Source organism: Lachnoanaerobaculum sp. OBRC5-5 (assembly GCF_000296385.1).
Lineage (GTDB): Bacteria > Bacillota > Clostridia > Lachnospirales > Lachnospiraceae > Lachnoanaerobaculum.
Genome location: NZ_JH815185.1, coordinates 1,413,136 through 1,470,806, shown reverse-complemented (window position 1 = coordinate 1,470,806; position 57,671 = coordinate 1,413,136). Strand labels below are relative to the sequence as shown.

General features: G+C 37.0%; 60 protein-coding genes, 1 pseudogene and 1 riboswitch (2 of these 62 only partly in view). Of the genes and pseudogenes, 51 read left to right on the top strand and 10 right to left on the bottom strand.

Features of this window, described 5'->3' with window-relative positions:
* Nucleotides 1-567, top strand: the 3' portion of a protein-coding gene (locus HMPREF1135_RS06980; RefSeq protein WP_007593518.1) for a hypothetical protein. It extends 48 nt beyond the left edge of the window; only the last 567 of its 615 coding nucleotides appear in the window; the start codon falls outside the window, past its left edge; it ends in the stop codon at nt 565-567.
* Nucleotides 568-587: 20 nt separating this feature from the next.
* Here the strand turns inward: HMPREF1135_RS06980 and HMPREF1135_RS06975 are convergent, their stop codons facing one another.
* Nucleotides 588-1,157: a nitroreductase family protein gene (locus HMPREF1135_RS06975; protein WP_007593517.1), complete on the bottom strand. Its 570-nt coding sequence runs from the start codon at nt 1,155-1,157 to the stop codon at nt 588-590.
* Between the two features lie 188 nt (nt 1,158-1,345).
* On the opposite strand from HMPREF1135_RS06975, the gene HMPREF1135_RS06970 reads away from it, so the two are divergent.
* The 3 genes and pseudogenes from HMPREF1135_RS06970 to HMPREF1135_RS06965 all read left to right on the top strand — a co-directional run bounded on the left by HMPREF1135_RS06970 (nt 1,346) and on the right by HMPREF1135_RS06965 (nt 2,264).
* Nucleotides 1,346-1,561, top strand: coding sequence for a hypothetical protein (locus HMPREF1135_RS06970; RefSeq protein WP_007593516.1), 216 nt, complete (start codon nt 1,346-1,348; stop codon nt 1,559-1,561).
* A 22-nt stretch (nt 1,562-1,583) separates the two neighbouring features.
* Nucleotides 1,584-1,799, top strand: a pseudogene (locus HMPREF1135_RS13715) (ORF6N domain-containing protein); the annotation flags it as partial.
* Nucleotides 1,800-1,910: 111 nt separating this feature from the next.
* Nucleotides 1,911-2,264, top strand: coding sequence for a DUF3796 domain-containing protein (locus tag HMPREF1135_RS06965; RefSeq protein WP_007593515.1), 354 nt, complete (start codon nt 1,911-1,913; stop codon nt 2,262-2,264).
* 82 nt (nt 2,265-2,346) lie between these two features.
* Here the strand turns inward: HMPREF1135_RS06965 and HMPREF1135_RS06960 are convergent, their stop codons facing one another.
* Both HMPREF1135_RS06960 and HMPREF1135_RS06955 read right to left on the bottom strand, forming a co-directional pair.
* Nucleotides 2,347-3,135: a ZIP family metal transporter gene (locus tag HMPREF1135_RS06960; RefSeq protein WP_007593513.1), complete on the bottom strand. Its 789-nt coding sequence runs from the start codon at nt 3,133-3,135 to the stop codon at nt 2,347-2,349.
* Nucleotides 3,136-3,244: 109 nt separating this feature from the next.
* Entirely contained in the window at nt 3,245-3,988 is a 744-nt protein-coding gene (locus HMPREF1135_RS06955) for a GNAT family N-acetyltransferase (RefSeq protein ID WP_007593512.1), read from the bottom strand.
* A 95-nt stretch (nt 3,989-4,083) separates the two neighbouring features.
* On the opposite strand from HMPREF1135_RS06955, the gene pyrF reads away from it, so the two are divergent.
* From pyrF to HMPREF1135_RS06830, 26 genes are all read left to right on the top strand, one after another.
* Nucleotides 4,084-4,992, top strand: coding sequence for an orotidine-5'-phosphate decarboxylase (gene pyrF / locus HMPREF1135_RS06950; protein WP_007593511.1), 909 nt, complete (start codon nt 4,084-4,086; stop codon nt 4,990-4,992).
* 11 nt (nt 4,993-5,003) lie between these two features.
* Complete coding sequence (locus HMPREF1135_RS06945) at nt 5,004-5,768, top strand: dihydroorotate dehydrogenase electron transfer subunit (RefSeq protein ID WP_007593510.1); 765 nt, start codon at nt 5,004-5,006, stop codon at nt 5,766-5,768.
* Nucleotides 5,765-6,670, top strand: a complete 906-nt coding sequence (locus tag HMPREF1135_RS06940; protein WP_007593509.1) for a dihydroorotate dehydrogenase — start codon at nt 5,765-5,767, stop codon at nt 6,668-6,670. The genes HMPREF1135_RS06945 and HMPREF1135_RS06940 overlap by 4 nt, the downstream gene beginning before the upstream one ends.
* 19 nt (nt 6,671-6,689) lie before the next feature.
* A complete protein-coding gene (gene pyrE, locus HMPREF1135_RS06935) occupies nt 6,690-7,361 on the top strand; it encodes an orotate phosphoribosyltransferase (protein ID WP_007593507.1) in 672 nt (223 codons plus the stop codon).
* Between the two features lie 17 nt (nt 7,362-7,378).
* Nucleotides 7,379-7,528: a hypothetical protein gene (locus HMPREF1135_RS14025; protein ID WP_007593505.1), complete on the top strand. Its 150-nt coding sequence runs from the start codon at nt 7,379-7,381 to the stop codon at nt 7,526-7,528.
* A gap of 1 nt (nt 7,529) precedes the next feature.
* Nucleotides 7,530-7,982 carry a VanZ family protein gene (locus tag HMPREF1135_RS06925; RefSeq protein ID WP_007593503.1) on the top strand — a complete coding sequence of 151 codons (453 nt, stop codon included), beginning with the start codon at nt 7,530-7,532 and terminating at the stop codon, nt 7,980-7,982.
* Nucleotides 7,979-8,404 carry a hypothetical protein gene (locus HMPREF1135_RS06920; protein WP_007593501.1) on the top strand — a complete coding sequence of 142 codons (426 nt, stop codon included), beginning with the start codon at nt 7,979-7,981 and terminating at the stop codon, nt 8,402-8,404. The genes HMPREF1135_RS06925 and HMPREF1135_RS06920 overlap by 4 nt, the downstream gene beginning before the upstream one ends.
* A complete protein-coding gene (locus tag HMPREF1135_RS06915; RefSeq protein WP_007593499.1) occupies nt 8,368-10,425 on the top strand; it encodes an aminopeptidase in 2,058 nt (685 codons plus the stop codon). Before HMPREF1135_RS06920 ends, HMPREF1135_RS06915 begins: the two co-directional genes overlap by 37 nt.
* 93 nt (nt 10,426-10,518) lie before the next feature.
* Entirely contained in the window at nt 10,519-11,028 is a 510-nt protein-coding gene (gene purE, locus HMPREF1135_RS06910; protein ID WP_007593497.1) for a 5-(carboxyamino)imidazole ribonucleotide mutase, read from the top strand.
* 63 nt (nt 11,029-11,091) lie between these two features.
* The gene (gene purM, locus HMPREF1135_RS06905) at nt 11,092-12,117 is read left to right on the top strand and encodes a phosphoribosylformylglycinamidine cyclo-ligase (RefSeq protein ID WP_007593495.1); all 1,026 of its coding nucleotides are present in this window, start codon (nt 11,092-11,094) and stop codon (nt 12,115-12,117) included.
* A gap of 10 nt (nt 12,118-12,127) precedes the next feature.
* Nucleotides 12,128-12,724 carry a phosphoribosylglycinamide formyltransferase gene (purN, locus tag HMPREF1135_RS06900; RefSeq protein WP_007593494.1) on the top strand — a complete coding sequence of 199 codons (597 nt, stop codon included), beginning with the start codon at nt 12,128-12,130 and terminating at the stop codon, nt 12,722-12,724.
* A complete protein-coding gene (gene purD, locus HMPREF1135_RS06895; RefSeq protein WP_007593488.1) occupies nt 12,721-13,995 on the top strand; it encodes a phosphoribosylamine--glycine ligase in 1,275 nt (424 codons plus the stop codon). The genes purN and purD overlap by 4 nt, the downstream gene beginning before the upstream one ends.
* A 102-nt stretch (nt 13,996-14,097) precedes the next feature.
* Nucleotides 14,098-15,555 carry an IMP dehydrogenase gene (guaB, locus tag HMPREF1135_RS06890; RefSeq protein WP_007593486.1) on the top strand — a complete coding sequence of 486 codons (1,458 nt, stop codon included), beginning with the start codon at nt 14,098-14,100 and terminating at the stop codon, nt 15,553-15,555.
* 25 nt (nt 15,556-15,580) lie between these two features.
* The gene (locus HMPREF1135_RS06885; protein WP_007593485.1) at nt 15,581-16,498 is read left to right on the top strand and encodes a nucleotidyltransferase family protein; all 918 of its coding nucleotides are present in this window, start codon (nt 15,581-15,583) and stop codon (nt 16,496-16,498) included.
* A 9-nt stretch (nt 16,499-16,507) separates the two neighbouring features.
* A complete protein-coding gene (locus HMPREF1135_RS06880; protein ID WP_007593484.1) occupies nt 16,508-18,169 on the top strand; it encodes a putative manganese-dependent inorganic diphosphatase in 1,662 nt (553 codons plus the stop codon).
* A 7-nt stretch (nt 18,170-18,176) separates the two neighbouring features.
* Entirely contained in the window at nt 18,177-18,911 is a 735-nt protein-coding gene (locus tag HMPREF1135_RS06875) for a shikimate kinase (protein WP_007593483.1), read from the top strand.
* Nucleotides 18,901-19,473: a flavin reductase family protein gene (locus HMPREF1135_RS06870; RefSeq protein WP_007593482.1), complete on the top strand. Its 573-nt coding sequence runs from the start codon at nt 18,901-18,903 to the stop codon at nt 19,471-19,473. Before HMPREF1135_RS06875 ends, HMPREF1135_RS06870 begins: the two co-directional genes overlap by 11 nt.
* Before the next feature lie 21 nt (nt 19,474-19,494).
* The gene (murC, locus tag HMPREF1135_RS06865) at nt 19,495-20,871 is read left to right on the top strand and encodes a UDP-N-acetylmuramate--L-alanine ligase (protein WP_007593481.1); all 1,377 of its coding nucleotides are present in this window, start codon (nt 19,495-19,497) and stop codon (nt 20,869-20,871) included.
* Nucleotides 20,872-20,907: 36 nt separating this feature from the next.
* Entirely contained in the window at nt 20,908-22,155 is a 1,248-nt protein-coding gene (locus tag HMPREF1135_RS06860) for a DnaD domain protein (protein ID WP_007593480.1), read from the top strand.
* A 19-nt stretch (nt 22,156-22,174) separates the two neighbouring features.
* On the top strand, nt 22,175-23,197 hold the full coding sequence (locus HMPREF1135_RS06855; protein ID WP_007593479.1) for an ATP-binding protein: 1,023 nt from the start codon (nt 22,175-22,177) through the stop codon (nt 23,195-23,197).
* A gap of 10 nt (nt 23,198-23,207) precedes the next feature.
* Nucleotides 23,208-24,383: a ribose-phosphate pyrophosphokinase gene (locus HMPREF1135_RS06850; protein ID WP_007593477.1), complete on the top strand. Its 1,176-nt coding sequence runs from the start codon at nt 23,208-23,210 to the stop codon at nt 24,381-24,383.
* Nucleotides 24,384-24,400: 17 nt separating this feature from the next.
* Complete coding sequence (locus tag HMPREF1135_RS06845) at nt 24,401-25,114, top strand: LytR/AlgR family response regulator transcription factor (protein WP_007593474.1); 714 nt, start codon at nt 24,401-24,403, stop codon at nt 25,112-25,114.
* Between the two features lie 4 nt (nt 25,115-25,118).
* Nucleotides 25,119-26,147, top strand: a complete 1,029-nt coding sequence (locus HMPREF1135_RS06840; protein WP_007593471.1) for a hypothetical protein — start codon at nt 25,119-25,121, stop codon at nt 26,145-26,147.
* Nucleotides 26,125-26,280, top strand: coding sequence for a hypothetical protein (locus HMPREF1135_RS14020; RefSeq protein ID WP_007593469.1), 156 nt, complete (start codon nt 26,125-26,127; stop codon nt 26,278-26,280). The genes HMPREF1135_RS06840 and HMPREF1135_RS14020 overlap by 23 nt, the downstream gene beginning before the upstream one ends.
* 6 nt (nt 26,281-26,286) lie before the next feature.
* Nucleotides 26,287-27,726 carry a proline--tRNA ligase gene (gene proS / locus HMPREF1135_RS06835; protein WP_007593467.1) on the top strand — a complete coding sequence of 480 codons (1,440 nt, stop codon included), beginning with the start codon at nt 26,287-26,289 and terminating at the stop codon, nt 27,724-27,726.
* Nucleotides 27,665-29,035, top strand: a complete 1,371-nt coding sequence (locus HMPREF1135_RS06830) for a CCA tRNA nucleotidyltransferase (RefSeq protein ID WP_007593465.1) — start codon at nt 27,665-27,667, stop codon at nt 29,033-29,035. Before proS ends, HMPREF1135_RS06830 begins: the two co-directional genes overlap by 62 nt.
* 49 nt (nt 29,036-29,084) lie before the next feature.
* On the opposite strand, the gene HMPREF1135_RS06825 is transcribed toward HMPREF1135_RS06830, so the two are convergent.
* A complete protein-coding gene (locus HMPREF1135_RS06825) occupies nt 29,085-30,032 on the bottom strand; it encodes a putative ABC transporter permease (RefSeq protein WP_007593463.1) in 948 nt (315 codons plus the stop codon).
* A gap of 180 nt (nt 30,033-30,212) precedes the next feature.
* Between HMPREF1135_RS06825 and HMPREF1135_RS06820 the strand changes: the two genes are divergently transcribed.
* Genes HMPREF1135_RS06820 through HMPREF1135_RS06810 form a run of 3 tightly spaced genes read left to right on the top strand, consistent with a single transcriptional unit; the run spans nt 30,213 to nt 32,796 of the window.
* On the top strand, nt 30,213-31,175 hold the full coding sequence (locus HMPREF1135_RS06820) for a glycosyltransferase (protein ID WP_007593461.1): 963 nt from the start codon (nt 30,213-30,215) through the stop codon (nt 31,173-31,175).
* 9 nt (nt 31,176-31,184) lie between these two features.
* Nucleotides 31,185-32,183 (top strand): aromatic acid exporter family protein, encoded by a 999-nt coding sequence (locus HMPREF1135_RS06815; protein ID WP_007593460.1) that lies wholly within the window; start codon nt 31,185-31,187, stop codon nt 32,181-32,183.
* Between the two features lie 4 nt (nt 32,184-32,187).
* Nucleotides 32,188-32,796, top strand: coding sequence for a ribonuclease H1 domain-containing protein (locus HMPREF1135_RS06810; RefSeq protein WP_007593459.1), 609 nt, complete (start codon nt 32,188-32,190; stop codon nt 32,794-32,796).
* Between the two features lie 28 nt (nt 32,797-32,824).
* On the opposite strand, the gene HMPREF1135_RS06805 is transcribed toward HMPREF1135_RS06810, so the two are convergent.
* On the bottom strand, nt 32,825-33,133 hold the full coding sequence (locus HMPREF1135_RS06805) for a YerC/YecD family TrpR-related protein (protein WP_007593458.1): 309 nt from the start codon (nt 33,131-33,133) through the stop codon (nt 32,825-32,827).
* 152 nt (nt 33,134-33,285) lie between these two features.
* On the opposite strand from HMPREF1135_RS06805, the gene HMPREF1135_RS06800 reads away from it, so the two are divergent.
* The 4 genes from HMPREF1135_RS06800 to HMPREF1135_RS06785 are packed head-to-tail and all read left to right on the top strand — an operon-like array spanning nt 33,286 to nt 36,979.
* On the top strand, nt 33,286-34,254 hold the full coding sequence (locus tag HMPREF1135_RS06800; protein ID WP_007593457.1) for an ABC transporter ATP-binding protein: 969 nt from the start codon (nt 33,286-33,288) through the stop codon (nt 34,252-34,254).
* Nucleotides 34,244-35,098 (top strand): ABC transporter permease, encoded by an 855-nt coding sequence (locus HMPREF1135_RS06795; protein ID WP_007593449.1) that lies wholly within the window; start codon nt 34,244-34,246, stop codon nt 35,096-35,098. The genes HMPREF1135_RS06800 and HMPREF1135_RS06795 overlap by 11 nt, the downstream gene beginning before the upstream one ends.
* The gene (locus HMPREF1135_RS06790; protein WP_007593447.1) at nt 35,095-35,862 is read left to right on the top strand and encodes an ABC transporter permease; all 768 of its coding nucleotides are present in this window, start codon (nt 35,095-35,097) and stop codon (nt 35,860-35,862) included. The genes HMPREF1135_RS06795 and HMPREF1135_RS06790 overlap by 4 nt, the downstream gene beginning before the upstream one ends.
* A gap of 16 nt (nt 35,863-35,878) precedes the next feature.
* Nucleotides 35,879-36,979, top strand: a complete 1,101-nt coding sequence (locus HMPREF1135_RS06785; protein ID WP_007593445.1) for an ABC transporter substrate-binding protein — start codon at nt 35,879-35,881, stop codon at nt 36,977-36,979.
* Between the two features lie 20 nt (nt 36,980-36,999).
* On the opposite strand, the gene HMPREF1135_RS06780 is transcribed toward HMPREF1135_RS06785, so the two are convergent.
* From HMPREF1135_RS06780 to HMPREF1135_RS06760, 5 genes are all read right to left on the bottom strand, one after another.
* Nucleotides 37,000-37,293, bottom strand: coding sequence for a helix-turn-helix domain-containing protein (locus tag HMPREF1135_RS06780; RefSeq protein ID WP_007593443.1), 294 nt, complete (start codon nt 37,291-37,293; stop codon nt 37,000-37,002).
* A 3-nt stretch (nt 37,294-37,296) separates the two neighbouring features.
* Nucleotides 37,297-37,485 carry a type II toxin-antitoxin system RelE/ParE family toxin gene (locus HMPREF1135_RS06775; RefSeq protein WP_034242992.1) on the bottom strand — a complete coding sequence of 63 codons (189 nt, stop codon included), beginning with the start codon at nt 37,483-37,485 and terminating at the stop codon, nt 37,297-37,299.
* Nucleotides 37,486-37,685: 200 nt separating this feature from the next.
* Nucleotides 37,686-38,681, bottom strand: a complete 996-nt coding sequence (locus HMPREF1135_RS06770) for a hypothetical protein (RefSeq protein ID WP_007593441.1) — start codon at nt 38,679-38,681, stop codon at nt 37,686-37,688.
* Nucleotides 38,682-38,756: 75 nt separating this feature from the next.
* Complete coding sequence (locus tag HMPREF1135_RS06765; protein WP_007593440.1) at nt 38,757-40,214, bottom strand: sodium:solute symporter family protein; 1,458 nt, start codon at nt 40,212-40,214, stop codon at nt 38,757-38,759.
* 234 nt (nt 40,215-40,448) lie between these two features.
* The gene (locus HMPREF1135_RS06760) at nt 40,449-41,924 is read right to left on the bottom strand and encodes a L,D-transpeptidase family protein (RefSeq protein WP_007593439.1); all 1,476 of its coding nucleotides are present in this window, start codon (nt 41,922-41,924) and stop codon (nt 40,449-40,451) included.
* A gap of 237 nt (nt 41,925-42,161) precedes the next feature.
* Between HMPREF1135_RS06760 and selD the strand changes: the two genes are divergently transcribed.
* The 14 genes from selD to HMPREF1135_RS06690 all read left to right on the top strand — a co-directional run.
* On the top strand, nt 42,162-43,187 hold the full coding sequence (gene selD / locus HMPREF1135_RS06755) for a selenide, water dikinase SelD (protein ID WP_007593438.1): 1,026 nt from the start codon (nt 42,162-42,164) through the stop codon (nt 43,185-43,187).
* 9 nt (nt 43,188-43,196) lie between these two features.
* Nucleotides 43,197-43,814 carry a sulfurtransferase-like selenium metabolism protein YedF gene (gene yedF, locus HMPREF1135_RS06750; RefSeq protein WP_007593437.1) on the top strand — a complete coding sequence of 206 codons (618 nt, stop codon included), beginning with the start codon at nt 43,197-43,199 and terminating at the stop codon, nt 43,812-43,814.
* On the top strand, nt 43,814-44,974 hold the full coding sequence (locus tag HMPREF1135_RS06745; protein ID WP_007593436.1) for an aminotransferase class V-fold PLP-dependent enzyme: 1,161 nt from the start codon (nt 43,814-43,816) through the stop codon (nt 44,972-44,974). Before yedF ends, HMPREF1135_RS06745 begins: the two co-directional genes overlap by 1 nt.
* Nucleotides 44,974-45,210, top strand: coding sequence for a DUF3343 domain-containing protein (locus tag HMPREF1135_RS06740; RefSeq protein ID WP_007593434.1), 237 nt, complete (start codon nt 44,974-44,976; stop codon nt 45,208-45,210). Before HMPREF1135_RS06745 ends, HMPREF1135_RS06740 begins: the two co-directional genes overlap by 1 nt.
* A 349-nt stretch (nt 45,211-45,559) precedes the next feature.
* The gene (locus HMPREF1135_RS06735) at nt 45,560-46,939 is read left to right on the top strand and encodes a uracil-xanthine permease family protein (protein ID WP_007593432.1); all 1,380 of its coding nucleotides are present in this window, start codon (nt 45,560-45,562) and stop codon (nt 46,937-46,939) included.
* Nucleotides 46,940-47,641, top strand: coding sequence for a selenium cofactor biosynthesis protein YqeC (gene yqeC / locus HMPREF1135_RS06730; RefSeq protein ID WP_007593431.1), 702 nt, complete (start codon nt 46,940-46,942; stop codon nt 47,639-47,641).
* Nucleotides 47,642-47,655: 14 nt separating this feature from the next.
* Nucleotides 47,656-48,456 (top strand): selenium-dependent molybdenum cofactor biosynthesis protein YqeB, encoded by an 801-nt coding sequence (gene yqeB / locus HMPREF1135_RS06725; protein ID WP_007593430.1) that lies wholly within the window; start codon nt 47,656-47,658, stop codon nt 48,454-48,456.
* Nucleotides 48,456-49,043: a nucleotidyltransferase family protein gene (locus HMPREF1135_RS06720; protein ID WP_007593429.1), complete on the top strand. Its 588-nt coding sequence runs from the start codon at nt 48,456-48,458 to the stop codon at nt 49,041-49,043. The genes yqeB and HMPREF1135_RS06720 overlap by 1 nt, the downstream gene beginning before the upstream one ends.
* A gap of 173 nt (nt 49,044-49,216) precedes the next feature.
* A riboswitch (purine riboswitch) is annotated at nt 49,217-49,312 on the top strand.
* Between the two features lie 62 nt (nt 49,313-49,374).
* On the top strand, nt 49,375-50,643 hold the full coding sequence (locus HMPREF1135_RS06715) for an amidohydrolase family protein (RefSeq protein ID WP_034242990.1): 1,269 nt from the start codon (nt 49,375-49,377) through the stop codon (nt 50,641-50,643).
* Between the two features lie 105 nt (nt 50,644-50,748).
* Entirely contained in the window at nt 50,749-53,040 is a 2,292-nt protein-coding gene (xdhA, locus tag HMPREF1135_RS06710) for a xanthine dehydrogenase subunit XdhA (protein ID WP_007593426.1), read from the top strand.
* A gap of 9 nt (nt 53,041-53,049) precedes the next feature.
* A complete protein-coding gene (xdhB, locus tag HMPREF1135_RS06705) occupies nt 53,050-53,949 on the top strand; it encodes a xanthine dehydrogenase subunit XdhB (RefSeq protein WP_007593424.1) in 900 nt (299 codons plus the stop codon).
* Entirely contained in the window at nt 53,930-54,421 is a 492-nt protein-coding gene (gene xdhC, locus HMPREF1135_RS06700) for a xanthine dehydrogenase subunit XdhC (protein ID WP_007593422.1), read from the top strand. The genes xdhB and xdhC overlap by 20 nt, the downstream gene beginning before the upstream one ends.
* Nucleotides 54,422-54,450: 29 nt before the next feature.
* Nucleotides 54,451-56,184, top strand: coding sequence for an adenine deaminase (gene ade / locus HMPREF1135_RS06695; RefSeq protein WP_007593420.1), 1,734 nt, complete (start codon nt 54,451-54,453; stop codon nt 56,182-56,184).
* Between the two features lie 127 nt (nt 56,185-56,311).
* Nucleotides 56,312-57,671: the 5' portion of an NCS2 family permease gene (locus tag HMPREF1135_RS06690; protein ID WP_007593417.1), read on the top strand. The gene runs 26 nt beyond the window's last position; only the first 1,360 of its 1,386 coding nucleotides appear in the window; the start codon lies at nt 56,312-56,314; its stop codon lies off the right edge, out of view.

Sequence of the window (57,671 nt, the reverse complement as noted above, 5' to 3'; positions counted from 1 at the left end):
AAGAAGGCTACGGAAAAGTTTCGTTACAAGCTTTACGAAAAAATCACTGCGGAGATTGAGGAAATTAATGCAGAAATCGCATGGAGAGGGGGGCAGATCACAACAAACACAAAGTATGTACCGGATTATATGAATGAAATCGTTGAGCAGCCGGTACTTTTATGGGAACCGGATACAAGTACATTTGTTTACGGAAGCGGAAAGCGAAAATCCAAAGAACAGCGCCATTATGAACACTTGACTACTTTCTGTAAGAAACTTCAAGAATACATACAAAAAATTGAAATCTGTGGTCCTGACCGAAACAGTTACTCTAAAACAGATAACTCAGCTACCTTTATGCGTATCAAAAAGGATTACATGGGCAATGATCAGCTTCTGCCGGCATATAATGTACAGATTGGTGTAGCAGATGAATATATTGCAGTTGTTGACGTGAACCATTATCGTTCGTATATGGATTGTTTCGTTCCTTTGATGGATCACTTCAAACAAACTTATGGATTCTATCCCAAATATTCTGTGGCAGATGCCGGATATGGCTCATACAACAATTATATTTTATAAATGTAAAGTTTCATTTGGTTTTAAACAAATCTTACCCTATTAGAGATATTTTCTTTTTCCTTAGGATCCGGTTCTGCTACGATTCCTCCAAAAGGCATTTGTGCAATTAACTTCCATGACTTGGGAACTTCAAACATTTCTTGCACAAGGCTGTCAATTACAGGATTATAGTGCTGTAAGTTTGCACCGATTCCAAGCTCTCTAAGACCTGTCCAGATATTTATTTGCAGCATTCCATTTGCTTGATTTGCCCAAATAGGAAAGTTATCTGCATATGTAGGGAACTTTTCTTGCAGTGCTCTCACAACTTCTTCATCATAAAAATAAAGTATTGTACCTGCTGCAGCCTTAAATCCGTCGATTTTTTCACGAGGAACCTTGCCCTCAAAAGTATCAAATATTCTATCCCAAAGCTCATCCTGTTTCTTATCCATAACTACAAGTACACGAGCACTCTTCATATTAAAGGCATCAGGTACCAGTTCGGTAATCTCTTCAATGACCTTTTTAACTTCGGACTTTGATACCGGAAGTGTTTTGTTTAGATTATAGTAAGTCCTTCTTTGTTTTAAATTATCTATAAGTTTCATAAAATCTCCAATCTATTCCTATATAATAAATATGTATGCAATATGGAATGTCTGATTATTATAGTCTATTTTTTTATTATTTTAAAGTAAGATACTTTTAATATATAAAACCGGGTTTTTATTTTCGGTTTGTGATACAATATAGTTGTTACCATATATGTTGTTTGCATGGAATAAAGGAGGGAAGTATGGAGTTTATAAAAAGGCATAGAAGGTTTCTTATAAATACACTTATCTATATCATTTCTTTTGTTATAATTGTTATTCCTATGGATATGTGGATATATAAGGGATTAAACCTTTATAGGCTGGGAAAAAGTGCGGTTTATGTTTTTGGAATATGGTTTGGCGTATCTGCAATAATTGCCGTTATAAATTATTATGAAAATAAGGATAATAAATGAAGGCGAAGATTTTATGTTTTAACTGACAACTCAAGAAGTTGAGGAACTTTCAAGGTGCAAAAATTTCACCTTGAACAGAGGCGCCAGACGATGGAGTAATATTAAGTACAATCCTTATGCCTTTACTGAACAGGGGATTTATATGCTTATGACTGTATTAAAGGGTGACCTTGCAGTAAGGCAAAGTAGAGCTTTAGTTCGTACTTTTAAACAAATAAAAGACTACATTGTAGAAAATTAAGAAATGTATAACAAGCTAACATGCGTAAAATTGATAAGTTCATTTATCTGAACATATAAAGCTTATACTTATATTAGAAAACATGTAATTTAATGAGGGAGGACTTTGATGGAAAATTTGGAGAATAAAAAAATATACAGATTTAAAAAATTTTTAGGATTCTTGGGATTGTTAGGTTTTTTAGGATTTTTAGGATTTGTATTTGATAATGTAGTATTTTTTCATTTTTTTTGTTTTTATGGTTTTTTTTCATTTTTTTTTGTGAATGATACGCAGAGTATTAAGAATAAAGATGACAAAAGACATACTTTATACAGCGGTATTTTGGCCGTTATATTTACAGCCAATATACTTATAACTAACAGTGGATATATCCATGATAAATACTCGGCTATGACTATTTTAATCAACGTAGCTTTTGCTATAGCCCTAATAGTGAATACTATTATTGAAAAAAGTTGAATGTAGTTGAAGTCGATTTAGTGTTTATTGAGTTTGTACTTATACAATAAAAAACACCGGCATGTCCGGTGTTTCATTGTTTTTAGCTCAGAGCCACATCCAGTGCCATCATCACTGTAAATCCGAAGGCAAATAATATAACTCCTATATTTGAATGTTCTCCTTCACTCATTTCAGGGATAAGTTCCTCTACTACAACATACATCATAGCTCCTGCTGCAAAGCTTAGAAGATATGGCATTACAGGGATAAAAATCTTTGATGCTCCAAGCATTATAAAAGCTGCAATAGGTTCTACCGCACCTGAGAGAATACCGTAGAACAGTGCTTTCATTTTGCTCTCTCCTTCAGCATGAAGGGGCATGGATATTATTGCACCCTCAGGGAAATTTTGAATTGCAATACCCAGAGAGAGCGCAAGAGCGGCTCCTGCAGATATACCTATAGTTCCGTTTAAAAATCCTGCATAAACTATACCGACTGCCATTCCCTCAGGTATGTTGTGAAGAGTTACTGCAAGTACCATCATAGTTGTTCTTGCAAGTTTGCTTTTTCTACCTTCAGCTTCATTCGCATACATATGTAAATGAGGAATTATATGGTCAAGACTCAGCAAGAATAAAGTTCCGAGCCAAAAGCCTACAAATGCCGGAAGAAAGCTGAGCCTGCCTGCACCGGATTCTTCCATCTGTTCAATAGCCGGTATTATAAGACTCCAGACTGATGCGGCCACCATAACACCTGCAGCAAAGCCTGTCAGTGCTCTTTGGACACTTCTGCGCAGTCCGTTTTTCATAAAAAGTACACCGGCCGCACCTAATGATGTACCTATAAAAGGAATAAAAATTCCTTGTATTGCTTCATATAACATAAATACACCTCCTATATTAGATTTATATAAATTTGATTGTGCACTATTAATATATACATATGATAACATTTATAAATACAAATGGCAATATATAAACCTGAAGAATGTATTACTGTATAAATTTTTTGTAATAGCTTATCTCACTTGATATGTTAAATCCCAAGTCTGTATATATTTTATAAGCAGGAGTATTTTCCAAAAGCAGCTGCAAATGAATCTTTGTTTTTCCTATATTATTTAAAAATAAAAGGATTGCCCTCATAGAAAGTTTTCCAAGCCCTTTATTTTGGAACTCCTCATATATACTAAAACTGTGGAAATATATATCACCAACATCAAAGTTAAAAGTATAAAAGCAGAATGATCCTATTTCTTCATCCTTATAATAAATAAAAAAAATGTCATCATCTTCCTCACAAATGTCGATATCGGATATCTCATTGCAGGAATATGTGGATAAGTCAAGCTCCATCATAGTTTCAGTACATTCATAGTCAAATGAAAGCTTTTTTGCACATTCAAGTGCAGGTGAATAGTTTCTTTCGCATATAAAAGAAAGCTCTGTACCGGCCTTTAAATCATCATAAAGGTAGTCTAAAACAGCTTTGAAATAACCTTTTTTTCTGTTATCTACATCTGTAAAAGCTATTATCTCATAAATATTATTATCTATTTCAAATAAAGCCGAAACAGACATAAGATTTTCGCTTTCATAACAGAGATAATATATACATCTTTCATCACTGAAATCAAAATAAAGCGGAAGGTGATACTCCTTATCCTGGGCCTCAACTATGGAATTTATTTGATTTATCATATTTTCTGATAAATCTCTCGTTTTTATTATATTCATGGCAATCTCCAGCCTCTCATTTATTGAAATAATACGGGTATATGTGTTATACTTTTAAAAACATAATTATGCCCAAAGGGCTCTTAGGAGAAAATATGATTGCAAAACTTATTGAAAAAATCAAGCAAACAAATGCCCCTATATGTGTAGGTTTAGATCCGCTTATTTCGCATATACCGGATTATATACTAGATGAGAAGATAAAGAAATACGGAAAAACTACAAAGGCTATAGGAGAAGCTTTCTTTGAGTTCAACAAAGAGATAATTGACAAGACCTATGATCTTATTCCTTCAGTAAAACCTCAGATAGCTATGTATGAGGAGTTCGGTATAGAGGGAATGATTGCTTACCAAAAAAGTGTCGAGTATGCTAAGAAAAAGGGCTTACTTGTTATCGGTGATGCAAAAAGAGGAGATATAGGTTCAACTTCACTTGCTTATGCAAAGGCACATATCGGAGTAAGTGATGTATTGGGCGAAAAAATAGTAGGATTTGATACGGATTTTGTAACTGTAAATCCATATCTCGGTACAGACGGTGTGAAGCCTTTTATAGATGTATGTAACAGTGAGAATAAAGGTATATTTGTACTTGTAAAGACTTCAAATCCTTCAAGCGGTGAATTCCAGGATCAGCTGATAGACGGAACACCTCTTTATGAACTTGTAGCAAAGAAGACCTGTGAATGGGGTGCTATGAGCATGGACGGAAATTATTCAAATGTAGGCGCCGTTGTGGGTGCAACATATCCTAAGATGAGTGCAATACTTAGAGAAAAGATGCCGAATACATTCTTCCTTGTTCCGGGATACGGTGCACAGGGTGGAACAGCCGAGGATTTAAAGCCATGCTTTAATAAAGACGGGCTTGGTGCGGTAGTAAACTCTTCAAGAGGAATCATAGCCGCATATAAGCAGGAAAAATATGCTTCGCTTGAGTTTGGTGATGCGGCAAGAGCGGCCGTAAAGGATATGATAACAGATATAAACAGAGTTTTATAAAGAGAAGTGAAATGACAAAGATAATGGATAATGGGAAGGTACTTTCCCAGGACGAACTGAGTAAAGATATTTATTCGATTTGGATAAAGACAGATATAGCAAAGACCACAAAGCCGGGACAATTTGTAAATGTATATACAAAGGACCCTTCAAAGCTTTTACCAAGACCTATAAGTATATGTGAGGTAGGAAAAGACTCTATAAGGCTTGTGTACAGAGTTACAGGTGAAAATGCCGGAACAAAGGAATTTTCAAACTTAAAAACCGGAGATGATATCAAAGTTTTGGGGCCTCTTGGAAACGGCTTTCCTACAGATTCCAAGTCTACTATCCTTATAGGAGGAGGTATAGGAATACCTCCTATGCTTGAAACTGCAAAGCAGACAGAGGGTGAGAAGATAATTGTACTGGGATTTAGAGACAGTGATACTTTCCTTGCAAATGAACTTGAAAGCTACGGAAAAGTATATATTGCCAGTGAAGACGGAAGTATAGGCACAAAGGGTAATGTACTTGATGCAATAAGAGAAAATAACTTGAGTGCTAAAAGGATTCTTGCCTGCGGACCTACTCCGATGCTTAGAGCTATAAAGAATTATGCGGATGAAAACAATATCGAGTGTTTCCTTTCATTGGAAGAGAAGATGGCATGCGGAATAGGTGCATGTCTTGCTTGTACATGTAAGTCAAGTGATATTGACAGCCACTCCAAGGTAAAAAATAAAAGAGTTTGTACTGAAGGGCCGGTATTTAATGCTTCGGAGGTGGAACTATGATAAATACAAAAGTAAAGATTGCAGGAGTGGAGTTTAAAAATCCTGTGACGGTTGCCAGCGGAACCTTCGGACATGGTGAAGAGTTTGCAGACCTTGTGGATATCAACAGACTCGGTGCGGTGACTACAAAGGGTGTTGCAAATATCCCATGGGAGGGAAATCCTACACCGAGAATTGCGGAAGTCTATGGCGGTATGTTAAATGCTATCGGACTTCAAAACCCGGGAGTTGATACATTTATTGAAAGAGATTTGAAATTCCTTAAAGAAAAGGATACAAAGATAATAGTAAATGTCTGCGGAAGAAGTGTTGAGGACTATATTGAAACCGTTGAAAGACTCTCGGATGAGGATGTGGATATGTTTGAAATCAATATATCCTGTCCTAATGTATCACATGGTGGAATTGCTTTCGGTACAAATATTGAGAGTGTAAGTGAGATCACAAAGCAGATGAAGGCCCATTCAAAGAAGCCTATTATCATGAAGCTTTCACCGAATGTTACAGATATAACTGAGATTGCAAGGGCCGCCGAGGCTGCAGGAAGCGATGCGCTTTCACTTATAAATACAATCACCGGTATGAAGATAGATATAAATAAGAGATGCTTTGCAATAGCAAATAGGACAGGCGGAATGTCAGGACCTGCCATTAAGCCGATTGCTCTCAGAATGGTATATCAGGTGGCAAATGCTGTTAAGATACCTATAATAGGTATGGGAGGTATATCTACTTTTGAGGATGCCATAGAATTTATGCTTGCAGGTGCCACAATGGTAAGTGTTGGAACCGCAAATTTTATAAATCCCAATGCAAGTATTGAGATAGCTGAAGGTATTGAGAAATATCTTGAAAATAACGGATTTAAAGATGTAAACGAGATTATAGGTTTGGTAAAATAAACCTTTGAACGGAGAATTTATGGAAAACTATAAAAAAGAATTTATTGATTTTATGATAGAATGTGAAGTTTTAAAGTTCGGTGATTTTGTGACAAAGAGCGGAAGAAAGACTCCGTTCTTTGTTAATACGGGATTTTACAGAAGCGGAGCACAGCTTAGTAAGCTCGGAAAGTATTACGCAAAGGCTATAAGAAGTGCTTTCGGTGATGATTTCGATATTCTTTTCGGACCTGCATACAAGGGTATTCCTCTCAGTGTTGCAACATCAATGGCACTTGGCGAAGAGGGAGTGGATGTAAAATACTGTTCAAACAGAAAAGAAGTAAAAGATCATGGAGATACAGGCATTTTACTCGGTTCACCTATTAAAGACGGGGATAAGATCGTTATAATCGAGGATGTGACCACAGCGGGAACATCTATTGAGGAGACTTTGCCTATTATAAAGGCACAGGGAAATGTAGATGTGCTCGGTCTTGTAGTAAGTGTGGACAGATGTGAAAGAGGACAGGGTGAGAAGTCCGCACTTGTGGAGATAAGTGAAAAATACGGTATAAAGACTACAGCCATCGTTACAATGAATGAAGTTGTAGAGTATCTTTATAATAAAGAAGTGGGCGGAAGAATTATCATAGATGATAAATTGAAGGCCGCCATAGATGACTACTACAAGATTTACGGAGTAAAATAAAATCCGGCGGAGGAAAGATGGAAAAGACATATAAACTTATGAAATTCTGTGGTGGAGCAGGGATTGCTATCGGTGTGATAATGATAGTTGTAGGTGTTGCTACAGGTGTTATGTCCATTGTAAACGGAGCAAGACTGCTGGCAGGAAAGAAACATATAGAGTTTTAATATGAATAGACTTGGCACTAAGTTTAGATTCATAGGGATGATTTTTTTTATAATATATCTTTTGGTATTATGCTATTTTCTCTTTTTTGCAGAGGCATTTGGAAGAGGAATATCTTTTGAAGCACATGGTTACAATACCACACCTTTCTTTGAGATAAGAAGATATATTGATAATTTTGATAAACTTGGTATGATAACGGTGATGAATCTGGGGGGCAATGTACTCGCTTTCATGCCCTTCGGATTTTTCAGACCGATAATCGGCAGAAGAAAAAATGCGTTTTTCAGGACTTTGATTCAGGGCTGTCTGTTTTCACTTATGGTGGAAGTTATACAGCTTTTGACCAATGTCGGAAGCTTTGATGTGGACGATATTATACTTAATACATTGGGAGTCTTTCTGGGATATATTATTTTTATTCTGTTTAAACTTATCATATGGAGACGGGAATGAGTTTTTTTAAAAAAAAGAGAATAGGAATTCCTTTTAGAAGAGAAGAAAATATTTTGGACTCCGACATATTTTTATCGGCAGAGGACAAGGTCAAGTTTGCTACAAGTAGAAAAGATATGGTCGACTATATGAGACGACCTTTTGCAAAGGATGCAAAATTTGCATTGTTTATGGATATAGTTGCCGTGGTACTGCTTGTTTTTGCAGTAAGAAAAGTGATAGAAAATCAGGGTGCACCAAGTACCCAGGTATCGGCTTTTGCACTTTGTTCATTTCTGTTTGCGGCGGCGGGATTTTATTATTCGCTGAAATCTTTTAAACAGGGAACGGCCAGGAAATCACTTTCGGTGATTACTGCAATAATTGGAGGAGTTTTATTTTTACTATGGTTTATGATATTTATTCTTGGGATAGCAGGCTGATAGTAGAGAGAATAAATTTGGCAATGGAGAGAATTTCTCAGATAAAATCTGAGAAAGATATCAGATTTGGTGAATTTTTCTTGAAACTCTCAAGCTTTTTGGAACAGGTAAATGATTTGAGAATAAAAAGAGATACGGGAGAGTTTGAAAAGCAAAGTTTTGAAGAACTTAACATATCTCAAAATGAACTTTTTTATGATTTAAAAGAGGAAAACTATGATACATCCGTATACAATCCGGATGTATTGGAGAAGCTTTGTGACAAGGAGTTTGTGTCACCGCTTTTAAGCCTTGCTTTTGAGGTAAGAGCTGCACTTATAACAGTATTTGAGGGAGACCTTGAAGGATTTGTCAATATTTTGGAACTGTTTTTACAGGTATACGGTATATGCCTTGAGGGAGGAGATGCCAAGGAAGTCTCTGAGGCTGTTTATTGGTACGCTTCAGACTATCTTGATATTACAGCCAGAAAAAAGATAATAGAAAGCTTCACTACTTCCAATAGATTTTTTTATAACATAATTATGAATGATGATCTGTCCGATCTTAGATATCTTTTTAAATTCGGAGAATACATCGGTGAGAATGAGATAAAAACCGCAAAATACCTTAATTCGCTTGATACGGATACTGTCAGACTGTGTGCAAAAACTTTTGTGGACGGATATAGGGACGGTTTTATTGCAATGCAAAAGGATATATCAAAGAGGAGTATTGTATCTTTGATATATCGCATCGGATTTGAGAGAATCGTAAAAGAAGCCGTTATACTCTTTGAAGATATGGGCTTTGAGGTTGTGCTTGACAGAAAGCCTTACAGACTTGCCGATATGTCACATATCAGAAATCGAGGCATCTGCAGTGGCGGTGTAAACAGACAGTTTGAGTACGACCACAAGTATGATATGAATATCTTTACAAAGAAGGCATATCTTGACAGAAAATATGAGATAAGCAAGCAGACATTTGAAGAAATAAAGGAAAATATGGCTCGCTACGGTGGTCCTGCATTGATGGATGCATTCGGTGACACTGAATTTTTGCCTGTAAAGAAAACTTCTGCAAATTCATTTGTTGAAAAGCAGAATAATTTGATGAACAATTACAGAAATGATATGATGCTTTTACAGGATGAGTATATAGATACTTCAGGTACCGCATTCTGTATTATTGCATGGCCTCTTCCAAGTATTGCAAAGGAGCCGGAGGTTTATTCAAATATATTTGATGATATTATCAGAATAAATACTTTGGATGCCGGCAAATATAAAGAAGCGCAGCAAAAGATTATAGATGCCCTTGATAAGGCCGATACTGTAAGAGTCATCGGAGGTAAGGATAATAAGACGGATCTTACTATAAAGCTTCATGAGTTAAATGATCCTTCCAAGGAAACTAATTTTGAAAACTGTGGAGCGGATGTAAATATTCCTGTCGGTGAAGTGTTTACATCACCTGTACTTGAAGGAACAAACGGTACACTTTTTGTTAAGGATGTTTTTTTGGCAGGATATCATTTAAAGAATCTTTGCATAACCGTAAAAAACGGTATGATAGAGGATTATATCTGTGAGAACTTTGAGACAAGAGATGACAACAGAAGAATGGTTGAAGACTCCATCTTAAAGGGACATAAGTCTTTACCTATGGGAGAGTTTGCCATAGGTACAAATGTGGTGGCTTATAATGTGGCAAAGAAGTATGACATTTTTGAAAAAATGCCTATTTTGATTGCTGAAAAAATGGGTCCTCATTTTGCATTCGGAGATACATGCTATTCACATGATGAAGAAAATGTTTCTTACAATCCTGACGGCAAGGCTATTATTGCCAGAGATAATGAATGCTCTATAAAGAGAAAGACAGATATCAAGAGCGCATATTTTAATTGTCACACAGACATTACAATCCCTTTGGTTGAGCTTGGGGATATCTATACAAATGAACCTGACGGTACAAATACTTATATTATCAAAGACGGCAGATTTGTGCTTGAGGGCAGTGAAATATTGAACGAATAAAGAAATCCATAGGCTTTGTTTTACAAATTATTTTGTAAAACAAAGCCTATGGTTGGTTATACAATAATATTATTTTTCACAATGGAGGTAAGTATGGTTGAGGTTGCTATAGTTATGGGAAGCGATTCGGATTTGAATGTTATGAGAGCCGCCGGAGATTTCCTAAAAGAAATGGGTGTGGAATATGAATATAATATCATTTCAGCACACAGAGAGCCAGATATTTTCTTTGCATGGGCAAGAGATTTAAAGAAAAGGGGAATAAAGACTGTAATAGCAGGTGCGGGAAAGGCGGCGCATCTTCCGGGAATGTGTGCGGCACTCACTCCGCTTCCTGTAATAGGTGTACCGATAAAGACTTCGGATCTTGGCGGTGTGGATTCACTATACTCTATAGTCCAAATGCCGGGAGGAATCCCCGTAGCAACCGTAGCGATAAACGGAGCAAAAAATGCGGGAATACTTGCAACAAAGATACTTGCCTTAAGTAATGAAGAGCTTTTTGATAAACTTGAAAAATTCAGCGACAGCATGGCTAAAGAGGTGGAAGCCAAGGATAAAAGATTAAAAGATGTGGGAGTTGATACTTTTTTGAAAGGCTGATTCCTATAATTTCAGTTCTTTCTTCTTTGTATAGTTGTTTTTGTTTTGTATATTGGAGGTAATATGGATTACAAGAGTGCCGGCGTGGATATTGAAGCAGGTTATAAGGCGGTTGAGTTGATGAAGCAGCATGTAAAGGCTACTATGAGACCGGAAGTCCTTGGAGGACTTGGAGGTTTTTCAGGAGCGTTTTCTTTAAGTAAGATAAAGAATATGCAAGAACCTGTTCTTTTATCCGGAACTGACGGAGTGGGAACAAAGCTTAAACTGGCCTTTTTAACGGATAAACATGACAGTATAGGTATTGACTGTGTAGCTATGTGTGTGAATGATGTGGCCTGTGCAGGCGGTGAACCGCTGTTTTTCCTTGATTATATAGCCTGTGGAAAAAACGATCCCGAAAAAATAGCAACTATTGTAAAAGGTGTGGCGGACGGATGTATACAGTCGGGAGCAGCACTTATAGGTGGTGAAACTGCAGAAATGCCGGGATTTTATCCTGTAGATGAATACGATTTGGCAGGCTTTTGTGTGGGTGTTTCCGACAAATGCGATCTTATTGACGGAAAAGATTTAAAGGCAGGAGATATTTTGATAGGTATTGCTTCAAGCGGTGTACATTCAAACGGATTTTCTTTGGTAAGAAAAGTTTTTGATATGACAAAGGAAGCCTTGGATACCTATTATGATGAACTTGGGAAAACTTTGGGAGAAGCACTTTTGGCACCTACAAAAATATATGTGAAGGCACTTAAAGCTGTAAGAGATAAAAACATAAAGATAAAAGCCTGCTCACATATTACAGGTGGAGGATTCTATGAAAACATTCCGAGAATGCTTATTGAAGATACTAAAGCTGTGGTAAGAAAAGACTCCTATGAAATACCGGCTATATTCAAACTTATGGCAAAGACAGGTGATATCAAAGAAGAGATGATGTACAATACCTTCAATATGGGACTCGGAATGGTGATAGCGGTTGATAAGTCTGATGTATCAAAAACGCTTGAAGCACTGAAGTCTTCAGGAGAGTCGGCATATGAAATCGGATACATAGAAAAAGGAACAAAGGGAATAGAGCTTATATAAAGGAGCAACTATGTTTGATATTGTATGTCTGGTTTCGGGAGGCGGAACCAATCTTGCCGCAATTATAAAAGAAATAGAAGAAAAACGGATAAAAAATGTAAGAATAAAAGCCGTTATATCAAATAACGGTGATGCATATGCCTTGGAGAGAGCAAAAAATGCAGGAATAGATGCAAAATGTATATCACCTAAAAACTTTTCAAACAGAGATGAGTTTGATAAGGCATTACTTGATGAACTGAAAATGCTTAATCCGGATTTGATAGTACTGGCAGGCTTTTTGGTAAATATATCGGAGGATATAGTAAAAGCTTTTGAAAATAAGATAATAAATATTCATCCTTCCTTGATTCCTAGTTTTTGCGGTAAAGGCTACTATGGATTGAAAGTTCATGAAGCCGCATTAAAAAGAGGGGTTAAGGTAACGGGAGCCACAGTACATTTTGTAGATGCCGGAATAGATACCGGCAGGATAATAATTCAAAAGGCCGTGGATGTTCACCCGAAAGATGATGCAAAGTCATTACAGAAGAGGGTGATGGAAGAGGCTGAATGGATTATTTTACCTGAAGCTATTGAAAAAATTGCAAATGGAGAGAGCTTATGAAGATTTTAGTAGTAGGTGGAGGCGGCAGAGAGCATGCCATAGTTAAGAAATTATCCGAGAGCAAAAGGAACCCCGAAATTTATGTGGCTCCGGGTAATGCAGGTACGGAAGATATTGCAACAAATGTAGCAATATCGGTTATGGATTTTAAAGCTCTGACAGACTTTGCAAAGAAAGAAAAAATAGATTTAACGATTATCGGAATGGATGATCCTCTTGTAAAAGGTATAGTGGATTGCTTTGAAGCCGAAGGACTTAGAGTATTCGGACCGAGAAAGAATGCCGCAATACTGGAGGGGTCAAAGGCTTTCTCAAAAGACCTTATGAAAAAGTATGATATTCCTACAGCCGGATATGAAAACTTCAGTGACCCGAAAGAGGCCATGAAGTATCTTGAAAATGTCAAATACCCTATAGTACTTAAGGCTGACGGCTTGGCACTAGGAAAGGGTGTGTTGATTTGTAAGGATAAGAGTGAGGCGATATCGGGAATAGAGGAGCTGATGACCAAAAAATCCTTTGGAGATGCAGGAAATACCATCGTTATAGAAGAATTCTTAGAGGGAAGAGAAGTCAGCGTACTGTCTTTTGTTGACGGAAAGCACTATGCACTTATGACTTCGGCACAGGATCATAAAAGAGCCAAGGACGGTGATGAGGGACTTAATACCGGAGGTATGGGAACTTTCAGTCCAAGTCCCTTTTATACTGAAGAAATAGATAAGTATTGTAAGGAACATATTTATCAAAAAACTGTGGATGCTATGAGAGCCGAGGGCAGAGAGTTTAAAGGTATAATTTTCTATGGACTGATGCTTACAGATAAAGGGGTAAAGGTACTTGAGTACAATGCAAGATTCGGAGACCCTGAAACTCAGGTAGTACTTCCTAGAATGGAAAATGATATCATAGATGTTTTTGAAGCCTGTATTGACGGAACTTTGGATAAAATCGAGCTTAAATTTGAGAACAATGCCGCAGTTTGTGTTGTACTGGCAAGTGAAGGCTATCCGCTTGAGTATGAAAAGGGAAAGAAGATAAGCGGATTTGAAAATTTTAAGGATAGAGACGATTTATACTGCTTCCATGCAGGTACAAAAAGGGACGGAGCTGATATAGTTACAAACGGAGGCAGAGTCCTTGGAATTACCGCCAAGGCATCCACGCTAAAAGATGCAAGAAAAAAGGTTTATGAAGCAACAAAACTTGTGGATTTTGAAAACAAGTATATGAGAAATGATATCGGTATAAGTATACTTGACAACGATTGACACGGTAGTTTGTATTTGTTAGACTAATGAGAAAAAAGTAATAGAAACTGCATTGAATCGCAGAGGCGTTCAATGTGTATCCGGCAAAAAAGGAGAAAAACCATGGCAAGGATCATAGGTGAAGGCATCACATTTGATGATGTACTATTGCAACCGGCATATTCAGAAGTTATAGGAAATCAAATTGATATTTCTACATATTTAACAAAGAATATTAAATTAAATATTCCTTTGATGAGTGCAGGAATGGATACTGTTACAGAACATAGAATGGCTATAGCTATGGCCAGACAGGGCGGAATCGGAATTATTCATAAAAATATGAGTATTGAAGAGCAGGCACAGGAAGTTGATAAGGTAAAGAGATCGGAAAACGGAGTTATTACAGATCCTTTCTATCTTTCACCAAAGCATACACTTTCAGATGCCAATGAGCTGATGGCAAAGTATAGAATCTCAGGGGTTCCGATAACGGAAGGGAAAAAGCTTGTAGGTATTATTACAAACAGAGATTTAAAATTTGAGGAGGATTATACAAAGAAAATATCCGAGTGTATGACAAAAGATAATCTGGTTACGGCGCTTGAAGGTACTACTTTGGATGAGGCCAAGAAAATACTGGCACATGCCCGTGTAGAGAAGCTTCCTATAGTGGATAAGGACGGTAATCTCAAAGGGCTGATTACAATAAAAGATATAGAAAAGCAGATAAAGTATCCTAATTCAGCCAAGGATTCTCAAGGAAGACTGCTTTGCGGAGCCGCACTTGGAATTACAGGAAATGTACTTGAAAGATGTGAAGCTCTTGTAAATGCAAAGGTGGATGTTGTGGTACTTGATTCGGCACATGGACATTCCAAAAACGTAATTGACTGTATAAAGGCAATTAAGGAAAAATATCCGGATTTACCTGTTATAGCCGGAAATGTGGCAACAGGTGAGGCTACAAAAACACTTATTGAAGCAGGGGCGGACTGTGTAAAGGTCGGCATAGGACCCGGGTCCATCTGTACCACAAGAGTTGTTGCAGGTATAGGTGTACCGCAAATCAGTGCAATAATGAATTGCTATGCTGTGGCAAAAGAGTATAATATACCTATAATTGCAGATGGAGGAATCAAATTTTCAGGTGATATTACAAAGGCATTGGCGGCAGGCGGAAATGTATGTATGATGGGTTCGCTTTTTGCGGGATGTGATGAATCACCGGGAGACTTTGAATTATATCAGGGTAGAAAATATAAAGTTTATCGTGGTATGGGATCTCTTGCGGCTATGGAAAAAGGCAGTAAGGACAGATATTTCCAGACAGATGCTAAAAAACTTGTACCTGAGGGAGTAGAAGGAAGAGTGGCATATAAGGGACTTGTGGAAGATACCGTATTCCAGCTGCTTGGAGGACTCAGATCGGGTATGGGATATTGTGGAGCGAAGGATATAAAGACTCTTCAGGAAACTTCGGAATTTATAAAAATAAGTGCCGCATCCTTAAAAGAGAGTCATCCTCATGATATCCATATAACAAAAGAAGCACCGAATTATTCATCGGAAGATAACTAAAAAATAAACATAAGGGGGATACAAGATGAATGCAACATTAGTGGTTATGGCGGCCGGTATCGGCTCAAGATTTGGCGGAGGCATAAAGCAATTGGCACCGGTAGGGCCAAACGGTGAGATTATTATGGATTATTCCATATATGATGCGAAGGAAGCAGGATTTAATAAAGTTGTATTTATAATCCGTCATGATTTGGAGAAAGATTTTAAAGAAATCATCGGGGACAGAGTAAAGAAATATATAGATGTGGATTATGCTTTTCAGGATCTTAACGATTTGCCGGAAGGATTTGAATGTCCGAAAGAAAGAAGCAAGCCATGGGGAACAGGTCAGGCGTTGCTTTCTGTAAAAGGCATTGTAAATGAACCTTTTGTAGTAATAAATGCGGATGATTATTACGGAAAAGAAGGCTTTAAAGTAATATATGACTACATGGCAAATAAGATGGACAAAAACAGCAAAAAGCTCGATCTGTGTATGGCAGGCTTTGTACTTAAGAATACTCTCTCAGACAATGGCGGAGTTACAAGAGGAGTATGTAAGGTCGATGCAAACAATAAGCTCGCCGATGTGACAGAGACCTTTGAGATTGAAGTAAAAGACGGGGTATTAAATGCTGTAGATGAAAACGGTAATAAAAGAGATGTAAATCTTGATGATATTGTTTCCATGAATATGTGGGGACTCACACCTGAATTTCTTGATATTTTGGAAGACGGTTTTCCGAAGTTCCTTGGCAGCATGACAAATGAGTTGAAAAATGAGTACTTATTGCCTTCAGTAATAGATGAAGCAATCAAGTCAGACAAAATCAGCGTGGAAGTATTAAAGAGCCATGACAAGTGGTTCGGAGTAACATATAAGGAAGATAAGGAGATTGTTGTTAATTCAATAAGAGCCTTAGTAGATAAGGGAGTTTACCCTGAGAAAATTTTTGATTAAGAGGAATTTATGACAAAGCTTAGAACATTGATAATGGGACATAAGAACCCGGATACGGATTCAATCTGTGCGGCTATAGGTTATGCCGATCTAAAGTCCAAAACTGAAGAGGGGGAGTTTTTACCAAGGCGTGCCGGCGAAATCAATGAGGAAACCAAATTTGTACTTAATTACTTCAAGGTTAAACCGCCTAAGCTTACTGAAAGTGTGAAAACTCAAGTAAAAGATGTTGAGATAAAGCATACAAAGGGTGTTGATAAGAATATATCATTTAAAAAAGCCTGGGCACTTATGCAGGAACGCGATGTGGTGACTTTGCCTGCGGTAAACGGTGAAGGTGACCTTGAAGGAATAATATCAGTCAGTGATATTGCAAATTCATATATGAATATATATGACAGCAGAATACTTGCAAAAGCAAATACAAGATATTCAAATATTATAGAAACCATTGAAGGAACTTTGGTAGTCGGTGATGACAAGGCCTATTTTAATTCGGGTAAAGTAGTTGTTGCAGCAGCAAATCCGGATATGATGGAATACTATATAGAAAAGGATGATCTTGTAATACTTGGAAACAGATATGAGATGCAGCTTTGCGCCATTGAGATGGGTGCGGCCTGTATTATAGTTTGTGAGGGTGCCGGTGCATCCATGACTATAAAGAAGCTTGCAAAGGATCATGGAACCACTATAATTACTACGGCCTATGATACATTTACCGTAGCAAGACTTATAAATCAGTCCATGCCTATAAATTACTTTATGAAAACAGAGAATCTTATAACATTTGAAAATGAAGATTATCTGGACGAAATAAAGGAAGTAATGGCGACTGTAAGACATAGAGACTTCCCTATACTTGATAAAAACGGAAAATATCTCGGAATGTTTTCAAGAAGAAACCTTCTCGGTGCCAAGGGTAAGAGAGTAATTATGGTGGATCATAATGAAAAGAGTCAGGCGGTGGACGGTATAGAGCATGCAAATGTGCTTGAAATAATAGATCATCACAGACTGGGTACCGTGGAGACTATAGGGCCTGTTTATTTCAGAAATCAGCCTCTCGGATGTACATCTACAATTATTTATCAGATGTACCATGAAAAGGGAGTGGAGATTCCAAAACAGATTGCGGGGCTACTTTGTTCAGCCATTATATCGGATACTTTGCTTTTCAGATCGCCTACATGTACGGAAGTTGATAAGGCTGCAGGCCTTGACCTTGCAAGGATTGCAGGCATTGATATAGAAAAGTATGCAAATCAGATGTTTGCATCGGCAAGCAATCTTACAGGTAAGACCGATGAGCAGATTTTCCATCAGGATTATAAGACGTTTGCACTTGGGAAAATTAATATAGGAATAGGACAGATCAGTTCCTTGAACGAGGAAGAGTTAAGCGATATTGAAAACAGACTACTGCCATTCCTTGTAAAGCTTCATGAAAGCAGCACAGAGGATATGATGTTCTTTATGCTTACCAATATATTGGAGCAGTCAACAAGACTTATATGTGTAGGTCAGGGTGCGATGGCTCTTGTAATGAAGTCATTCAGAATCGAAGAGGGCGTTTACGAGATAAATGATTCAGGTGTAATAGAGCTTGCTTCGGTGGTATCAAGGAAAAAACAGCTTGTACCGAGTCTTGTAATAGGAATACAGATGTAGGAGAGATATGGGAAAAAAAAATAATATTACATTAATCGGTATGCCTGCATCAGGTAAGTCTTCAGTCGGTGTGGTTTTGGCCAAACGACTTGGTAAAAAGTTTGTAGACACCGATATCGTTATTCAGGAAAAATACGGAAAGCTTTTAAAGGAACTTATAGAAGAGCATGGTGATGAAGGTTTCAGAGAAATTGAGGACGAGGTAAATGCCGGACTGGATTTGGACAATTGTATCATATCGCCGGGAGGCAGTGTGGTATATGGTGAAAAAGCCATGCAGCATTTAAAAGAAATCAGTGTTATTATATATCTGGAACTTTCATACACTGCAATAAAGTCAAGACTTGGCGACTTAAGAGAGAGAGGAATTACTTTAAAAGAAGGACAAAGTTTAAAGGATCTTTACCTTGAAAGAGTTCCGCTTTATGAAAAGTATGCGGATATTACAGTCAATGAGATGAAAAAAACATTGGCAAAGACTATTGATGAAATCTGTGAGAGATTGGGTGAAAAGCCGAAAAAGAGAAGAAACTTCAAGAGTAAGAGAGTTCCTTTCGCTTCTAAAGATAAGCAGGAAAAAAATCCGTCACAAAAGAGCAGAACAGCAAAAAACATCAGAGAAAAGAACTTTAAAGACAGATTCAGTAGAGAAAAATCCGACATAGCGAATAACAATAAAGCTAAAGCAAACAATATTCAAAGAAAAAATATAAAGAAACACTTTAAGAAAAATGAGAATTGATTTTAAACCCGGAAATATGCTATACCCCGTACCGGTGGTAATGGTAAGTTGTGCAGACTCTGAAGGAAGAAGCGATATAGTTACTGTGGCTTGGACAGGTACAATATGTACCAATCCTCCCATGGTTTATATTTCTCTTAGACCAAGCAGATATTCATATGATATAATAAAAAAGTCCGGAGAATTTGTTATAAATCTTACAAATGAAAAACTGGCCAAAATAGCGGATGAATGCGGTGTAAAATCAGGCAGAGATATTGATAAATGGAAAGTATTAAAGATAGAGCAGTTGCCATCAAAGGTGGTAGCTGCTTCATCTATTAAAGAAAGTCCGGTTTGCATTGAATGTAAAGTTGAAGATATCATTGAGCTTGGTTCACATCATATGTTTATAGCAAAAGTAGTTGCTGTAAATGTAGACGCAAAATATATGGATGAAAAAAACAAATTTGACCTGACAAAAGCTGACATGGTAGTATATAATCATGGAGAGTATATTGGACTTTCAAAGGTACTTGGTACCTTCGGTTATAGTGTAAGAAAGAAGAAAATAAGAAAATAAGATAAACTCGGGAGGCATCTTTTGAATAATATTAAATTTAACGATATAAAGCACATATATTTTTGCGGTATAGGCGGTATAAGTATGAGCGGACTTGCAAGAGTACTTTTTGAAAAGAACTTTGAAGTGAGCGGCTCGGATACAAAGGCGAATAACAGAACAAAGGATCTTGAAGACAGAGGTGTAAAGATATTTGTAGGGCAAAAAAAGGAGAATATCAGTGATGATATAGATTTGTTTGTATATACGGCTGCCATACATAAGGACAACCCTGAGTTTATTGCGGCTAAAGAAAAGAATATAAAAATGATGACCAGAGCTGAGCTTCTGGGATATGTAATGTCAAAATTTAAAGAGAGTATAGCAATAAGCGGTACACATGGAAAGACCACAACAACTTCCATGTTGTCATATATATTACTGGATACAAAGCTTGACCCTACAATATCTGTAGGAGGTATCGTAAAGAAGATAAAAGGAAATATTTATATAGGCAAGGGAGACACATTCGTTACAGAAGCCTGCGAATATACCAACAGTTTCCTTGAGTTATATCCTACAGTAGGCGTTATATTGAATATCGAAGAGGATCATCTGGACTTTTTTAAGGATTTGAATGAGATCAGAGACTCTTTTAAGAAATTTGTAAAAAATACAAGCCCTAAGGGTTGTATAATAATAAACGATAAGATTACAAATAACAGAGAGATTACACAAGGGTATGAAGGTAATATAGTAAGATACGGAACAGAAAACAGTGACTGCTATGCTACAAATATAAGATATGACGCTTTGGGTTATCCTACATTTGACCTTGTACATAAAGAAGAGACATATGAGGATGTAAAGCTTTGTGTAGGAGGAAATCACAATATATACAATGCCTTAGCGGCTATTTGTGTTGCCTTTGAACTTGGAGTAAGTATCGAAGATATAAGAAAAGGACTTTCGGAGTTTAAGGGTGTGGACAGAAGATTTGAGGTCAAAGGAAAACTTGACGGCATCACAATAGTTGATGACTATGCACATCACCCAAGTGAGATATCGGCTACATTAAATATTGCAAAGAGATATCCTCATGACAGACTTGTAGTGGTATTCCAGCCACATACATATACCAGAACAAAGGCGTTTTTTGATGAATTTGCCAACGCATTAAAAAATGTGGATGAAGTTATAATTGCAAAAATTTATCCTGCAAGAGAGACTGACAATCTCGGTATGAGTTCAAATCTTCTATCAAAAAGAATAAATGAACTGGGTGGAAATTCTACAAGTTTTGAGACTTTTGATGAGATAGAAAATTATCTGTTGGAGGATTTGAGAAAGGGTGATTTACTGATTACCATGGGTGCCGGAGATATATTAAGAGTGGGCGAGTTTTTACTTGGGAAATAATTTATAAAGATATAGATTTAAGACAAAGGGAGAGCTATGAAGTACGAATTTTTAAAGGCAGATATAACAAGCATTGTAAGTTTGCCGTCAGAATTTATAGATAAATACATGCTAAAGGCAAACGGTGATTATATAAAGGTATACCTTTTTATGTTGAGAAATGCCGACAGACTGATAAATCCCGAAATCATAGCCGATGCCCTTGAACTTACTATAAAGGATGTTGAAAGAGCTATAGCATACTGGTGCAAGAGCGGAGTGCTGATAGAAAAGGCTGAGAATATAGGTAAGCTTGGAAACGGCGACGACTTTGAAGAAGTTCTTATTACAAAGGGCATGCCTTCAAAAGAAGAACTTGAGGAAGCAAGACGTATTCTGACGGCGGCAAAAGAAGTATATAAAAGAAGAGAAATGCTTGAAGCCGGTATGGGAGCGGAAACATTAAAAGAGAATAATGTTAAATCGGAAAGCCCTGATGCAGCAAAAAACTTAGAAGAAAGCGATTGTAAAGCGTCTGATGCGACAAAAGATTCTGATGTAGAGAATAATTCCGAGAGCGAAGCAAAGGCTGAGATACCTGAAGAAAAACCGGAGCCGCCAAAGCTTCCGGACAGAAGTCTGGTGGATTTGACAAAGCTGAAAGGCGATGAAGATTTTCAGGAACTTGTATTCTGCGTGCAGACATATACTGAAAAGATATTTACCCCTACAGATACTGAAAAGCTGGCATATCTTTATGATGTTGTGGGTATGTCAAAGGACTTACTGGAGTATATAGCGGAAGTTTCAGTGCAAAAAGGTAAAAAGAGTATAAACTATATTGAAAGAGTGGCACTTTCATTCCATGAAAAAGGTATTACTACAGTTGAGGAAGCCAAAGAGGACAATGTAAAATATTTCAATGAAAATAAAGCCGTGTTGAAGGCATTCGGAATATATGACAGAGTTTTGGCACCGGTTGAATTAAGATTTGTTAAAAAGTGGTTTGATGAGTACGGTTTCAGCACTGAGATAGTGGTAGAAGCCATCAGCAGAACAGTACTTAATACATCATCACAGAGTTTTTCATATGCCGACGGTATACTCACAAGATGGCATAATGAGAATGTGCGTACACTTTCAGATATAAAGGCACAGGATGAAAAACATGATGAGAAGGTAAAGGCGACTCCGAAAACTTCAAATACCGCTTCCGGTTCAAAGTTCAATAATTTTGAACAGAGGAATGACAATATTGATTCCGATATGCAGGATAAGTTTTTAAATGAGTTGAACAATTTATAGTTTGGCTTAAAGGAGATATATGGCTATAGATAATTCCTCATATAATGCAATAATGAGAGAATATGAAAATATAAGAGCGAATAACAGAGCCGCACAGGTCAGAAGAATAGAAGAGGTATATGAAAAAATACCTGAAATTAAGGAATTAAACAATTCCACAGGAAGTATGGCTGTTTCCAGATATAAAGAAAGCTTGAAATCGGGAAAATTGTCAATAAATGATTTAAAAAACGATATTGACGGTATTAAAAATAAAAAGGAAGAACTTTTGCTTTCTGCAGGATTTCCGAAAGATTATATGGAAATAACATATGATTGCAAAGACTGTAAGGACACAGGATATATTGACGGAAAAAAATGTCATTGCCTTCAGTTAAGGATAAGGAAACTTCTGTATGCTCAATCAAATCTTGAAAATATATTAAGTAAAGAAAATTTTGAAAATTTCTCATTTGATTATTATGATAATAAAACAATACTTCCGGGGCAGAATATGACAAATGCCGCCTATATGGAGGGTGTAAAAAGGTTTTGTGAGAAATTTGCGGACAAATATTTTAAAATAAACGGAAGCAAAAATGCGGTTGATACGGCTTCCGACGAAAATGACAGAAGAAATATTATATTCAGCGGTAATACAGGTGTAGGCAAGACCTACTTAAGCAATTGTATAGCCAAGGTATTACTTGACAGATATTATTCTGTAATATATCTCAGTGCAAAAGAACTTTTTGAAGCACTGGTAAAGGTAAAGATGGAAAAAAGTGAGGATCAAAAATATTTGCTCCTCATTGAAGAAGTGTATGAAAGTGATATGCTTATAATTGACGATCTCGGAACGGAACTTTCCAATCACTTTACAACTACCGAATTTTTCCATATAATAAACCGTAGGGTTAACACCGAAAAATCTACTATAATATCGACTAATCTCAGTCTGGATGAAATGAGAGACATATACAGTGAGAGAGTTACTTCAAGAATAAGAAAAAGTTTCATGTATATAAGATTATTTGGAAATGATATTAGAGCAAAGCTGTAATGGAGGGAAAATGCTGTACGAAGATAAAAAAATTGATTCTATTCCTGTAGGTCCTTTGGGACTTATACCTCTTAAGGGAATGGATGATTTTACAAAAAAAGTAAATAATTACCTTGTAGAGTGGCGTAAGGAGAGAGAAAGTGAGCATAAGGATACACTTTTATTCTCAGAGTATGAGAAAGAAGATTATATTATAAAATCGACTATCTCAAGATTCGGCTCGGGTGAGGCAAAGGGAACCATAGAGGAATCTGTAAGAGGTGATGATTTATATTTGCTTGTGGATGTATGTAATTACTCCATGACCTATTCACTGTCAGGAAAAATAAACCATATGTCACCGGATGATCATTTCCAGGATCTTAAAAGAATTATTGCGGCAATAGCGGGAAAGGCAAGAAGAATAACCGTTATAATGCCTTTCTTATATGAGAGCCGTCAGCATAAAAAGACAGGAAGAGAGTCTTTGGACTGCGCACTGGCATTACAGGAACTCACAAATATGGGTGTCGACAACATCATTACATTTGATGCACATGATCCAAGAGTACAAAATGCTATTCCTTTAAAGGGATTTGAGACTGTGCAGCCGATTTATCAGTATACAAAGGGACTTCTAAGACATTTCCCGGATTTACAGGTTGATTCGGATCATATGATGATTATTTCTCCTGATGAAGGCGGAATGAGAAGGGCGATATATTTTGCAAATATGCTTAAGCTTGATGTAGGTATGTTCTACAAGAGAAGAGATTATACAAAGGTTGTTGACGGCAGAAATCCGATTATAGCACATGAGTTTTTGGGATCGGATGTTGAAGGTAAAGATCTTGTAATCATTGACGATATGATATCTTCTGGTGAGAGTGTTCAGGAAGTTGCAAAGGAACTTAAAAAGAGAAAGGCAAAAAGAGTCTTTGTATGTGCCACTTTCGGACTGTTCACCAACGGCTTTGCAAAATTTGATAAATATTATGAGAACGGTATTATCGACGGTATATTTACAACAAACTTAGTGTACCAGTCACATAATCTCTTAAGCAAACCTTATTACTACAATGTTGAGATGAGTAAGTATGTGGCTCTTATTATCGACAATTTGAATCATGATTCTACTATAAGCGGTCTTTTGACACCTACAAACAGAATCAACAATTTACTTGAGAAGGTAAAAAATAACAAATAGGATATAAGGTTTGGGTTATGAGAGTAGTTATATGTGATGATAATCCAATAGAACGAAAGAATTTGTTAGAGATTACTACACATATATCAAAGTCGGAGGGCTTTGATACGGAATTTGAGGTGTTTGAGAGCGCCAAGCAGATGTTATTTGAAGTGGAAGATAAACTTGAGCTTATTGATGTAATGTTTCTGGATATAAATATGCCGGGAATTGACGGCATGGAAGCCGCATCAAAACTTCGTTCAAACGGATATATCGGAGAGATAGTATTCATCACAGTTTCAAAGAATCATATGTTGGGGGCTTTTGACGTCAGAGCCTTCAACTATATTGTGAAAGGTGAGACTGACGGTGCCAAGACGGTAAAGATAATAAAGGATGTTTTTAAAACGGCATTAGAAAAATCAAAAGAGTATATGCTCTTTACCGGCATCGGTGAATATAGGAATATCGCGATAAATGATATAAAATATTTTGAAGTTAGAGGAAAGATAATAACCGTGTACTACGGCAGTAAAAGTTTTGAGTTTATTTCAACAATAGGAAAACTTGAAAACCTGCTGTTTACAAAAGGTTTTTTAAGAGTGCATAGATCATTTTTAGTTTCATTGCAACATATAAAGAAATTCACTTATGAGGAAATCACATTGATAGACAACACGGAAATTCCGGTGGGAAGAAAGTACTACAGTGGACTTAAGGAAGCGATGAAAGAAAATGCAATAGGGTGATTAAATGAAGAAAAAATATAAAGCAATGGGTGCTATGTCATTGGCACTGACGACCGCCTTTATATCGGTAAACGGTGTAGGTGTTCTAAAAGGCAATGCGACAACTGTTGGAGCCGCATATGTAGATATGACAGGTATTCAAAAAAACGGAGGTTTACATGGCTCAAACGCAGGGTATGTTGAAACCTCAGCCGGAATAGATGAAAGCAACTATGGAGAGTGGATAATTGAAAGAGAGCCCACATATGAGCAGGACGGGCTAAGAAAAAGAGAATATGTCGCTTCGGACGGTACATTTTATGTACAGTATGAGACTATTCAAAAGCTGCCTGTACCGCCCGTGCCAATAGATCCGAGACCTGAGCCTACAAGGCCTTCAGATTCTGGAGAGGGAACAAAGCCTTCAATACCGGATAAAAATATTGCCACAAAATCCAATGCGAATAAGTCTTTTGGACATTCATCGGGAAAAAAGAAAAGAATTGAAAATTCGGAAAGTTCAAAAAAAGGTACAAAAGCCTCTCAGAGCGGCAATGACAATTCGGACACTAAGAACCCGACAAATAATGTAGAACCAACCGAAAGCTCCGCGCAAAAGGCTGAAACTGCAAAGCAGCCGGAAAATAAATCAGGTCATAAACATAAAAGAAATGATAATGACAGTGTGAGTAAATCTGAAGTTGACAAAAATGTTCAGACTGAGGTAAATACCGATAGTACAATTACAGATAATGCGACTGAAAACAATACGTTCACAAGCCTTCCTGATATTACTGAAACTTCGACTGAAATAAGCAATAATGAAGTTATTAATGAAACTGTTGAAGCTTCAACAAATGCGGATGAAAGTATAGAGGAAAACGGTTCAACTGATAAAAGCTTTAACAGATATGACGGTGTTACACTTTTGGCTGCCGGTGCATATGCATGGTGGATTGCAATTGTATTATTACCGATGATAAATGCGGTTAAATGGATAAATAAAAAGAGAAGAGAAAAATCGAGGGGCAATGTTAATAAGAAATATAATTGAGATTGCATTAATTATTATATTATTCATTGTAGGCATCGTGGTATATTTGTATTTAAAAAGAAGGATAAATGATGCCGAATCTGATTTGGTAATCAGAAAGAAAAAAGAAATAAAAGAAGATATAGAGGATTAAATAAAAATGGCTAAAGAAAAAAAGCTTGTAGAAGAAATTACTTCCATGGAGAAAGACTTTGCACAATGGTATACAGATATTGTGCTTAAGGCGGAGCTTGTTGACTATACAAGTGTAAAGGGTTGTCTTGTAATAAGACCTGCCGGTTATGCAATATGGGAAAATATGAAAAATGAGATAGACAGAAGATTTAAAGAGACAGGAATTCAAAACTGTTATCTGCCTATGTTCATACCTGAGAGCCTTTTACAAAAAGAGGCGGACCATGTTGAAGGCTTTGCACCTGAGGTTGCATGGGTAACTCATGGTGGAATGGAGGAGCTTGAGGAGAGACTCTGTGTCAGACCTACATCGGAAACATTATTCTGTGACTACTACTCAAAGGTTGTAAAGAGTTATAGAGATCTTCCGCAGCTTTTAAATCAGTGGTGTTCTGTAGTAAGATGGGAAAAGACAACCAGACCTTTCCTTCGTTCAAGAGAGTTTTTATGGCAGGAGGGACATACTGTTCATGCCACAGCCAAGGAAGCTCATGACAGAACGGTACAGATGCTTGAAGTATATGCGGACTTCTTTGAAAAGGACTTGGCTATACCTGTTATAAGAGGTATAAAGACCGATAAGGAGAAGTTTGCCGGAGCCGAGGCAACCTATACCATAGAGGCACTTATGCATGACGGTAAGGCATTACAGTCAGGTACCAGCCACTACTTCGGAGACGGATTTGCAAAGGCATTTGATGTAACATTTACTGATAAGGACAATCAAATCAAGCCTGTTTTTGAGACCTCATTCGGTATGACTACAAGAATAATAGGCGCTGTTATAATGGTACATGGTGATGACTCAGGTCTTAAGTTACCACCTCATATATCACCTGTTCAAGTAAATATAATACCTGTAGCCGCACATAAGGAAGGTGTACTTGAGGCGGCTAATGCGCTTAAAGACAGACTGTATGCTGCAGGTGTAAGAGTAAAGCTTGATGACAGCGAGAAGAGCCCGGGATTTAAGTTTGCCGAGTCTGAGATGAGAGGTATACCTCTTAGAATTGAAATCGGACCGAAGGATATTGAAAATGATCAATGCGTATTTGTCAGAAGAGATACAGGTGAGAAGATCTTCGTATCACTTGAAAATGTTGAAAGTGAAGTTAAGGAATGCCTTGAAAAGATTCAGACAAATATGTATGAAACAGCCCTTGCGCATAGAGAAGCTCATACTTATGAGGCAAGAACTATGGAAGAGTTCAAGGATATTGCAGATAACAAGCCGGGATTTATCAAGGCTATGTGGTGCGGTGACAGAGCTTGTGAGGACAAGATAAAGGAAGAGGCAGGAGCCACATCAAGATGTATGCCTGAGGCACAGGAGCAGCTTAGCGATGTATGCGTTTGTTGCGGCAAGAAGGCTACAAAGATGGTTTACTGGGGAAAAGCATATTAAAATAATAAAGAGACCGCAGTCAGAAGGCTGCGGTTTTAATATTAAGTTTTTAAGCATTCATATACTTATGTCCCCGGTATCAGCTTTTGTTAAGGAGATAAGAATGAGAATAGATTTGCCAAAAAACGTTGAAAATATTATAGATAAGTTGGAGGAGAACGGTTTTGAAGGATTTGCAGTAGGTGGCTGTGTCAGGGATTCCCTGCTTTGCAGAAAGCCTAAGGACTGGGATATCACTACAAACGCTCTTCCGGAAGAAATGAAGAGGATATTTAAAAAGACCTTTGATACGGGTATTGCACACGGAACTATTACAGTACTTATGGACGGAGAAGGCTATGAGCTGACTACATACAGAATAGACGGAAACTACTCGGACGGAAGACATCCTGACAGTGTATCATTCAGTAAAAGCCTTTCTGAAGATCTTTGCAGAAGGGATTTTACAATTAATGCAATGGCTTATTCGCATAAAAAGGGTATAGTGGATCTATATAAAGGTCAGGAGGATTTAAACAGCGGTATTATTAGAGCTGTAGGAGATCCAAATAAGAGATTTGATGAGGATGCTCTGAGAATGCTTAGAGCAATCAGGTTTTCTGCACAACTCGGGTTTGAAATAGAAAAAGACACATTTGTTGCAATAAAAGATAAGGCTTCATTACTGTCAAATGTCAGCAAGGAGAGAATATTTGTAGAGCTGAATAAGACACTTTCAGGAAATTTTGCAGAAAATGTAAAGTATATATACAGCAGCGGACTTTATAAATATATCGGTAAAGAGTTTGCAAAGCTTGATGAAAGCTTTTATCAGTTTTACAAAAGAGACCTGGGTGATGAAAAACATATGTACTGGACTGTATTTTTGCAAAATGTAGAAAATATAAATTCGGTAAAGAAAATACTCTCAGAATTGAAGTCTGATAATGCAACAAAAATCAATACCTGTCTGCTTATAGAGGAACTTAAATTACCTTTACCGAAGAAGGATTCGGATATAAGACTGTCATTGCACAGACTCGGTACAAAACTCTTTGAGGACTATATAAAAATCTGTAAGTCGGACAGAAAAAATGTGAATATTTTGGAAGAAATAAATGATATTGAAAAGAGATATGAGAAGATTAAAGAAGAAAATCATGCTTTTGATATATCCATGCTTGATATTACCGGGAAAGATTTGATGGAACTTGGAATACCGAAAGGACCTAAAATCGGTGAAATTTTGGAAGAGTTATTAAAAAGAGTAATTGAAGAACCTAAAATGAATAATAAAGAACTGCTTCTTGATATAGCAAAAAATGAGTAATAAAAAGCTACGGGTAGGTACAGTCGGTACAAACCTGTAGCTTTCAGCTTTATTTATTTCTTTTTCTTATTTCACTAAGTTCCTTCATCTGAGAGATGTACTTTTTATTAAGTCCCGGATTTCCTTTTATCATATTTCTAATAAAGAATGACATGATTTTTCCGGTTTTCGGTAAGCTTAAGGATACCTTTTCTCTTGCAACTTCATATTTTATTTTAAGCTCAAGATAAGCCGGACTCTTTGAAGCAACCGTATTTGAAAGTGACGAAAGAGCATTTTCTATATCGGATTTTAAAGATGAGAAACTCACTCTTCCGTTTGAGATATATTCATTTGCCTGGCTCACACGTCCTGCCACACTGTCTTTGATACCTACAAGCTTATTTTGAGTCTCACTTACAAGGTCATCTGCTATCAATGAAAGTTTTTCTTTGACTTCAAGGAATTCAACCTTAGCCCTTTCAAGTGCCGTATATGCTTTGGCAAGATTGAATGCGGCCTTTATTGAAAGAATCAAATCCGAGAAAAAGATAATACTAACAACTATTACAGAAGTCTTCAAATTTGACTCATTTATCTTAGATACAAATCTATAGACATTTACCTGTAAAAAATCGGTAAGCAGGAGTGATAAAAATCCCCATGCTATAGAGGTGGAGAGCGATATATATCCGCTTAAATTGAACTTGTGATCGCTATAGTCCCAGTATTTTACTTTAAAAAGTTTTTCCATCACATAACCTGTGATATATTCAAGTATTGTAGCAGCAATCATTCCTGAAAAATAAACTTTCAGTATATTTCCTTGGAATTTATCTGTTATAATCAGAACAAATATAGCGCCGAAGGCATATATAGGAATATAAGGGCCGCGAAGGAAACCTCTGTTTGTAAGTTTTCTCTCCTTAATAGTTGCATATCCGGATTCAAAACACCATCCGAAAAAACAATATATATAAAAAAATGCAATCCATTGCAATAGGGTGTACTTGGTCATAATTACCTCCAATGAGAACAATAATACCACAGTAGTAGATTATCCACAAGTTTTGAAGTTTTATAAAGATAATAAAAACTCACTTTATATCAACTTTTATGTTATAGTATGATATTGAAGTAAACGTATTTAAAACCCTGTGCGGTTTTACCTGCAAATAATATAAAAAGAGAGTAAAGTATGAAAGTAAGTATATGCTGCATTACATATAATCACGGTAAATATATAAGAAAGGCAATAGATTCATTTTTGGTGCAGAAAAGAAACTTTGATATAGAAATTCTGATAAATGATGATGCATCAACAGATGATACGGCAGATATTATAAGAGAATATGAAAAAAAGTATCCGGATATTATAAAGCCATTATTTCATGAGGAAAATATGTACTCACAAGGGGTTACAAATCCAAGCGGAAAATACAACTTTCCAAGAGCAAGCGGAGAATATATAGCCATGTGTGAGGGAGATGACTACTGGTGCGATGATAATAAACTTCAAATGCAGGTGGATTATATGGATGCACATCCCGAAATAAGCTTTTGCTTTCATGCTGCGAAGGTTGAAAATCTGGATGCCACATTTTCTCCAAACCTTATAAGACCTTATACCGGAAACTGTGTAGTCGGTGCAAAAGAAGTTATAAATAAAAGAGCACATTATCCCACTGCCTCACTTTTATTACGAACAGAGTATATGAAGAGTTTGCCCAAGTATTATTTTGACTGTAAGGTGGGAGATATACCTATGCAGATAATCTCTGTAAAATACGGTGATGCCTATTATATCGACAGGGTTATGAGTGTGTACAGAATGGGAGTACCGACTTCATGGACAGCCTCACAGTTTAGCGGTGATTACAAAAGAAAACAGGAAGAGTACTATCAAAATATGGAGGCCATGTATAAGGCATATGATGAAGACTCAGGATACAGATTTCATGAGGAAGTGCTAAGTGCCGCAAAGAGACTTCGTTTCCTTACATATGTAAATACAAGAGATTTTAAAAACATATTGTCAAAGGACTTTAAAAAAGAATATAATGAGCTGGATTTTAGAGAAAGATTTTTTATAAAGTTTGAATATTTCTTACCTGCAGTATATAAGCTGGTAAGGCACACAGCATTATATTTTAAAAGATAACGGAGGACTATGACATATTTTAAAAATATAAATCTGATAAAAGTAATAAAAATTGCTGTCGGAACAGGACTTGCAATATTTATTGCCGGAATTTTTGGGTTAAACTACAGTGCATCGGCAGGTATTATAACCTTACTGAGTATACAGGATACAAAAAAATCCACAATAAAGATTGCATTAAAAAGAATTGCGGCATTTGTTCTGGCTATGTTGATTTCATTTGTCGTATTTAGTTTATTCGGATATGATATATGGGCGCTGGTTTGCTACTTGCTCATTTTTGTAGCGGTTTGTATGGTCTTTGATTTAAATGAAGGACTTTCACCATGTACCGTTTTGGTAACACATATTTTGGCAACGAAGTATATGAGTTTTGATGTTGTAAAAAATGAAGCGGCTTTGATGCTTATAGGAACATCCGTCGGAATATTTTTAAATATGTATATGCCGAGAAACTTGAAACATATAAGGGAATATCAGGCAAAAATAGAAAATGAAATAAAGTACATGCTGGATACTTTGGTAGGCTTTCTAAGAGATGAGAATAACAGGGTAAAACTTGAATATGATTTTGATGAGCTTGATAAGCTGATAGACAGTGCAATCTCAAAGGCATATATTGATAAAGACAATATACTAAGCTATGATTTGAAATATTTTATAAACTATATGGAAATGAGAAAGTCTCAAATCATGACCCTTAGATATATTTTTGATCAGGGTAAGGGCATGAAGACAAGACCAAGTCAGGCAAGAGATGTGGCTGAACTTATTTTTAATCTTGTGCCTAAACTGCATGAGTCAAATAATGCGGTAAATGCTTTGATGGACTTATATTTTGTAAAAGAAAAGATGAAAAACTCACAGCTTCCAAAGAGCCGAGAGGAATTTGAAGACAGGGCAATACTTCATTCAATGGTAGTAAATTTTGAGCAGTTCCTTGAAATAAAAAGGGAGTTTGCCGCAAATTTGAGTGAAGAAGAGAAAAATATATTTTGGAACAGGTAAATATATGGCAAAGAAATACTACGCGGTAAGAAAAGGAAGAAATACAGGAGTCTTTGAGACATGGGATGAATGTAAAAAGTCGGTTAGCGGATTTTCGGGAGCCGCTTATAAAAGTTTTACAAGCAGGGAAGAGGCTTTGGATTTTGTAAACGAAACAAAGAGTGTTGAGAATAAAGAGGAAGGCGAAGAGAAACAATCTGAAGCCTTTGCTTATGTTGACGGAAGTTATGACGACACTACCAAGTCATATTCATATGGCATGGTTATGATGCATAAGGATGATGAACTTTATTTTTCAAAAAAGTTTGAAAAGGATGATATGAGCGATATGAGAAATGTTGCAGGTGAGATACAGGGTTCTATGGCGGCCATGCAATATTGTCTGGATCATGATATAAAGAGTATCAGTATTTTTTATGACTATGAGGGTATAGAGAAGTGGTGCAACGGAGATTGGAAAGCCAAAAAGCCCGGTACCATGCATTATGTTGAATTTTATAAAAACGCTTCAAAGCATGTGGATGTGGATTTTATAAAGGTAAGAGGACATTCGGGAGATAAGTATAATGATATGGCGGATGAACTTGCAAAAAAAGCACTTGGACTTATATAAAAATGCCGGAGTATAAACTCCGGCAAAATTATTTTTCCTTATTATTTTCAAATAAACCGAGTCTGTTAAAAACAAGGTCATAGCCGTCATTTCCATAGTTTAGAGAACGGTTTACTCTGGAGATGGTAGCTGTAGAAGCGCCGGTTTCCTCGGCAATCTCCAAATATGTTTTCTTTTCACGCAGCATTTTAGCCACTTCATATCTTTGAGAGATGGAGAGCAACTCATTTACTGTGCAAACATCCTCAAAGAAAATATAAAATTCCTCTTTATCTTTTAGTGTAAGGATGGCGTCAAATAGATGGTCTACCGCGTCAGTCCTGATCTTATTATTCATACAAATTGCTCCATTCAAATAGTAATTACATTTTAGCATTTTAACTTGTAAAAGTAAAGTCGAGATAAAATAATATTTTTAGTGAATTATATTAAAAAAGATGGTATTATATTTTATTGTATAAAGCCAAATAACCCTAGGAGGGAATTTAGATGACAGATACTATACTAAGTCTGGAAAATATAAAGAAGAGTTTTGACGGTGAGAATGTTTTAAAGAACATCTCCCTTGATATAGGTAGAGGAGAGTTTATCACTCTTTTGGGTTCAAGTGGTTGCGGAAAAACCACTACGATAAGAATAATTGCAGGTCTTGAGAGTCCTGACAGCGGCAAGGTGATACTTAACGGAAAGGATATCACAGGACTGGCACCGGAAAAGAGAGATGTAAATACGGTATTTCAAAATTATGCTCTCTTCCCTCATATGAATGTTGAAAGAAATATAGGCTATGGATTAAGACTTAAAAAGATGCCTGCCGATGAGATAAAAAAAGAGGTGGAAAAAGCTCTTTCTCTGGTACAGCTTGAAGGCTTTGAAAAAAGAAATCCGGCGCAGCTTTCAGGTGGTCAAAGGCAAAGAGTTGCGATAGCGAGAGCTATTGTAAATAAGCCGAGTGTATTGTTATTGGATGAGCCTCTCGGTGCACTTGATCTGATGCTTAGAAGACAGATGCAGATGGAGTTAAAGAAGCTTCAAAAGGCTCTCGGCATTACATTTATATATATAACTCATGACCAGGAAGAGGCTTTAAATATGTCCTCAAGAATAGTTGTTATGAGAGACGGTAATATAGAACAGATAGGTACTCCAAGTGAAGTATATGATACTCCTGCAACCGCTTTTGTAGCCGAGTTTGTGGGCGGTGCAAATCTCTATAAAGACGGTGAGAAAACATATGCAATACGTTCTGAACATGTAAGACTTGGAGCAGGTGATTATGACGGTATAGTGATTGAGAACAGTTTTACCGCAGGTCTTTCAAAAGTAAAGGTTAGATTGAAAGATAATCAGGAGATTACTTCTTCACATATGGGCATGAATATCAATCTGAATCCGGGTGATGCTATAAGTATAGGCTGGGATAAAAAAGATATGGTGGAGGTTCAAGGTGAAAAATAAGAAACTTAACAAATATCTGCTTAGAATACCTATATATCTTTTTACAATACTTTTTGTAATATTGCCTCTGGCCTATATGGTTCTGATCAGCTTTTTGACAAAGGCAAAGACCTGGGGATTTGATTTTACATTTACTTTGGAAAACTATAAAAAAGTATTTGATCCTTTTTACTTAAATATATTTTTGGAATCCATTAAGCTTGCTTTAGCATCAACCGTTTTGGTTACTTTGATAGGATATCCCTTCGGATATTTTATGGGAAGACTCAGTGAGAGATGGAAGAGAAGAATGATGATGCTTCTTATGATTCCCTTTTGGACCAGCGGTCTTATCAGGTTGAACGGATGGATAATAATATTTAGAAGTAACGGTGTGCTTGATAAACTTTTAATGTTTTTTGGCATTACAAAGACTCCGCTTAAACTGTTGTATACATATCCTGCCGTACTTGTAGGTATGGTATATTTTTTACTGCCTTTTATGATACTTTCAGTGTATTCCAGTGTGGAAAAAATGGATTGGAGCCTGATAGAAGCATCCAGAGATTTGGGGGCAAGCAGGCTTGAATCATTCCTCACAATAACACTCCGACTTACAATGCCGGGACTTCTAAGCGGTGTGGTACTTACATTTGTACCGAGTATGGGACTTTTCTATATCTCAGATATACTCGGAGGAAATAAAATAGTTCTTATCGGAAGTGTTATAGTGGAGCAGCTTACAAAGCTTAGAAATATACCTTTTGCGGCGGCACTGAGTGTAATACTTATGTTACTTACCATAGTATTCTTAAGACTTTATAAGAAGGTTTCGGGTACAGGAGAATTGGAGGGATTATTTTGAAAAAGGTATCAAAAGCGGCCGTTATATTTTTGGGGCTGGTAACTGTTTTAAACTATCTTCCCATTATACTCACTGTAGTTTATTCCTTTAATAAATCCAAGCTTACAAGCGTATGGGAAGGATTTTCTCTCGACTGGTATAAGATGCTTTTTAATTACGGTGATATAAAGAAAGCATTGTTAAACAGTATAATACTGGCGGTGTTGACATGTATGCTTTCACTTGTAATTGGTGTCAGTGCGGCTCTTGCCATGAGAGGGAAAAAACTTATTTTTGATGATTTCATCAGCGGTTTTGCATCTCTGCCTATAATGATTCCCGAGATTATTCTCGGAATGGTCTTTATGGCTATATTTTCATATATGAACCTGCCTTTCGGCTTTGTAACCATGACGATTGCACACAGTTCATTCTGTGTACCTTATATATTTTTGATTGTAAGGGCGAGACTTATGGGAATGGATCTTTCGCTTGAGGAGGCGGCAAGAGACCTTGGGGCAAGTGAGTTTGAAACATTCAGAGATGTAACATTACCATATATTTTGCCGGGAATTGCATCCGGATTATTATTATCATTTGCAATGTCCTTTGATGATGTGGTAATATCTATATTTACGACCGGTCCTTCAGTAAATACTCTTGCAATAAAGATATATACAAAGATGAAGACAGGTATTACTCCTGAAATAAATGCACTCGCAACCGTTATACTTGTGATTACGGTGCTTGTAATATTTATTTCGGAAAAAACAAGGAAAGATTGATTTGGAGGTAAATTAAATGAAATCTAAAGTATTAGGTTTACTCGGTTTGGGAGCGGCTGTTGCTCTTACAGCATGTGGAGGCGGTTCTAAAGATGCCGCACAGCAAAGCACAGGAGCTGCCACAGACAGCGCTCTTAAGGGGACCACTTTAAATCTGTATACATGGGACGGAATGTTCCCACAGGAGGTATTGGACGGCTTTACGGAAAAGACCGGAGTTAAGGTAAATTATTCAAACTTCGACCTTGATGAGACAATGCTTGCAAAGCTTGAAGAGACTAAGGGCGGTGATTATGATATCGTTGTTGCAGACGATTATATTATCCAGCTTGCAATAGGAGAAGGACTTGTTAAGGAGCTTGACAAGTCAAAGATATCTACATATGACAATATAAATCCTTTATTCCAAAGTAAGTTCTATGATCCTGACAATAAGTACACAATGCCTTACGGTGCAGGTATACCTTTGATAGTATATAATCCTGAGACTGTGAAAGTGGATATTCAAGGCTATAACGATCTTTGGAATCCCGAGCTTGCAGGTAATGTAGGTATTATCGGAAACTACAGAGTAATAGACGGTATTACTTTGAAATCACTCGGATATTCATTCAATACGAATGATCTTACTCAGATACAGGAAGCAGGAGACAAGTTAAAGACTTTAGCGCCGAATATACGTCTTATTAATGACAATAATCTTCAGGATTATCTCTTAAGCGGTGAAGTAGGTGCGGCATTTATGTATACATCACAGGTAACTCAGGCAATCAAAGCAAATCCTGATTTAAAAGTTGTATATCCTAAAGAAGGACTTGGATTCGGAGTAATGGGAAGCTTTATTCCGTCAAATGCACCGAATGCAGAGGCTGCATACAAATTCCTTGAGTATATCAATGAGCCTGAAGTAGCTGCAAAATGCTTTGAGTACATCGGATACTTTGTTACAAACAAAGCTGCTGAAAGCTATGTATCAGACGATTGGAAGGACCTTATAGTATTCCCTGAGGATAAGATTTCACTTATTGAGGGCGGAGAGCTGATAGAGAATATCAGTGATGAGGCAAATGAGCTTCACAACAAGCTCTGGGAAGAGTTCAGACAGGAAACAAACTAGGAAATAGTAATTACCACCGGCTAAGCCGGTGGTTTGTTATTTAACGGTACTATTGCAAGAGTTTTGCCCAATGGAGCAAGCACTTTTAAAATGGGATCTAATTGTGGACTTGTTTGACCTTTTTCCATCCTTGCTATCACAGGCTGCTTTACGCCACTTAATTCTTCTAATTTCTTTTGACTTAATCCCTTTTCTTGCTTTGCCTTAATCAGTTCATCTATAAGAGCAACCCTTAAATCACTTTCGGCTATTTCCTCGGGTGTTAATATAGAATCTATAAATTCCAAAGCATTTTGTCCTACTGTGCTATTCATAATTTATACCCCTCGTATTAAATCTGAAAGTTCTCGTTTTGCTTTTTCAATTTCTCTCTTTGGTGTTTTCTGAGTCTTCTTTATAAACTGATGCAATAGAACAAAACTTCCGTTTTTATTTGATAATTCCCTTATATACTCAGATACCGGTTCATTCCCATTTTTATCTTTGTAAAAGTATATATTGTACAAAATACCCCCTTCCTTAATTTAGTTATACTTAAAAGTTATTAAATCGTCAACTATACCGGGTAAAATAAAAACCCCGACAACTCTTTATAAAGAAAGGAAGAAATGCCGGAGAAATTATGAAAATATAGATTTACTGATAGTTCAGTTTAAATTATTAATATTTATAATTTTATTGGATATACTATGCAAATATATTTTTTCTATAAATACTCTAAAAAAAACAAATTATTAGTGAATTCACCTTTTGGATCGTTTAAATCCACTCCTTCGGGATACTTATTCCTATATATTTCATCATTCAAATGAATTTTTGCTTTTGTGTTTCGTGGTACATATAACTTTATACTATCTATCTCAAATGAAAAATCACAAGACTCAAATATATTAATAACGTCAGGTGTAATAACCATGTTTTTTAAAGTAGTTACATCCGAATCTTTGTATATAAATATATGTTTAACTATATAGTCTCTAGTAAATATACCATTTATAATTATAGTCTCACTACAATTACTACTATCTATTAAAACTATAACTCCGTACATAATAACACCATTTTGCATCTCTTCACGTGAAATATTAGTATTTGTAAAGCTTAATAAAAGATCAGATTGAGGTGATTTAATTCCATCACAAACGACCCAATATTGGCAGTTATCTAAATCTCCCTCATCAGTACCTTCAATCATGTCATATCGATCGAATATAGGAGTTACAGTATCTGAGGTAAAATCATACTTTAACGTTAAGGCATAGTTCTTTTCAATTCCTTTCTTAAAAGCATATCTAAAATATAGTTTAACACTTTCGCCTATATCTTTACCTTTATTTTTTTTAAGTATTTTAGGTACTACAAAATGTTCTTCGTGTTTAACAATTCCATCATTATTAATATATATTTCGGTAAAACCTGGTGTCACAGAATCATCAAATGAAACATACATTGGATTATATAGTTTTTCATAAAATGAATATTCTAATCCAATAATCTGGTTATTGGAATAATTTATATTTGATATAGGTACATATTCTACCACATGATTCCAAGAATCGCCATTTTTATAAAACACTAAAATTCCAACTTCTAATATTTTGTATAGTGTTTTTGAGTCTATACAAGTTTGGTTATCATCACATATTAAAGCAATCAAAAAATTATACCGTTCTTTAACATTATTCTTAGTTAAGAGACACATACAATCCTCCTATTTAGTAATTAAATAATACATCTTATATAATTAAAAAATATATAAATAAAATATACGGATATATTAATCGTCTTCCTCTTCTAAAAGCTCTGTTCCCGGATTTTTCGGCGGGAAAGCGATAGAGAAGATTACAAAACCGATAAATGCAAACACAAGTCCCGGTATAATTGCCTGAGAGAAGTGGATTCCGAAAAGGTATCCCTTGGAAAATTGTTCAAGATAAACCACAACAATTGTTCCGAAAATCAGAGAAGCAATAGTACCGGCTTTTGACGCCTTTGCCCAGTAATGTCCCATTACATATGGGAAGAAAGAGCCGGCGGCACGTAAAGTGAAGCAGAACATCAATATTGATACAATACTCTTTGTATTAAATAATGCAATCAAAAGAGATAAGAATCCGACTATAATCATAGTTATCTTAGTTACATTCATAACTTCCGAACTCTTTGCATTCGGACGAATATAAATCTTGTAAATATCATTTGCAAATATAGAACCTGCACCCAAAAGGTCGGAGTCCGAACTTGACATTGTAGCTGAAATTACTCCTGAGAAGAGCAGTCCGCAGACGATGGCAGGCATGGTACGGATAGCAAGAATAGGTAGAGCATATCTTGCGCCAACCGATGCAAAGTCCTTATCTGAGAATTTTCCCATATTAATTAATGCCAAAACGATAATTCCCAGTATTGTAGGAACAAACGCATAAATGAAATTAAGCAATGCTGCAAGCCATGCTCCCTGTTTAGCCGCGGTCTCGTTCTTTGCCGCATAGAAACGGGAAACTGCTTCCTGTCCGACGGAGAATGTTCCGACATACATGATTACAAGTGAAATAATACCGAATAAATCATATCCTGAGAAAAGATTCATTGTTTCAGGTGTAACATTTGTAACAACGGCGCTCCATCCTCCTGCGTAGTTAAGAGCAAAAGGAACCGCGGCAAGCATACCTAAAATAATTAAAAATACCTGAACGAAATCGGTTAATGTTACACTCCAAAGTCCACCCATAATTGAATAAATTGTTACGACAACGGCTACTATAATAACCGAAACTTTATAGCTGATTCCAAGCATAGTGGATAAAATTACGGAAGAAGCTATAAATTGTCCTGCTGTAAGCCCTATAAGAGGAAGCAACATAATAATTGCCGTAACAAATCCCGATTCCTTGCCATATCGTCTGCGGAAATATTCCGGAACTGTTTTTACTGTAGCGGCACGAAACTTAGGTGCTATAAAAGAAAGGATGGCAAAGGCGATTCCCATTGTAATAATATACCAGGCAGCACTTAAGCCGTATCCTGACATACCGTTTTGGACAACTCCTAACGAACTTCCTCCTCCTATCTCCGTTGCGGCTAAAGTACCTGCCATAAGAAAAGGTCCCAGTCGCCTTCCGGCAACCATAAAGTCGGTGTTACTGTTGATTTTAGTTGAGGAATACCAGCCTATAAAAAGCATGGCAATCAAATAAACTATTACGACAGCTGTTACGATCCAATTTGCACCCATAAAAAACTCCTTTCTGTACACAAACATAGATGCCTTGGAAAGAATTTTCGACAAAGTATTCACGAACATAGTTTTATTCTGCCGAAAATCTATCCGTCAAAGTTGAATAAAACTTTCTGTACTTATTATTTTAATAGAAAAATTCATATTAAACAAGTAAAAATTGTCCAAAAAACAGATAAATAAAAAAGCGATGTAAAATACTTTCACACCGCTCACAATTAATATATTAAATTATCTTCCCTGCATTATAGGATCTGTAGGATCGTATGTCTGGTTTGCAGGAATTGGCTGCTCTATAGCGTCCTTCTCAACAGGACCCTTATTTGTAGGATCGTTGTAAACTATAACAGGTGTGTTCATCTTGGTGTTGTAATATACCCAAGCCGCATCACCTGCACGGAGTCTTAAACATCCGTCAGATCTTGCATCATCAATATAGTTGTATGTAGATGCGTCAAGTCTGTTTGAATCCGCTTTATCATAGTAGATAAGTGAGTGAATGATATATCCGTCCTTAAATCTTGAAAGGAACTGACAATAGATATTGTCATGCATTATTTTCCATCTGTACTTAACATATGTCTTGAATGTACCTATAGGTGTAGCAGGTCCGTCAGTTGACATGAAAGTCTTGTAAGGAATTATATATCCGTTTGCACCGTCTTTAGCCATGATGTACATGGTCATTGTTGCTTTATTGTACTTAATCTCATAAGAATCCTGTAATCCCATAACAGGCTCAAGATCTCTTACAACGGCACCTGTATTCTCATCAAGATAATACTTATATCCGTCTATATACTGCCATCCCTTTTGAGTTGCACCGTCTTTAAAATAGTACTGGTCATTATTATAAAATCCCCATCCGGTATAGGCATCTTTTGATGAATACTGAACCTGACCGTTGGCATCTACATAAGTTCCTTCATAAACAGGAGCTTCCATAAGTACCTTTGTCGGCTCTGTGAATGCTGTCTGCTTGTCCCAAAGTGTAAGCTTAAGAGCTACTATATATCTGTCTGTACCGATAGTACCGAGAGTCTGACCGTTCTTAGCCCAGTCAAGTACGGTTCCGTCATTTAAAACGGCCTTGTAATAAAGGTCGCTTCTTACACCTGTATATCCTTTTACTCTTATTTGAACAGCCTGAACCTTGTTTGCAGGATCTGTAATAGGTGCAGTCTCCTTAGAGTTCATCCATGTTGACCAACCTGAGTTCATATTGTAGGTTCTGTAGTAATATCTACCTATACCTGAATGATTGAGATAAAGCTTGTTAAAACCGTCTTTTGCATAAGCATAAGCACTTGTGTTTGTCTCGGCACCTGAGATCTCCTGATCTGCAGTATTCCAAAGTCCGAAGTGAACCATCTGAGTTTCACCAAGTACAGGCTCGGGATTTGTATTTCCGTTGCCTACATTACCAAGACCTGCATTGGCAACTACGCTGTCAAGGTCAAGGTTTTCAGGCATATTTACATTGTTGATGGTGGAAGGTATATAATCGTTTGTAGATACCACCTCACCTGTAGCTGCAGAAGTTGCAGCCTCTGTACTTTCAGCTGTTTCGGTCTGTGCTGATGTTTCTACAGCTACCGAGCCGGCTGTGACATTTCTTCTTATTGTTGCTGCAAATACGTTGGATGATAATACTGAAGAAATCATCAATGCTGACGCAAATACAGCTGAAAATCTTTTTAAATGCATATTTCCTCCTTAAAAAGAATACATTAGTAAACTAAAGTCACTATGGTTTAAAATTATAACATATAAATAAATTTTGTTCAATTGATTTAAATATTACATAAATCTTTCATTTGTTAACGAATGTTACATTATATAAAATCTTTGCCTGATTTGATTGCGAAAATCAATATAAAGGGGTTATAATAGTCATTAGTTTATATATTGACGATATAGATAAGTTATATATTAGGAGGCAATATGGAAAAACTTTACTGTAAAGGCGGAGGTTGTACCGCAAAGCTTGGAGCGGGAATACTCAGCCATATACTTGAGAGATTGCCGAGGCAAAATTTTGACAAAAATTTAATGGTGGGTTTTGATGCAAAGGATGATGCGGCGGTTTATAAGCTTACTGATGACATTGCATTTGTTCAAACACTAGATTTCTTCCCGCCGATGGTGGAAGATCCGTACACATTCGGACAGATAGCGGCAGCAAATGCCTTAAGTGATGTATATGCTATGGGCGGTGAGGTAAAGACAGCACTCAATATAGTATGTTTTCCGCAAAGCAGTGATTTAAATATCCTTGGAGAAATAATGCGAGGCGGACTTGAAAAGGTAAAAGAAGCAGGCGGTGTGCTTGCAGGCGGCCACTCAATAGATGATACTGATGTAAAATACGGTCTCAGTGTTACAGGTATAGTAAATCCTAAGAAGATTTATTCAAATAATACCGGAAAACCGGGAGACAGACTGATACTTACCAAAAGACTTGGAGTGGGAATTATATGTACTGCCGCAAGAATAGGTGAGGCGGATGAGAATACCTTAAATGAAGCTGTTGATTCTATGAGAACTTTAAATAAATATGCCTGTGAAATATCAAAAAAGTATGATATTCATGCATGCACCGATGTAACAGGTTTCGGATTTTTGGGGCATCTTATGGAAATGATGGGTGATGATAAGTCCTGTCAAATTTATGCAAAGCAGATTCCGGTATTTGAAGCCGCAAAAGCTTTGGCGGATGAATTCCTCATTACTGCCGGAGGACAGAGAAACAGAAATCATGTGGGTGAAAATGTGATTTTTGAGGATGTTCCTTTTGCTATGGAAGAGATACTGTTTGATCCTCAAACTTCAGGCGGACTTTTGCTTGCTGTTGGAGAAGAGGAGGCGGATGCACTTTTAAATGAATTAAAAGAAGCAGGTATGCCTGCTGCAATAGTAGGAGAAATAAAAGAAAAAGAAAATACAGCTATAAAAGTAGCTTATAAATAGGAGGAAAATATGATTAAAGTAAATGCGATAGGTGATGCATGTCCGATACCGGTGGTTAAGACAAAGAATGCGATAAGAGAACTCGGCGGAAGCGGAGCGGTAGAGGTAAGTGTTGATAATGAGATTGCGGTACAGAATCTTTTAAAGATGGCAAAGCAAAAAGAGTACGAGGCATCTTTTGAGAAAAAGTCAAATACGGAGTATATCGTTACCATCAATGTAAACGGGGGAGAAGCTTCCGAGGCTAAACCTGTTACAAAGACTGCAGTAAAGTCTGATGAAATAAAATTAAAAGAAACAATTGTGGTAATAGATTCCGATAAGATGGGCGACGGTGATGAAGAGTTCAGTAAGACTCTTTTAAAGGGCTTTATCTATGCTCTCAGTTCACAGGATATACCGCCTGCAAAAATCCTGTTCTACAATACAGGTGTAAGAATTACTACAGAGGGTTCTGCAAGTATTGAAGATTTGAAGGTTTTGGAGAATGCAGGTGCAAAAATCTATTCATGTGGTGCATGCCTTAACAATTACGGACTTAGTGAGAAGCTTTTGGTAGGTGAGGTGACAAATATGTATGATATTGTAAGTTATCTCATGGAAGCCGATCTTGTAATCAGACCATAATGATTTATCTGGATAATGCCGCCACTACATTCAAAAAACCGATAAATGTAATAGAAGCTATAAACCATGCGCTTACATCCTATGGAAACAGCGGAAGAGGTGCATACAGGGCCGCGCTTGATTCAGGTAGAATGGTCTATGAAACAAGAGAAAAGATTTCAAGATTTTTCGGAAGCGGCGACCCTTCAAAAGTGATTTTTACATCCAATGCTACAGAGAGTTTAAATATCGTATTGTTCGGACTGTTCGGCAGTGGAGATCATGTAATAAGTACGGTAACGGAGCATAACAGCGTGCTTAGACCGCTCTATAAGCTTGAAAAAACCAAGCATATAGGCATTGATTTTATCGGAATAGATGAAAGCGGAAAATTAAAATATGATGAATTTGAAAAGCATATAAAAGAAAATACAAAGGCTATAATTGTAAACCATGTATCAAATGTGTCCGGTGAAATATCGGATATAGAGTATATCGGGAAAATAGCAAAAAAGAATAATCTGTATTTTATAGCGGATGTATCTCAAAGTGCCGGAAATATCAAGATAGATATGAATAAAACGGGGATAGATATCCTCTGCTTTACGGGGCATAAGGGACTGTTCGGACCGGGAGGAACAGGCGGTATAGTTATAAATTCCGATATTTTGATAGATACCTTTAAGGTAGGAGGAAGCGGTGTGCAATCCTTTAATAAGGAGCAGCCTGATGAGTATCCCACAAGATTAGAGGCCGGAACTTTAAATATTATGGGTATTGCGGGACTTGGTGCCGGAATTGATTTTATAAATGAAGTCGGAATTACAAATATACATAAAAAAGAGATGTATCTGTTAAAAAGGCTTTATAAGGGTATAAAGGATATAAAGGGAATAAAGTTCTACACTGACTGTTCTGAATTTGAAAAAGAACCGGAGTTTATAAGGCATGGGAGTATTTTGCCGTTAAATATAGACGGAATTCATTCGGGAGATCTGGCTGATTATCTTGGTGAAGACTATGATATAGCGATAAGAGCAGGTGCTCACTGTGCGCCATTGATGCATAAGGCTTTTGGAACAGTGGACGAGGGAATAGCAAGATTTTCATTCTCATATTTTAATACCGAGGAAGAAATAGATGCTGTTATAAAAGCGATAAAAGAAATAGTGGAAGAATAATGAGAGAAAAAAGTTGGAAATATATAGTGACCTTTCAAACCACCACAGCCGCAATGGCATTTGAAAGTCTGTGTGCAAAAGAAAATGTACCGGGAAGGCTGATACCCGTTCCGAAAGAACTTTCCTCAGGTTGCGGTTTGGCATGGTGTGTTCCTTTTGAGTCGGCGGATTTGATAGATAACTTGATTAAAAAAGAAAATCCTCTGTATGATAAGGCAAGTAAGGTTTGGCATTAAAACTATATAATAAACAGTGTTAAACAAATATGTAAATTATTAACATGTTTAGTCTGAAAAATAGTATGATTTGCTCATAAAAAAAAATATTTAGATTGATTTTTGCAAGAAAAAATGATAGTATATGAAAAATAAAAGCTATAACGATATTTTTTATTAAATATACCAAAGGAAAGTTTACAATTAAACAGTTAATATGTAGATATTTGACGCATCAGAGAATATCTGATGCGTATTTAAACCTTTTCTATTGATATCTTTTTAACAATAAGAAATTTAAATATTGATCCTTAGTACATTTCATCTCTAAGAGATGTAAAAATAAATGTCTTTTTTAAGGAGGATTAAAATGAGTGAAAAGACAAGTAGTTCAAATGTAAGTATTGATAATATTTACAAATTGGACGGAAGAGTTCCTGTGGCAAAAGCAATACCTTTCGGACTGCAACATGTTATGGCCATGTTCGTTGCAAATCTGGCGCCTATACTTCTAGTATGTGGTGCGTCAAAGTTACTTGGAAGTGATGCTGATAAGATTGGTGGAGTGGAGCTTGCGAGAATCATGCAAAGTGCCATGTTTATAGCGGGCCTTGGAACTTTGGTACAGTTATATCCTGTATGGAAAATTGGTTCAAGATTGCCGGTTGTAATGGGAGTCAGCTTTACCTTTGTGCAGGCACTAGGCTACATAGGTACTAATTTTAATTATCAAACAGCGATTGGTGCGATAATAGTCGGTGGATGTATAGAAGGCTGTCTCGGATTAACTTATAAGTATTGGAAAAAGATAGTTTCACCAATAGTTTCGGCTTGTGTAGTTACTACCATAGGTTTTTCTCTGCTTGCAGTAGGTGCAAAAAGTTTCGGAGGCGGATATGTTGATGATTTCGGTGCTCCAAAATATATGCTTGTTGGACTTATTACACTTGTATCATGTATAGCATTCAGTTCACTTGCAAAGGGATTTTGGAAGCAGCTAAACGTAATGTTCGGTCTTATAGTTGGATATATAATTTCTCTTATATTTGGTATTGTAGATTTTTCGCATTTTACCGGAACAATAAATACAGTGGGATTTATTGCATTGCCGAGAGTATTGCCATATAAGCCAATATTTAATCCCGGTGCAATTTTGTCTGTTGCTCTAATCTTCTTGGTATCTGCTGCAGAGACTATCGGTGACACCACTGCGGTTGTTGCAGGCGGACTTGACAGAGACATTACAGAGAAGGAAGTATCGGGATCACTTGCATGTGACGGTTTCTTAAGTGCCGTATCAGGTGTGTTTGGATGTATGCCTATAACATCATTTTCACAGAATGTAGGTCTTATTGCAATGACAAAGGTAGTAAACAGATTTACTATTATGTTTGGTGCATTGATCCTTATATTGGCAGGAATATTCCCACCGGTAGGTGCATTCTTTTCAACATTACCGGAACCTGTACTCGGTGGATGTACAATAGTGATGTTCGGTACTATAGTGGTAAGTGGAATGGATATGATTGGGAAATGCGGATTCACTCAAAGGAATACAATAATTGCGGCTTTATCTATAAGTATCGGAATAGGATTTACTCAGACACCGGGCATATTTGATTATTTCCCTAAGGTTATAGGAGATATTTTTGCAGGTAACTCCGTAGCGGGCGTATTTGTACTTTCAATGTTATTAAACTTCGTATTGCCGAAGGATATGGATGTAAAGAAATTGGTAGGTATGCAATAAATGATAATTTCATTAGTTGGTGGTGGTGGAAAAACCACCACCATGTTTTATATAGGGAGATATTTTGCTAAAAGAGGCAAAAAAGTTGTTATAACAACAACAACTCATATAATAAAGCCGGAAGAATATATTGAAATAGATTCTGCAAAAGAGCTTGAAAAAGTTGAGTTTAAGGATGAACCTGTGGTTATAGGAAAAGATGTAGGTGAAAAATTATCATCTCTTGATATAATAGAGGTGAGGGATTTTAATAAATATGCCGATATAGTATTGGTTGAGGCTGACGGAGCAAAGCGCTTACCTATAAAAATCCCAAGAGAAGGGGAGCCTGTAATACCTGAGAATACCGATATTTGCATAGTATGTATGGGTATTGATGCTGTCGGAAAAAAGATAAGTGAAAAATGCTTCAGGTATGAAAGAGCTGTTAAGCTTTTCGGATGGGATGAGAATCATGTTCTCAGTACGGAAGATGCCGCAAAGATTCTTACAGATGAAAGGGCGGAGTTTAAAGGTGTAAACAACAGAAAAACTTTATTTATTATAAATAAAACCGACACTGAAGAAGATGTAAAGAAGGCTTTAGAGATAGAAAAATATATAAAGATTTTCTGTGAAGCAAACGGTTTTAAAAATTTCAAGGTTTCAATAACATCATATAATAATAACAGAGAGTTTTGTGATTTTGAATTTTTAGTCTAGAGAGAAGGTTTATGATGGACAAAAAGATTTGGATAAGAGGTGCCGGAGATTTGGCAACGGGAATTGCTTTAAGATTGTACAGATCGGGATTTGATATAGTAATGTCTGATATCGCCGTACCTACTACGGTAAGAAGAACGGTTGCATTCTCACCTGCCGTTTATACAGGTGAGGCAAGTGTTGAAGGTATAACAGGTAAGCTCTGTGAAAATATTTCAATGATTGATACTGTAATGGAGTCGGGATGTATACCTGTGATAGTGGATCCAAGCGGGGAAATTATGAAGGAATATAAGCCGGATGTGATAGTGGATGCAATTATCGCAAAGACAAATATAGGCACCAAAATAACCGATGCCGATATTGTAATAGGTGTAGGACCGGGATTTGAAGCAGGAGTTGACTGCCATGCCGTAGTTGAAACCAAAAGAGGACATAATCTCGGCAGAGTAATATGGAGCGGAAGTGCTTATCCGAATACGGGAGTTCCCGGAAATATAGGCGGATACACTGTGGAAAGAATCATCAGGGCAACTGCAGACGGAGTGTTTAAGGCAAAGGTAAATATCGGAGACTATGTAAAGGCAGGAGATTTGTTGGCATACTGTGATGAAACCCCTGTATATGCAAATATTGACGGTATTGTCAGAGGACTTTTACAAGACGGTGTAAAAGTAAAGACAGGTATGAAATCGGGAGATGTGGACCCCAGAGCAGAAAGGGAGTATTGCTTCACCGTATCTGATAAGGCAAGTGCCATAGGAGGCGGGGTACTGGAAGCAATACTTAGTAAAATAAGCGGCAGGAAAGCTTAATGGATTTGGTGATTCTGGCTGCCGGAGAAGGTAAAAGATTCGGAGGTGACAAGCTTCTGGCAGATATCAAAGGGGTTAAGCTCTATCAATATATGGAAAAAATATATAAAAGAGCATATGACTTTGATAATAAGATAATAGTAAGTAAGGATACCGAGATTTTAGATTATTATAAAAAGAACGGATTTATAACCATATATAATGGTAAACCTGAGCTTGGAAAATCCCGCTCAATAAAGCTTGCGGTGGAGAAACTGAAAAATATTGAGAATTCAGGAAGTGTATTATTCGGTGTCTGTGATCAGCCTTTATTAAGATCACAGACAATAACAAAGATAATAGATGAATTTCAACAATCGAATAAAACTATAAGTAGTGTAAGATGTAAAAACAGGCTTGGAAACCCATGTATATTTTCCAGTGAGTATTTTGATGAACTGCTTTTACTTGGAGAAGAAGAAGGCGGCAAAAAGCTTATAAAAGCGCATATTTGTGAGGTTTTATTTGTAGATATAGAAAATGAAGACGAACTTTTGGATATTGATACGAAAGAAACTTATTATTATGTACTTGATAAAATACATTGATAAAAATAGAATAGTACAATTCTTATATATATATTGATAATTCAAATAAATATAGGGCATAATTCATATAAAAACTTCGCAAAAAATTTGACGAAAACCTAATTAGATGATATCCTCTAATCAAATAGATATTTAAATTATATTCTATGTTTCTCTTTTGGAGAGTTTACATAAAAATATTAAATTAGAGGACTTATATAAGCTCATAATCGGTTGAGCGTCTCTACCAATTACCGTAATAATTGACTATAGGCCCACAGAAATTGTGGGTGGAGTGAGGTGTGTTTCCATGCACAATGGAAAGCACCTCATATTTTTATTAGGGGAGAATATGATAGTTAAAGGGAATTTGGTGGATTGTACAAAGAAATGTACGATCAGAATAAGAGAAAAAAGCTTTTTAGTGGTTGAAGACGGTATTATATCAAAAATATATTCGGAAGATGAATTTCCCGATTCTTTAAAGAATGAAGAGATAGTAGACTACGGAGATTCTTTGATATTACCGGGACTTATAGATATGCATCTTCATGCTCCGCAATTTGTTTTCAGAGGGCTTGGAATGGATATGGAACTTTTGGATTGGTTGAATACATATACATTTCCGGAGGAAGCAAAATATAAGGATATTGAATATGCAAAAAAAGCTTATAAAAAATTTGTTGATGCACTGACTAAAAGCTATTCCACAAGAGCGGTAGTATTTGCAACATTGCATACAGATGCCACAATACTGTTGATGGATATGCTTGAAGAGAGCGGATTGAAATGTTTTGTAGGTAAGGTAAATATGGACAGGAATTCTACAGATGAACTTATTGAGACTACAAAGTCATCTATAGATTCCACAGTTAAATGGCTTGATATCTGTAAAGACAGATACAAGAATATAAAACCTATAATAACTCCGAGATTTATTCCAAGTTGCAGTGATGAACTTATGAAAGAACTTGGTAAGATTAGAGGTGATACTTACGGTTTACAGTCACATCTATCGGAAAATCCGAAAGAAGTGGAATGGGTGAGAGAACTTTGTCCGGATTCGGAAGGATATCTGGATGCTTACAATAAAAGAGGTAATCTGAATAAAAGTAAGGTAGACACGGTTATGGCACATTGTGTATACTCTGATGAAAAGGAGATTGAACTTTTAAAGGAGAAAAATGTGTATGTCGCTCATTGTCCGCAGTCAAATATATGTCTGTCATCGGGAATAGCACCTATAAGGAAGTTCCTTGATAAAGGCATTAAGGTGGGACTTGGAAGTGATATAGCGGCGGGATTTTCACTGAATATATTTAACCAGGCGGTAGAAGCAATAGGGCTTTCAAAGCTTTATTGGAGATATATAGATAAAAATTCAAAACCTTTGGAGCTTGCCGAGGCATTTGCCATAGCAACAAGAATCCCCGGAAGTTACTTCGGAAAGGTGGGAGCCTTTGAAGAAGGATTTGAAGCGGATATGTTAGTAATAAATGATGAGGAATTGAATAAGGATATTGATGATATAAGAAAGAGATTTGAAAGATTCCTATATCTGTCAGATGAATGCTCATTGAGAGCAAAATATGTATCCGGACAAAAAACAGTTACTTTTTAATTTTATATTTTTATCAACTTACAAAGACACACAGCCAATCGCTACAAGAGGATAAAGGTATATAAATTAAATAATATAAAAATAATAATTTAGAGAGGAAATAATATGGAGGTTGGAAAAAGTATCACCAGAGTGGATGCGTTTGACAAGGTCACAGGTAGAACAAAATATACCGACGATTTATGTGATGCAGGAGCATATGTGGCAAAAATAGTGCATTCCACAATAGCTCACGGAAAAGTTCTTTCCGTTGACACAAGTGAGGCTGAGAAGATTGAGGGAGTTGTTAAGATTGTTACCTGTTTTGACCTTGGACAGTATAGAAATTACTTCCCTACAGCAGGACACCCATGGTCTACAGATGTAAGTCATCAGGACGTTGCAGACAGATTGCTTCTTACTGATGAAGTTAAATTTTACGGTGATGATGTTGCTGCGGTTATAGCTGAAAATGAAGTGGCGGCAAATCAGGCGCTCAGAGCTATAAAAGTGGAATATGAAGAGTATCCTGTGGTTACAGATGTTTTGGAAGCTATGAAAGACGGCGCTCCACAGATTCATAAGGATTACCCTAACAATATTTTAAAGCACACAAGTCTTAGCAGAGGTAATTATGCCGAGGCAATTAAAGAAGAGGGTCTTACGGTAGTTGACAGATGGTATACTACAGAGCCTGTACAGCATTGCCATATTGAAAACTTTATCTGCTATGCATATGCTGAAGGCAAAAGAATTACCGTAGTTGCGTCCACACAGATTCCTCATATTGCAAGAAGAGTCGTAGGTCAGGCTCTAGGAATTCCGTGGGGAGATGTAAGAGTTATCAAGCCTTATATCGGCGGTGGATTCGGAAATAAGCAGGATATACTTTATGAGCCGCTTTGTGCATTCCTTTCATTACAGGTTGGCGGACATCTTGTAAAACTTGACTGCAGCAGAGAGGAAACTTTCTTTGCAAACAGAACAAGACATGGTATAAAGTTCCATATAATTTCCCATGTAAGAAAAGACGGTACATATGCGGCAAGGAAGATAGAAGCATTCTCAAATCAGGGTGCATATGCTTCACACGGACATTCAATTGCAGCAAAGGGACTCGGTGCTTTCCCACAGCTTTATCCATGTGATAATGTTGAAGGCGATGCATATACTGTATTTACAAACAGACCTGTAGCCGGAGCCATGAGAGGATACGGAATTCCGCAGGCTATGTTTGCGGTAGAGTCTCATACGGAAGATGTTGCGAAGATAATGGGTATTCCACCTATCGACTTCAGACTTAAGAACCTTATGCCACAGGGATATAAGGACGCTTTTTCAAAGAATGAAAACTACTATGATACATTCAGACAATGTATCGAAAAAGGCAAAGCTTATATGGACTATGACAACAGAGTCAAAGAGCTTGCAAAACAGACAGGCAGAGTAAGAAAAGGTATAGGAATGGCAACATTCTGGTACAATACCGCAGTTTGGCCTATATCACTTGAGTCATCATCATCAAGAATGGTACTCAATCAGGACGGTTCCGTAACATTACAGCTTGGTGAGACTGAAATCGGTCAGGGAGCGGATACGGCATTCTCACAGATGGCTGCAGAAGTTCTTGGAATCAGAGCTGATGAAGTGCATGTTGTTTCAAACCAGGATACCGATATTACACCTTTCGGTACAGGTTCATACGCTTCAAGACAGACCTATGTAGGCGGTTTCTCCATTGCAAAGACTGCAGGACTTTTGAAGCAGAAGATTCTTGACTATGCTTATATTTTGACAAATATGCCGCCTTCAATTACAGATATCAAGAATTCTATGATAATAAGAACTACAGACAACAGAGAGCTTATTTCATTGAGTGATTTGGCAACGGAAGCACTTTATTCTCTCAGCGACAGCAGACATATTACAGCGGAGTCTACAGCACAGATTAAGTCAAATGCATATTCATTCGGATGCTGCTTTGCGGAAGTTGAAGTTGATATAGATATGTGTAAAGCAAAGCTCACAAAGATTATAAATGTACATGACTGCGGTAAGCTTATCAACCCTGCACTTGCAAAGGCACAGGTTGAGGGCGGTATGAGTATGGGTATAGGATATGCGCTCTCGGAGGTACAGCTTGTAGATAAGAAGACAGGAAAAGTGCTCAATGACAACTTACTCGATTATAAATTATCTACATGTATGGATCATCCGCATCTTGAGACGGCATTTGTTGAGAATCCTGAGCCTACATCACCTTTCGGTACAAAATCATTGGGTGAGCCACCGGTTTGTCCTGTGGCACCGGCTATAAGAAATGCTATTATGAATGCTACAGGTGTAGGTGTTAATGAATTACCTTTACGTCCGGAAAAACTGTATGAATATTTTGATAAAGCAGGTTTACTTAAGTAGGAGGAAGAAATGTACGATATAAAAGCTTTATACGAGGCGACAAGCGTAGATGATGCTTGCAGACTTTTAAAAGAACATCCGGGCTCACAGGTTATTGCCGGCGGAAGTGATGTTTTGGTACAGATAAGAGAAGGTAAGAGAGCGGGTAAGGAGCTTGTAAGTATCTATATGCTTGATGAGCTTAGAGGAATCTGCCTTGATGCCGATGAAAATATAAGAATAGGATCTTTGACAAGCTTCTCACATATTACAAAGAATCCTATTATACAAAAATACATCAATGTACTTGGTGAAGCTGTGGATCAGATAGGTGGACCGCAGATCAGAAATATAGGAACTATCGGCGGAAATACATGTAACGGTGTTACATCAGCCGACTCCGCATCTACACTTTTTGCATGGGATGCACAGGTTGAGATAGCCGGAGAAGGCTACAGAAGATTAGTACCTATAAATGAATTCTATATAAAGGCCGGTACAGTGGATTTAAAAGAGGGAGAGATACAGACAGCAATCATTATCCCGAAGAAGGCTTATGAAGGTTATAAAGGTCATTATATAAAGTATGCCATGAGAGAGGCTATGGATATCGCTACTACAGGATGTTCGGTAAATGTAAAACTCTCAGAGGATAAAAAGAGCTTTGAGGATGTAAGAATAGCTTACGGTGTAGCAGGCCCTATTCCTATGAGAGTTCCTTCAGCGGAAAACTTTATAAGAGGAAAAGAAGTTAATGAGGAGAATATAGAGGCTTTTGCGCAGAAAGTTTTGGAAGATATCAATCCTCGTGATTCATGGAGAGCAAGTAAAGCTTTCAGATGTCATATCGGTGTTGTTATGGCAAGAAAAGCTTGTGAAAAGGCTGTAAAGCAGGCAGGAGGTAAGGTCGATGACAGGACAGAGTTATAAATTAGTCAGTTGTACCATAAACGGCAAGAAATGTGAAAAAATGGTAGATGTAAGAAGTTCACTTACAGATATGCTCAGAAATGACTATAGACTTACTTCCGTAAAAAAAGGATGCGAAGTAGGAGAGTGCGGAGCATGTAATGTTCTTATAAACGGAGAGGCATTCAACTCATGTATCTACCTGGCAGTTTGGGCTGAGGGCAAGGATATTCTTACATTGGAAGGTCTTATGGGACCAAACGGTGAGATATCGGATTTGCAGCAGGCATTTATAGATGAGGCTGCTATCCAGTGCGGTTTTTGTACACCGGGATTTGTAATGTCGGCTACAGAGATTCTTAACAGCGGAAAACTCTATTCAAAAGAAGAACTCAGAAAGTTGCTCTCAGGACATCTTTGCAGATGTACAGGATATGAGAATATCCTTGTTGCAGTTGAAAAGACAATGAAAAAGAGACTTGGCATTGACTGATCGATAGGAGCTTGACTTTTGGAGGGAGTATGAACAAAGATAGTTTAAAGCGACTGATTGATGTGGCAAATGGGAAGAAAAAAGCTGATCTTGTACTAAAAAACGGATCTATAGTGGATGTCTGCAGCGGAAAAATATTTAAAGCGGACCTTGCTGTAGCGGAAGGTTATATTGCAGGATTTGGAGAATATGATGGTGAAGTTGAGGTGGATATAGAAGGGAAATATATCTCACCGGGCCTTATGGATGCACATATTCATATAGAGTCATCATACTGTACTCCTGAAGAATTCGGCAGAATGGTGGTACCTCACGGTACTACCACTGTCATAGCGGATCCTCATGAAATAGTGAATGTATGTGGTATAAAGGGTTTTCACTATATGCAGGAGGCTGCAAAAAACACCTGCCTTTCAGTTAAATATATGATGCCGTCCTGTGTACCTGCAACAAAGATGGAGGATGCGGGATATGTGATATCGGCTGAGGATATGGCAGATGATATAGTGTCAAAAGATGTTCCGGGACTCGGTGAGTTTATGGACTACAATGCAATCATTGAAAATGATGATATTGCACTTGATAAACTTGTTTTAGCAAAGAATCACGGAAAAATTGTAGACGGACACAGTCCGAATCTATGCGGTAAGGCACTGAATGCATATGCCTGTGCAGGAATTGACACGGATCATGAGTGCTCCACACTTGAAGAGATGGAAGACAGACTTGAAAGAGGCATCTATGTACAGCTAAGACAGGGATCAGCCTGTCACAATCTTGGCGCACTTATACCGGGTATAAATGAGTTTAATTTCAGAAGATGCTTATTATGTTCGGATGACAGACAACCGAAGACTATATTTGAGGACGGACATCTTGAATATCATCTGAAAACTTTGGTAAATGCCGGAATCTCACCTGTTATGGCTTTGGCAATGGCTACTGTGAATGTAAGTGATTGCTATGGACTCAAAGACAGGGGAATGATAGTACCGGGAAAGAGAGCGGATCTTGTGATTTTTGAAGATTTGAAAGATTTCAAAGTATCATCGGTATATATTCTCGGTGAGGAAGCGGCAAGAGACGGAGAGTATCTCAAGGAGTTAAAAAAGCATGATTTTACAGATGTATCAAACACTGTACATCTGGATAACTTCAAAAAGGAAATGCTACAAATGTGGCTAAAGTCTGATGAAGTTTATGCAATTGAAATGATTGCGGGAGGAGTGCTTTCAAAGAAAACAAAAATAAAGATAAAAAGAGATGAAAACGGTCTTTTTGTCTTTGATAAGAATATAGATGCCTGCAAATGTGCGGTTATAGAGAGGCATCACAATACAGGTAAGATTGGACTGGGAATAATAAAAGGTTATGGCATACAAAGCGGTGCCATAGCGGCATCTGTAGCACATGATTCACATAATATCATCTGTGTAGGTGTAAATGATGATGAGATGAATCTTGCTATTGAGAATGTAAAACAAAACGGTGGAGGTTTTGCGCTGGTAAAGGACGGAAAGGTGATTGAAAGCCTGTCTTTACCTGTAGCGGGACTTATGAGTGATTTAAGCGGTGAAGAGGTTTCAAAGAAACTTTTAAGTCTTCACAAAAAGGCTGTAGTTGAATTAGGGGTTAACGAAAGCCTTGAGCCTGTTATGTCACTCACATTTATGTCACTTATTGTTATTCCCGAGTTGAAACTCACTGCCCGAGGATTATTCGATATTTTTGAGAATAGGTTCATAGACATTGAGGCGGATTAGATTTTTAAAATATATTGAATGGCAGTGATATATATTTAAATCTTATGAATTAAAATTGACTTACAAGGAAACTAAAAAACTCCGGGCCGTTTTTTACCGGAGTATAATAAAAAAAAGGAGACTATATATGGAAAAGTTTTTTAAACTGAAAGAAAACGGAACCGATGTAAAAACCGAGATTATTGCCGGTATAACAACATTTATGACAATGGCATATATACTGGCGGTTAATCCGGATATCTTAAGTTATGCAGAGATGGACAGAGGTGCCGTATTTACAGCAACTGCAATAGCTTCATTTTTAGGTACCGCACTTATGGCGTTGTTTGCAAACTATCCTTTTGCACTTGCACCGGGTATGGGACTTAATGCATATTTTACTTATAGTGTAGTTTTAGGTAAGGGATATAGCTGGCAGACAGCTCTTACAGCGGTATTTGTAGAAGGTATTATTTTTATAGCACTCTCAGTTACAAATGTGCGTGAGGCTATCTTTAATGCGGTTCCAAAAAACTTAAAATCAGCTGTAAGTGTGGGTATCGGACTTTTTATCGCATTTATCGGACTTCAAAATGCTAAGATCGTTATAGGCGCTGGTAAAACACTTGTACAATTATTCTCACTTGGAGAATACAACAAGGTACATGGCGTTGAAGGTGTATTGGCTACAGGAAATGATGCAGGTATTACAGTTGTCATCGCTATCATAGGTGTTCTTATTACAGCATTCCTTGTTGTAAAAGAAGTAAAGGGAAATATCTTACTCGGCATATTGGCAACATGGGTTCTCGGTATAATCGCTCAGGTTACAGGTTTGTATGTTCCAAACCCTGCACTCGGTTTTTACAGTGTGTTACCTGATTTTTCAAACGGATTAAGCATACCGAGTATAGGACCGGTTTTATTTAAGCTTGAGTTCCACAAGATTGCAACATTGGAGTTTGTCGTAGTTATGTTTGCATTCTTATTCGTAGATATGTTTGATACTATCGGTACATTAATCGGTGTATCTACAAAGGCCGGAATGCTTGATAAAGACGGTAAGCTTCCAAATATCAAGGGTGCTTTACTTGCAGACGCTGTAGCTACTACAGCAGGTGCAATGCTTGGTACAACAACAGTTACAACATTCGTTGAGTCCGCTTCAGGTGTTTCAGAAGGTGGAAGAACAGGTCTTACAGCAATGACAACAGCAGTTCTTTTTGCTGCTTCACTGTTATTATCACCTATATTCCTTGCAATACCTTCTTTTGCGACAGCACCGGCACTTATAGTGGTAGGATTCTATATGTTCTCAAATGTTGTACATATTGATTTCTCAGATATGACAGAGGCTATTCCTTGCTATATCTGTATAGTTGCAATGCCGCTCTTCTACAGTATTTCAGAGGGTATTTCAATGGGAATTATATCTTACGTATTTATCAATGCTGTTACAGGAAGAGCTAAGAAGGTTACACCGCTTATGTATATACTTTCAATATTGT

Bases quoted from the DNA above. Each gene is read 5' to 3' on its own strand.
- pyrF (WP_007593511.1), top strand. From the start codon at position 4,084: ATGATTGCAAAACTTATTGAAAAAATCAAGCAAACAAATGCCCCTATA.
- HMPREF1135_RS06815 (WP_007593460.1), top strand. From the start codon at position 31,185: ATGACATATTTTAAAAATATAAATCTGATAAAAGTAATAAAAATTGCT.
- HMPREF1135_RS06785 (WP_007593445.1), top strand. From the start codon at position 35,879: ATGAAATCTAAAGTATTAGGTTTACTCGGTTTGGGAGCGGCTGTTGCT.
- yqeB (WP_007593430.1), top strand. From the start codon at position 47,656: ATGGACAAAAAGATTTGGATAAGAGGTGCCGGAGATTTGGCAACGGGA.
- HMPREF1135_RS14025 (WP_007593505.1), top strand. From the start codon at position 7,379: ATGGAAAAGACATATAAACTTATGAAATTCTGTGGTGGAGCAGGGATT.
- HMPREF1135_RS06880 (WP_007593484.1), top strand. From the start codon at position 16,508: ATGACAAAGCTTAGAACATTGATAATGGGACATAAGAACCCGGATACG.
- selD (WP_007593438.1), top strand. From the start codon at position 42,162: ATGGAAAAACTTTACTGTAAAGGCGGAGGTTGTACCGCAAAGCTTGGA.
- HMPREF1135_RS06840 (WP_007593471.1), top strand. From the start codon at position 25,119: ATGAAGAAAAAATATAAAGCAATGGGTGCTATGTCATTGGCACTGACG.
- HMPREF1135_RS06965 (WP_007593515.1), top strand. From the start codon at position 1,911: ATGGAAAATTTGGAGAATAAAAAAATATACAGATTTAAAAAATTTTTA.
- HMPREF1135_RS06765 (WP_007593440.1), bottom strand. From the start codon at position 40,214: ATGGGTGCAAATTGGATCGTAACAGCTGTCGTAATAGTTTATTTGATT.
- purD (WP_007593488.1), top strand. From the start codon at position 12,721: ATGAAGATTTTAGTAGTAGGTGGAGGCGGCAGAGAGCATGCCATAGTT.
- xdhC (WP_007593422.1), top strand. From the start codon at position 53,930: ATGACAGGACAGAGTTATAAATTAGTCAGTTGTACCATAAACGGCAAG.
- HMPREF1135_RS06870 (WP_007593482.1), top strand. From the start codon at position 18,901: ATGAGAATTGATTTTAAACCCGGAAATATGCTATACCCCGTACCGGTG.
- HMPREF1135_RS14020 (WP_007593469.1), top strand. From the start codon at position 26,125: ATGTTAATAAGAAATATAATTGAGATTGCATTAATTATTATATTATTC.
- HMPREF1135_RS06805 (WP_007593458.1), bottom strand. From the start codon at position 33,133: ATGAATAATAAGATCAGGACTGACGCGGTAGACCATCTATTTGACGCC.
- HMPREF1135_RS06955 (WP_007593512.1), bottom strand. From the start codon at position 3,988: ATGAATATAATAAAAACGAGAGATTTATCAGAAAATATGATAAATCAA.
- purE (WP_007593497.1), top strand. From the start codon at position 10,519: ATGGTTGAGGTTGCTATAGTTATGGGAAGCGATTCGGATTTGAATGTT.
- proS (WP_007593467.1), top strand. From the start codon at position 26,287: ATGGCTAAAGAAAAAAAGCTTGTAGAAGAAATTACTTCCATGGAGAAA.
- HMPREF1135_RS06915 (WP_007593499.1), top strand. From the start codon at position 8,368: ATGGTTTATGATATTTATTCTTGGGATAGCAGGCTGATAGTAGAGAGA.
- xdhA (WP_007593426.1), top strand. From the start codon at position 50,749: ATGGAGGTTGGAAAAAGTATCACCAGAGTGGATGCGTTTGACAAGGTC.
- yedF (WP_007593437.1), top strand. From the start codon at position 43,197: ATGATTAAAGTAAATGCGATAGGTGATGCATGTCCGATACCGGTGGTT.
- HMPREF1135_RS06780 (WP_007593443.1), bottom strand. From the start codon at position 37,293: ATGAATAGCACAGTAGGACAAAATGCTTTGGAATTTATAGATTCTATA.
- xdhB (WP_007593424.1), top strand. From the start codon at position 53,050: ATGTACGATATAAAAGCTTTATACGAGGCGACAAGCGTAGATGATGCT.
- HMPREF1135_RS06925 (WP_007593503.1), top strand. From the start codon at position 7,530: ATGAATAGACTTGGCACTAAGTTTAGATTCATAGGGATGATTTTTTTT.
- HMPREF1135_RS06715 (WP_034242990.1), top strand. From the start codon at position 49,375: ATGATAGTTAAAGGGAATTTGGTGGATTGTACAAAGAAATGTACGATC.
- HMPREF1135_RS06855 (WP_007593479.1), top strand. From the start codon at position 22,175: ATGGCTATAGATAATTCCTCATATAATGCAATAATGAGAGAATATGAA.
- HMPREF1135_RS06745 (WP_007593436.1), top strand. From the start codon at position 43,814: ATGATTTATCTGGATAATGCCGCCACTACATTCAAAAAACCGATAAAT.
- HMPREF1135_RS06830 (WP_007593465.1), top strand. From the start codon at position 27,665: ATGTATGCGTTTGTTGCGGCAAGAAGGCTACAAAGATGGTTTACTGGG.
- HMPREF1135_RS06760 (WP_007593439.1), bottom strand. From the start codon at position 41,924: ATGCATTTAAAAAGATTTTCAGCTGTATTTGCGTCAGCATTGATGATT.
- HMPREF1135_RS06825 (WP_007593463.1), bottom strand. From the start codon at position 30,032: ATGACCAAGTACACCCTATTGCAATGGATTGCATTTTTTTATATATAT.
- HMPREF1135_RS06740 (WP_007593434.1), top strand. From the start codon at position 44,974: ATGAGAGAAAAAAGTTGGAAATATATAGTGACCTTTCAAACCACCACA.
- HMPREF1135_RS06970 (WP_007593516.1), top strand. From the start codon at position 1,346: ATGGAGTTTATAAAAAGGCATAGAAGGTTTCTTATAAATACACTTATC.
- HMPREF1135_RS06720 (WP_007593429.1), top strand. From the start codon at position 48,456: ATGGATTTGGTGATTCTGGCTGCCGGAGAAGGTAAAAGATTCGGAGGT.
- HMPREF1135_RS06735 (WP_007593432.1), top strand. From the start codon at position 45,560: ATGAGTGAAAAGACAAGTAGTTCAAATGTAAGTATTGATAATATTTAC.
- HMPREF1135_RS06960 (WP_007593513.1), bottom strand. From the start codon at position 3,135: ATGTTATATGAAGCAATACAAGGAATTTTTATTCCTTTTATAGGTACA.
- HMPREF1135_RS06885 (WP_007593485.1), top strand. From the start codon at position 15,581: ATGAATGCAACATTAGTGGTTATGGCGGCCGGTATCGGCTCAAGATTT.
- HMPREF1135_RS06800 (WP_007593457.1), top strand. From the start codon at position 33,286: ATGACAGATACTATACTAAGTCTGGAAAATATAAAGAAGAGTTTTGAC.
- HMPREF1135_RS06875 (WP_007593483.1), top strand. From the start codon at position 18,177: ATGGGAAAAAAAAATAATATTACATTAATCGGTATGCCTGCATCAGGT.
- HMPREF1135_RS06920 (WP_007593501.1), top strand. From the start codon at position 7,979: ATGAGTTTTTTTAAAAAAAAGAGAATAGGAATTCCTTTTAGAAGAGAA.
- HMPREF1135_RS06850 (WP_007593477.1), top strand. From the start codon at position 23,208: ATGCTGTACGAAGATAAAAAAATTGATTCTATTCCTGTAGGTCCTTTG.
- yqeC (WP_007593431.1), top strand. From the start codon at position 46,940: ATGATAATTTCATTAGTTGGTGGTGGTGGAAAAACCACCACCATGTTT.
- HMPREF1135_RS06940 (WP_007593509.1), top strand. From the start codon at position 5,765: ATGATAAATACAAAAGTAAAGATTGCAGGAGTGGAGTTTAAAAATCCT.
- purN (WP_007593494.1), top strand. From the start codon at position 12,128: ATGTTTGATATTGTATGTCTGGTTTCGGGAGGCGGAACCAATCTTGCC.
- HMPREF1135_RS06860 (WP_007593480.1), top strand. From the start codon at position 20,908: ATGAAGTACGAATTTTTAAAGGCAGATATAACAAGCATTGTAAGTTTG.
- pyrE (WP_007593507.1), top strand. From the start codon at position 6,690: ATGGAAAACTATAAAAAAGAATTTATTGATTTTATGATAGAATGTGAA.
- ade (WP_007593420.1), top strand. From the start codon at position 54,451: ATGAACAAAGATAGTTTAAAGCGACTGATTGATGTGGCAAATGGGAAG.
- HMPREF1135_RS06820 (WP_007593461.1), top strand. From the start codon at position 30,213: ATGAAAGTAAGTATATGCTGCATTACATATAATCACGGTAAATATATA.
- guaB (WP_007593486.1), top strand. From the start codon at position 14,098: ATGGCAAGGATCATAGGTGAAGGCATCACATTTGATGATGTACTATTG.
- HMPREF1135_RS06975 (WP_007593517.1), bottom strand. From the start codon at position 1,157: ATGAAACTTATAGATAATTTAAAACAAAGAAGGACTTACTATAATCTA.
- HMPREF1135_RS06945 (WP_007593510.1), top strand. From the start codon at position 5,004: ATGACAAAGATAATGGATAATGGGAAGGTACTTTCCCAGGACGAACTG.
- HMPREF1135_RS06845 (WP_007593474.1), top strand. From the start codon at position 24,401: ATGAGAGTAGTTATATGTGATGATAATCCAATAGAACGAAAGAATTTG.
- HMPREF1135_RS06770 (WP_007593441.1), bottom strand. From the start codon at position 38,681: ATGTGTCTCTTAACTAAGAATAATGTTAAAGAACGGTATAATTTTTTG.
- purM (WP_007593495.1), top strand. From the start codon at position 11,092: ATGGATTACAAGAGTGCCGGCGTGGATATTGAAGCAGGTTATAAGGCG.
- HMPREF1135_RS06810 (WP_007593459.1), top strand. From the start codon at position 32,188: ATGGCAAAGAAATACTACGCGGTAAGAAAAGGAAGAAATACAGGAGTC.